This is a genomic window from Pseudoxanthomonas sp. 68-E7 (genome assembly GCF_057773145.1).
The window spans coordinates 427698-485368 of the sequence record NZ_JBYMTI010000002.1 but is presented as its reverse complement, the minus strand read 5'-3'; the positions used below and the strand labels follow the sequence as shown (position 1 = coordinate 485368).

The window sequence follows — 57671 nt, the reverse complement described above, 5'->3', positions numbered from 1 at the left end:
TTCCGGCGGGGTCCGGCCGATGATTTCGCGGATGGGCTCCTCGAAGCCCATGTCCAGCATGCGATCGGCCTCGTCCAGCACCAGCGTGCGGATGCCGCCCAGATGCAGGATCTTCTTGCGCATCAGCTCCTGCACCCGGCCGGGCGTGCCGACCACCACGTGCGGGTCGTGCGCCTCCAGCGAGGCGATCTGCGGTCCCAGCGGCATGCCGCCGCACAGCAGGGTGACTTTCAGGTTCGGAATGCCGATGGCCAGCTTGCGGATCTGCTGGGCGACCTGGTCGGCCAGTTCGCGGGTCGGGCACAGCACCAGCGCCTGCGCGCGGATCAGCGCCGGGTCCAGTCGCTGCAGCAGGCCCAGGCCGAAGGCCGCGGTCTTGCCGCTGCCGGTCGGGGCCTGCGCGATCACGTCGCGGCCGGCGAGGATGGCGGGCAGGCTTTCGGCCTGGATCGGGGTCAGGTGGGTGTAGCCGAGGGCCTCGACGCCGGGGCGCAGGCCGTCGAGCAGGGGCAGGGTGCTGAATTCGCTCATGCGCCATGATCGCACGGCGCACGGGAAATCATCGCCGGGACGGCCCGATCCGGGCTGATCGGGCCCAATCGGGACGCCGATCAGGGCGCCTGCGCGTCCAGTTCCTCGAAATCTTCCTCGTCCAGCGCCAGGAACGCCCAGAACGGCACCTCCTGGCCGGCCCAGAACCGGGCCGCCTCGTCGAGCACATCCAGCAGGGTGTCGAACACCGCCTCGTCGCGCCGCCGCAGCTCCGCGCCCTGGTCCAGCAGCAACACATAGCCCGGGGCCGGCAGCCAGGACAGGTCCCGCAGGTTGTCGGACAGGGCGTCCCAGTTGCGGCCGGTGCTGTCGGGGAAATCCAGTTGGGTTGCCAGCCGCAGCATCAGCGAGGCCTTGTTCTCGCAGCCGGACAGATCCACCCGCCGCACGCCCAGTGCGGCGTCGCGGCCGGCGGCGGCCAGTGAATCCAGATCCTCGCTGGTGACGAAGAACACGCCGGCCTGGCGCGCATCGCCCAGGCCCAGGTCAAAACCGGAGTCTGTCATCGGCTCACCTGCGTGGCGGGAACGTCGAAGCGGCGGAAGGTTTCATAGTGATCGTCCGTGTAGTAGTACTCCACCGGTGGCTGGCCGCCGGTGACGATGCGTCGCGCGCCGCGGTGATCCAGTCCAGGAGTGTCCACGGTGTACTCGTGATAGTAGCCGCGCTGGCGCGCCGGCAGGCGGCCTTCGCGGTTGCCGAACACGCTGCCGTCCTGGCGATTCGGGAACGGTCCGCCCCGTGCGATCAGCGCCAGGGTGCGATGCGCCTCGGGGGGCAGGAACGCGGGCAGGCCGTCCGGCGCCGCGGGCGCGGAAGCCGACGGAGCCGTGGGCGTCGCGGCCTGGGGCGGGGGCGGGGGCGCCGCCGCGACAGGCGTGGCCGCTTCCGCGCCCACGCGGGTGGATTCGATCGGCGGCAGCGGCAGTTCGGAACGACCCGCGGGCGCGCCGGCGTCGGTGGCGACCGCGGCCGGTGCTTCGCCCACGGCGTCGTGGCGGGCACGCTGCTGTTGCCAGAACCAGCCCGCGATCACGACGAGCAGGACGGCGACGATGATGAGGGGCTTGCGGAAGCCCGAACGCTGGCGGGAACGGCGCGCCATGAGGATCACTCCACCAGGAAGCGGCCGCAGCCGCGATAGGTCTTGTCACCGACGGTCAGTTCGGCGGTGGCAGGGAAGTCCTGCCCGCTCATGTCGTCCTGGCAGGCCTTGCGGGTTGCGACCAGGGCCACCGTGACGCCATCGCCGGTGCGACCACGGAAACCGTCCGCGGTGGCTTCGGCGCCGGCGACATCGAGCTTGCGCTCGCCGTAGTCCAGTTCCGCATGCAGCGACGGCGCTTTGCCCGCGCCCACTTCGACCAGCCAGCCGGGTTCGTTGCCGACCGCGCGGAAGGCGATGCCGCGCTCGCGTGCCGCGTCCCACGGCGATGCCTCATCGGTCTGGCTGCACTCCAGCTTTTCCTTGCCGGCCAGGGTCAGCATGCCCTCGCGGCCCTTGGTCCAGAACTCGTTGCCGGCGGTGTCGGCATAGCGCGCACCGGAAGCGGCGACCGCATGCGGCAGCACCAGCGGCTTGTCACCCAGATCCAGGGTGACGTTGTCGGCCGGTCCGTTGTCGAAGCTCGCGCCGATGCGTTGATCGCCACACTGCCACTGCGTCTTCACCACGGCGGCATCGGCGGAAGCGTCGGCCACGCGGATCATCGCCAGTTTCGCGGCCTGGCCATCGCCCGGCACCACGTTCGTGCGCGTATCGGTGACGAACCACAGCTTGCCGGTGCCGTCACGCAGGCTGGCGTGCAGGCCGTAGCTGCCATCGGGGCGGATTTTCGCGGCGTCGTAGGGCAGGTCGAACGCGAACGGCGGCCCCTTGGCGTCCTTGACCTCGGTGCTGGCGATGATCGCGGTCGGCGTATCGGCCAACCGGTTGTCGATCAACTGCACGGTCAGCACCGCGCCCGGCGGCGCTGCGATGCGCTCGCGGTAGGCGGCCTCGCCGTGGATCGTGGTGGCCGCGTCGGCCGCCGGCGCGGCCGGGGCATCGGCCGCCGGTTTCGGCTGGCAGGCGGCGAGGGCAAGCAGCAGGGCGGCGGGGAGCGCGAGACGAAGGGCCATGTCCTGTTTCTTCCTTTTGACGAAACAACCAGCATAGTCGCGCGAAGCTTCACCCACCGTGACGGCGTTCCGGCGTCGTGGCCGGCGCGTTAGAGTGGCCACTCGCCACCGCCAGGAGTCGTTCGATGGGCCAGCACGATCCCCGCATCGATGCCTACATCGCCAAATCGGCCGAGTTCGCGCGCCCTATCCTGGAAAAGCTACGCGCGATCGTCCATGAGGCCTGTCCGCAGGTGGAGGAAACCCTGAAGTGGGGCATGCCGACCTTCCTGTACGCCGGCGGCATCCTGTGCGGCATGGCGGCATTCAAGCAGCACGCCTCGTTCGGATTCTGGAAACACGCGCTGGTGGTGGGCGAAGGCGTGCCGCGCGACGGCATGGGCAGTTTCGGCAAGATGACCCGGCTGTCCGACATCCCGCCGAAGAAGCAACTGCTGCCGCTGATCCGCAAGGCGATGAAGTTGAACGAGGACGGCGTGAAATCCGCCGGTCCGCGCAAACGGGCCGCGCCGCGTCCGGCGCCCGAGTTGCCGGCGGATTTCATGGCCGCGTTGAAGAAACAGCGCAAGGCGCTGGCGACGTTCGAGGCATTCAGTCCCAGTCATCGGCGCGAATACGTCGAATGGGTAACCGGGGCCAAGCGCGAGGAGACCCGCCAGCGTCGCATCGCCCAGTCGGTGGAATGGCTGGCCGAGGGCAAGCCGCGCAACTGGAAGTACATGTAAGGTCGCCGGCCAGCCGATAGCGCGGGCCGAACGCGGCCATTGGCGCTTCCGAATGGCCGGCGGACGGGGGCGGCGCTAGTATCCGGCGTGCAACCGGTGCGCCCGCGCACCGATTCCGGAGCCCGTCGGTCATGAATCGCGTGCTGCAACCACTGGCGTTCCGCCAGGCCAACGCCTGGCCCTATCTGGCCGCCACCGGCCTGATCATCGCCGCCAGCCTGTGGATCCTGATGACCGCGCCGGTCCAGGCCGTTGGCGCGATGGCCGGCTGGCGCGGTGGTGCCCTGTGCGCGCTCGCCACCGCCCTCGGCGCCGTGCCGGTGCTGGTGGTGCGCGGTCTGCCGCAGCGGCTGGCCGATGGCCTGTTGGGGTTCGGCGCCGGGGTGATGCTGGCGGCGACCGCGTTCTCGCTGATCCTGCCGGGCCTGGAGGCGGCGCAGCAGATCGGCTACGGACGCTGGGGCGCCGCCGCGCTGATCAGCGGCAGCCTGCTGCTGGGGGCGCTGGCCCTGCTGGGCCTGGACCGCGTATTGGTGGACGAACCGATGGAAACGCATCCGGAGGCACCGCTGGTGCCGGCGTGCGTACTGGTGTTCGTATTCGCGATCCTGCTGCACAACATTCCCGAAGGCATGGCGGTCGGCGTCGCCGCGGGCGGCCACCTGCCCGGCGCCGCCGGACTGGCGATGGGCATCGCGCTGCAGGATGTGCCGGAAGGGCTGGTGGTGGCGCTGATCCTCGCCGGTGCCGGCATGGCGCGGGCCAAGGCGGTGTTCATCGGCGCGTTTTCCGGCGTGGTCGAGCCTTTGGCCGCGGTGCTCAGCGCCTGGGCGGTCGGGGTTTCGGCGGTGTTGCTGCCGTGGGGACTGGCGTTCGCCGCGGGTGCGATGCTGACCGCGGTGGCGCACAGCGTCATTCCCGAATCCAACCGGCACGGACACGGCGGCTTCGCGACCCTGGGCCTGGCACTCGGTTTCTGCCTGATGATGACGCTGGATACCGCGCTGGGTTGAGGCTTGACCGGGCCGTCCGCGGGCGGCAGGCTCGTGGCCATCGACTGCTTCCTGGAACCATGCATGCGCGAACCGGTGACGATCCTCGGCAACTACCTGTCGCCGTACGTGCGCAAGGTGCTGGTGTGCCTGCAACTGAAGGGCATCGCGTATCGCATCGATCCGTTCGCGCCCTTCATCGGCGACGACGCGTTCTCCCGACTCAGCCCGCTGCGCCGGATTCCGGTGCTGATCGACGGTGATTTCGTCCTCAACGATTCCACCGTGATCTGCGAATACCTGGAGGATCTCCAGCCGACGCCCGCGCTGTATCCGGCCACCCCGCGAGAACGCGCCCGCGCGCGCTGGCTGGAAGAGTTCGCCGACTCGCGCCTGGGGGAGGTGATCATCTGGCGGATGTTCTACCAGTTGGGGGTCAAGCGTTATCTGTTCGGCGAGACGCCCGATGAGGCGGTCGTGCGCAAGGCGCGCGAGGAGGAACTGCCGGAGGCGCTGGATTACCTGGAGACGCAGCTGCCGGCGCAAGGCTTCCTGTTCGGCGAGGTCGGCGTGGCCGACATTGCCATCGCCGCGTTCTTCCGCAATGCCGCGTTCGTGCGTTACGAAATCGATGCCGCGCGCTGGCCGCGCACCGCCGCCTTCGTCGAACGCACGCTGGCCTTGCCCGCGTTCCAGGCCCTGGCCGGATTCGAGGACCGGACCCTGCGCACGCCGGTCGCGCAGCAGCGCGAGGTCCTGATCGAAATGGGCGCGCCGGTTGCCACCACCACCCTGGGCAATGTCGCTCCGCGCCGCGGGATCATGAAAGTCGAGTAGCGCGACTCCCGGCTTCGTGCCAAGGGCGGCCGGGCAAGTTCGGCTCTACGGTAGAGCGGAGCTTGCTCCGCTGCCATGATGCTTCCGGGGAAATGGGTCCCGGCTTTCGCCGGGACGACGATGTTGGATTCCCGCAAGGCCATGAGAGGCCGAAAACCCTTCCGACGGTCACGGAACCCGATTGGTCCGGTAGACCGGATACAGGTTGAAGCGCTCGTCCCAGGCCGGGTGGCGGCGATAGAAGAACTCCAGCCGCGCGTTGGGATTCTTGGCGAACTCCGGATCCTCCTTCAGCTTCTGCTCGAACGCGGCCTTGACTGCCGGGTCCTGCAGCATCTTGCGGGCCACGTCCTCGGCGACGTAGTCCTCCATGTATTCCTTGCGTTCGAACGCGCTGTTGAATTCGCCCCAGGCGGCCAGCGAGTCCGGTGCCTGCGGCTCCAGCAGCGCCATCAGCAGCCGCGACCTGGCCTGCGCGATCGGCACGAACAGCGAACCGGCCGGCACGTCGCGCGTTTCCGGCGCCCAAGCGCCTTCCACGGTCAGGCGCTGGTGGGTTTCCACCGGCTGCGCGCCGAACCGGGTGCGGGTGGCGCGGAACGCCTCGATCTTTTCCTTCGCCAGCGCGGGCACGCGGCGGAACTCGATGCCATGCTGCTTGAGCTTCTCGCCGACCCAGCCCGCGTATGCGGCCGGCACCAGATAGCCGGCGCCGGGCGCGGGGATGCTGAGCGATGGATGCAGATCATCGCGCATCGGCACCTTCCAGACCTGCGGCTTGGTCTCGTCATAGCGTGTCATCAACGCGCCGGACACATCCGACGGCGTGCGGGTGTACTCGTAGCCGCGGAATTCGACGGTGTGTTGCTTGTCGCTGGCCGCCCATTCCAGCGGCACCGGCTGGCCGGCCAGTTGCGCCGCCGCGGCGTCGGCCTGCTGCGCGACCTTCAGCCAGTCGGCGCCGTGCGCGGCGACCTGGTCGAGCGTCGCGACGATGGTATTGCGGGTGATCTTCACCCGCACCGGATACTCCTTCCACGAATGGGTTTCCACCAGCATGCCGATGCGGTTGCGCAGCTGGAAATAGCCATGCGAGAAACGCGGCGGGGCGACGCTGTCCTCGAAACCGGAACTCGGATCGTCGCCGACCACGAAGGACGGGTAGTAAGGCAATGGCAGCGAACCCTGCCTGGCCAGATCCGCCAGCACGCCGTCGCGCAGATCGCGGCCGGCCACGCGCAGCGCCGCATCGCCGGCGTGAACCGGTTCGACCTGCACCGAGATATCGTGTTCGAACTGGGCGCCGTCGGTGGCGTGCAGATCCACATAGGCCAGTGGATCCCACTGCTGCACCAGTCGCAGCATCGCCTGCATCTCGGGCGCGTCGGCCTTCAGGTAGTCGCGGTTGAGATTGTAGTTCTGCGCGGTGACGCGCCAGCCCATTTCCTCCGGGCCGCGCTGGTTGGGCCGGTTCCAGGCGCCGAAGCGCTCATGGCCATCGACGTTGAACACCGGCACGAATACCCACACCAGCTTGTCGAGCGCACCGGCGGCGGCCTTGCCGTCCAGTACTTCGCGCAGGGCCAGGAAGCCCGCATCCTTGCCATCGATTTCACCGGCATGGATGCCGCCCTGGATCAGCACCACCGGCAGGTTCTGGCGACGGGCCTGATCCGGGGTGAACGCGCCGCGGGTGGAGGCGACCAGCGCCTTCATCGGCCGGCCTTCCGGCGTGGTGCCGAATTCGATGCAACGCACCGCTTTCGGATAAGCCTTGGCGAAGCGATCGCACAGCGCGATGACCTCCTCGTAGCGACCGGTGCGGACAAAGCCGGAACGCTCGGATTCGGTGGCCAGATCCGGGATGGCGGCGAAAGCCGGCACCACGGGCAGGGCGAGGGCGAGCAGGACGGCGACACGGAGCGGACGGAGCATGGACGGCACCCGGAAGGTCGAAAACACCGAATGATGCCGTCCTGAAGCGGGCGCGCCCAGCATGACCAAGGAGGTTCGACCCCCCGCGGCCGATGCGGTAACCTTCCCGCAATTTGCCATCGGAACACCGGATGACCATTCCCAACGAAGCGACCGCCGGCCGGATGCCTCGGCAGATTCCCTACATCATCGGCAACGAGGCCTGCGAGCGGTTCAGCTTCTACGGGATGCGCAACATCCTGGTGCAGTTCCTGGCCAGCAGCATCCTGCTGGCCTACCTGCCCGAGGCCGAGCGCCAGGGCGTGGCCAAGGACGTGTTCCACAGCTTCGTCATCGGCGTGTATTTCTTCCCGCTGCTGGGCGGCTGGCTGTCGGATCGCTACTTCGGCAAGTACAACACGGTGTTGTGGTTCTCGCTGATCTACTGCGCCGGCCACGCCTGCCTGGCCCTGTTCGAGAGCCATCGCACCGGTTTCTACACCGGCCTGTTCCTGATCGCGCTGGGCTCGGGCGGCATCAAGCCGCTGGTGGTGTCCTTCGTCGGCGACCAGTTCGACCAGAGCAACAAAAGCAAGGCCAAGATCGTCTTCGACGCGTTCTACTGGACGATCAACTTCGGTTCGTTCTTCGCCTCGCTGCTGATGCCGCTGTTCCTGCGCAGCTACGGGCCGGCGGTGGCATTCGGCATTCCCGGCATCCTGATGTTCATCGCCACCTTCATCTTCTGGCTGGGCCGCCGGCAGTACGTCAACGTACCGCCTTCGGGCGAGGATCCGGATTCTTTCCTGCGGGTGGTGCGCACCGCGCTGGCGGCGCGCCGCCCTGGCGAGGGACGCTGGGGCTACGTCGTGGCGATGACCGGCGTGGCCGTGGCGGTGGCGCTGCTGGTGCTGTGGGCGCTGTCGCTGGCCGGCGCGGCGCCGGGCTGGTGGCCGGATTCCTTCGGCTTCGTCATCTCCGCCTGCCTGGCGCTGGGCGTACTGATCGCGTTCGGCGGCTGGGGCGCGTCGTTGCAACTGGAACGCGCGCGCGGCCGGCATCCCGATGCCGCGGTGGACAGCGTGCGCGCGGTGCTGCGCATCCTGATCGTGTTCGCGCTGGTCACCCCGTTCTGGTCGCTGTTCGACCAGAAGGCGTCCACCTGGGTGCTGCAGGGCAAGGAAATGGTGATGCCCGAAGGCGTCTGGTGGTGGCCGAGCTGGCTGATCAAGGACGCCGGCCAGCTGCAGGCGCTGAATCCGGCGATGGTGATGCTGCTCATCCCGTTCAACAACCTGGTGCTGTATCCGGCGCTGCGCAAGCTGGGCTTCGAGCCCACGCCACTGCGCCGGATGGGCTGGGGCATCGCGTTCTCGGGCCTGGCCTGGATAGTCGCCGGCACGCTGCAATTGTGGATGGATGGCGGCGATCCGGTCTCGCTGGCCTGGCAGATCCTGCCGTACGCGCTGCTGACCTTCGGCGAGATCCTGGTCTCGGCGACGGCGCTGGAATTCGCCTACAGCCAGGCCACCCAGGCGATGAAGGGCGTGATCATGGCGTTCTGGTACCTGACCAGCACCTTCGGCAGCCTGTGGGTGCTGCTGACCAACGCCGGCGTGCGCAACGAAACGGTCACCTCGCACATCGCCAGCACCGGCCTGAGCGAGAACGCCTTCCTGATGTTCTTCTTCGCCGGCTTCGCTTTCGTGGCGGCGCTGGCCTTCGCCCTGTACGCGCGTCGCTACCCGATGCAGGACAACTACCGCGCGGCCTGAGGAAACCCCATGCAAGCCCCCATCACCCTGATCCTCATCCTGATCACCTCAGCGGTTTCGCTGCTGGCCTTCCGCACCCCCGCGCTGGCCGGTCGCCTGATCCTGTGGCCGCCGGCCATCGACCGCAACAAGCAGTACGACCGGCTGGTGACCTACGGTTTCATCCATGCCGACATCTGGCACCTGCTGTTCAACATGGTCACGCTGTTCTTCTTCGGCCGGATCATGGAACAGATCATCACCCGGTTGACCGGCAGCGTGCTGGTCTACATCGGCTTCTACCTGTCGGCGCTGGTGGTGTCGATCCTGCCGACTTACCTCAAGCACCAGAAAGACCCCAACTATCGCAGCCTGGGGGCCTCCGGCGCGGTGTCGGCGGTGCTGTTCGCGTTCATCCTGATCAACCCGTGGGCGATGATCGGGGTGTTCTTCATCCCGATGCCGGCGATCGTGTTCGCCGTGCTCTACGTGGCCTACAGCATCTGGATGGACAAGCGTGGCGGCGACAACGTCAACCATGGCGCGCACCTGGCCGGCGCCGCCTACGGCGTGCTTTTCATGATCGCGATGGAACCTGACGTGCTCAACCATTTCCTCGCGCAGCTGACCCGGCTCGGCGGCTGAACGCCGTCCGGGCAAATCACCTGATCTGAAGATTCGCTGTGCTATCCCACGGGTAAACCACACCCGTGGAGGCAGCATGGCGACACGCACACGCAGCAGCGCCCGCAAGGCCACCGCCGGCACGGCGGGCCGGGCGACGAAGAAAGCCGCAGGCAGGGCCACGAAGAAGGCGGCGAAGAAGACAGCGGGCAAGCCGGCGAAGAAAGCCGCCGCGAAAGCACCCCGCAAGGCCGCGAAGAAGGCGACCGCGAAGAAGGCGACCGGCAGCGTCGTGAAGAAAGCCGCCCGCAAGGCGGTGAAGAAGACCACCGCCCGCAAGCCCGGCGGCACGGCGGTGAAGAAGTCCGCCACCAAGACGACGAAAAAGGCCGCGAAGAAAACCGCGGGCAAGGCGACTGGAAAGACCACCGCGCGCAAGACCGCCACCGCCACGAAACGTCCTGCGAAGGCCACGGCACGAACGACACGCGCAGCGAAGGCCATCACCCCGGGCGCGCGCAAACGCACCGCCACACCGGCGACCGGCACCGCCGCCCGCAAGCGCGCCTCGGTAGCAACGACGGTACCAGCAGGGAAGCGCACCCGCCGCGCGACCCGGCCACGTCAGAGCAGGATCACCCCCGAACAGGCGCTGGCCCGCACCCAGGAACTGCTGGCCGAAAAGCAGCAGCGCGATCGTGAACAAGCCGCCTGGCAGCGATTGGATCAGCCACCGGCAGGCGCGCCCGCGCAAACCGAGGGTTACCAGTCGTCCACCGCGGCGGCCAAATCACTGGAACTGCATGCCGCCGAAAGCCGGATGAAGGCGATCCAGGGCAGCATGAGCGCACGCGATCGCCGCAGCCAGGGCAAGCGCGATCATCGCGGTGACGAATAGGGTCCGGAAAACGAAGGCCTGGCGCGAAGGCAGGCATTCCGGTGCCGGCTTCCCGGTTTCGCGCGGGCGCGACCGGGAAGTGCCGGCAGGAAAGCGGGGAGGCGAGGCCTCAACCCGCCATCAAGGCCTTGGACAGCTTGACGCTGCCGACTTCTTCCTGCGCGTAGTTGGAAAGCAGGCGCTCGTACACGGCATTGTTGAGCCGCTCGAATTCCCAGTCTTCGGTATGCCCGGTGACGGTCAGCTGGAACAGGCCTTCCAGCAGGGTGAAGTCGCTGGCGACGGCGGCGGTATCGGAGGGATGATCGTGGGCGCTCATGGGTTGTTCCTTACCGGATGGCTTGCCGGGGATTACGCACAGACCGTGCCAATCGGGCGTCCCGGGTGAAAACACTGTGAAATAGCGCGCTACGTCAGCTTTTTGACGTGACCAAGAGTGACGCGCCACGTCGGCTTCTGTCGCATTCCCGGCCGACGCGGCAGAATGAACCCCTCTGGATTCAACGAGATAGTGATGGGCATCACGATTCAGCACGACCCCGCCACGTCCCGCTTCTCCACCTCGGTGGACGGGCACGAAGCCGAACTGATCTACCGCCTGCGCGACAACCGCATGGTCATCGAGCATACCGGCGTGCCGGAGGCCATCGGGGGGCGCGGCATCGCCGCGCAGCTGGTCAAGACCGCGCTCGACCACGCGCGTGCCGCCGGCTGGAAAGTGGTGCCGGCCTGCTCGTACTCGGCGGTCTACGTGGAGCGCCACCCCGAGTACGCCGATCTGTTGGCGTGACACTGTATTCCCGCGCGCGGGGCTGGAGGCCTGCTGCGACGCGGCATAAACTGTCGACCCGTTGAGTGGATGGAGCCCCTGACGTGAACCCGGTTTACCGCACCCCGCTGCTGATCGCGTCGCTGGCCCTGGCCCTGGCCGCCTGCAAGCGCGAACCCGACGGCCCGCAGCCGCCCACCGCCGCCACGACGCCCGAAACCGGCGCGCCCATCGCAGACGCCACCGCGCCGGTGGCCCCGCCCGAACTCAAGGACGTCATCGAGACCAACGAGCGCTACGTCGTCGGCATCACCTATCCGCCGGGCATCGACCGCTATCCCGGCCTGGCCAAGGCGCTGTCCGACTACGCGCAGGCGGCCCGTGGCGAACTGATGGAAGCCGTGGACGGTTTCGGCAACGACAAACCCACCGCGCCGTACGAGCTCTCGCTCAGTTTCGAGAAACTGCTGGAAACCCCGCAGGTGGTGGCGGTGGCCGCCGATGGCAGCCGCTACACCGGCGGCGCCCACGGCCAGCCTCTGATCGCGCGCTTCGTCTGGCTGCCGCAGCAGAACCACCTGCTGTCGGCGGGTGATCTGGTCGCCACCCCGGCGGGCTGGCAGGCGGTCAGCGATTACGTGCGCGAGCAACTGCTCACCGGCGTCACCCTGCGCGCCGACGCCGACGAACTGGAACCGGCCGAGCGCAGCGAAGTGCTCAAGAACGCCTCGCGCATGATCGACGACGGCACCGAACCCAAGGCCGAGAACTTCGCCCACTTCGTGCCGGTGCTGGACGCCAGCGGCCATATCAGCGCGCTGCGCTTCGTGTTCCCGCCCTATCAGGTGGGGCCCTACGCCGACGGTACCCAGACCGTGGACGTGCCGGCGTCGGTGCTGCGGCCGCACCTGGCATCCACCTATAGCGGTCTGTTCGCCCAATAGGGTCCGCAAGACAGGGCATGCCATGAGCACGTCACGCTTCGCGCAACGGGTCGAACGACTGCTGGCCGAAGCGGACGTGCGGATCGGCGGCGACCGTCCCTGGGATATCCAGGTGCACGAGCCGCGCATCTACGCGCGCATGCTGGGGCAGGGCTCCCTGGGCCTGGGCGAGGGCTACATGGACGGCGACTGGGATGCCGCGTCGCTGGATGGTTTCCTCTTCCATGTCCTCAACGCGCGCCTGGACGAACGCGTGCACGGCGCCGGTGAAATCCGCGACGCGCTGTTCGCGCGCCTGTTCAATCCGCAATCCCGCCGCCGCAGCCGGGAGGTCGGCGAACGCCATTACGACCTCGGCAACGATCTCTACCGCGCCATGCTCGGCGCGCGGCTGGTCTACAGCTGTGGCTACTGGCGCCAGGCCGACCATCTCGATGATGCACAGATCGCCAAACTGGATCTGGTCTGCCGCAAACTGCAACTCAAACCCGGCATGCGCGTGCTCGACATCGGTTGCGGCTGGGGCGAGGCGCTGAAGTTCGCCGCCGAACGCTATGGGGTCTCCGGTGTAGGCGTAACCATTTCCAAAGAACAGGCCGAATACGCCCGCGAACTCTGCAAGGGTTTGCCCATCGACATTCGGCTGCAGGACTACCGCGATCTGCACGAACCTTTCGACGCCGCGTTCTCGCTGGGCATGTTCGAACACGTCGGTATCAAGAACTATCGCACCTATTTCGAAACCGTCCGCCGCGTCCTGCCGGACAACGGCCTGTTCCTGCTGCACACCATCGGCACCAACCGTTCGATCAACCACACCGATCCGTGGATCGCCAAATACATCTTCCCCAACTCCATGCTGCCGTCCGCCGCCCAGATCGCGCAGGCCAGCGAAGGCCTGTTCGTCCTGGAGGACTGGCACAACTTCGGCACCGACTACGACCGCACCCTGCAGGCCTGGCGCGCCAACATCGAACGCGCCTGGCCGGATCTCGACGCTCGTTACGATGAACGCTTCCGTCGCATGTGGCGTTTCTATCTCGCGGCTTCGATGGCGACATTCCGCAGCCGCCGATCGCAGTTGTGGCAGGTGGTGTTGTCGCCGAAGGGTGCGCCGGGTGGGTATGTGTCGGTGAGATGACGTCGGGCGGTTCGAACCCGATGTCGCTGGATTTCCTATCGGTCGATGAACGCTGGACAAGCTCCAGAGATGGAGTTGACGCGGGCGCGGGCGGGAGGGTATTGATACCCGGCATTTGATTTTCGCTTCAGGAACGCGGCCAGTCGCCGCATATTCAGGGAATTCGACCGGCCGCGGTTGAAAGGGAAGAAGAATGAAGCCCAAGCTTATCTGCACGTGCGCCTCCGTCGCACTGGTGATCGCCATCCCAGCTCGGGCGGTAACTCCACCGGAGCAGTACAAGGCCTATCTGACCCGTGCGCAGACCATTACGCCCGTAACGGATTTCGGTGACCAGATAAGCCTGCGCGATGGAAAGCTGAGCTTCAAGAATGTAGACATGGAACTGCTGGGGAATGGTCCGCCGATCCGCATCATCCGAACTACCACGCTGGATGATGGTTTGGGCAAAGAAGCCACGTCGGGCAATGCGATGGGAGCATGGGAACTTGAAATTCCCCGCATCAAGACCGTCACATCCAATGCACCTGCCACGATGCGGAACCAGCCGATTTCCGCCACCAGTCCGGTCGGATGGCAGGTCGCGGCAGCGGATAAAAATGCGCGTTGCACCAGCTTCGCTTCTCCCGCCACCGTCTCCTATCCCATGGCCGGCATCGAGTTCAGCCAAGCCAACTGGTGGTTCGGCTATCAACTTGTCGACGAGCAGGGCAATGAACAGCCGCTATTTCGGCGGACCACGGAGATGCCGGAGCAGCGCTTCAAGATCGGAACAGCCTCCAACTGGGTGGTCGAGTGCCTGCCCGCGACAGCCAATGGCGAGCCTGGTGAAGCATTCCTGGCCACATCGCCCGATGGAACCCGGTACTGGTTCAATTACCTGGCATATACGCCCTACGACGGCCTGAGCATGGCGTTCGAGAACATGCCGCCCAAGGGCTACACGCTGGTTTACACCTTGCCGCGTCGCGCCGCTTCGATGCTAGTGACGCGGATCGAGGACCGGTTCGGGAACTGGCTTACTTATCAGTACGACGCTGGAAAGCTGACCTCCATAACCGCAAGCGACGGGCGTTCAGTGACCATCGGATCGCCGGGAACCGCGATTTCATCGGTGACAACGGGGGCGGGGGCAACGGCCAGGACCTGGAACTATCAGTACGGTACCGATTTCGTTGTGACGCAACCTGATGGCGCAAGTTGGCGCTATACGGGTAACTTTGGACGTAAATTTTTCTCGTCGTACAGTTTCGAGAACTGTTCGCAGCTGTACGGCGCGGAGCCGAATGAAACCCGGCAGGTCAGCGTGACAACACCGTCGGGAGCTACGGCGACGTTCAACCTCCAGCGGCGCATCTTCGGACGGTCCTACGTTCCCAAGTATTGCGCGGGCGGGGGGGGATTGATGAATCCGGACGCCGGATATGCGCTTATTCCCAGGCTCTGGATTGGACATGCCATTACGTCAAAGTTGGTAACGGGTCCGGGCGTGACCTCCCACGGGTGGAGTTACAGCTACTCGCCCCACAATGGGAACTGGGCAGAGAACTGCACGGGAAACACCTGCGCCGCCGCGGTATGGACCGACGTCACGGATTCAACGGCAAGACGGGTGCGGAGCTATTTCAGCAACAAATGGGATCAGACCGAGAACAAGCTGTTGAAAGAGGAAATCTACAACGGGGCTGGAACATTGCTGAGTACGGATGAATACATCTACGCGACAACGCCTTCCAATGCGGCCAACCCGTTCCCTTGGCCGTTGAAGGTAGGTGTTTCCGCCGGGTACAACCTCAACGATGAGGTCGTCCTGCGTTGGACGCCCCTGAGAAAACGAACGCTGACCCAGGATGGCGTCCGCTTCGTCCATGAGGTGACCGCATTTGATGCATGGTCTCGTCCCGTCGATGTCACCAAGAGCAGTGCGCCGTCGCCGTGACGGCGTAAGTATTCAGGATTGAACGGCCGGCTCAAGCCGGTCCAGATGGGGAACACGCATGAAGCGGACAGGGAAGCAGGGGATGAAGCGGACGGTATTGGGGATGTTGCTGGCGCTGCCGCTGGCGGCGCAGGCACAGACCTACAGCAAGACCGAGACCATCGAGTACCACGACGACACCACGTTGTGGGTGCTGGGGCAGGTCAAACGCACCACGACCAATGGCGTGGAGACCAGCAGCACGACCTACGACGCGTTCGCCATGCCGGTGACGGTGAAGGCCCATGGCAAGGTGCAGCAGACGCTGACCTACAACAGCACCTCGACCGTGGCCAGCGGCCAGTTGGGGACGTTGCGGTGGCTCAAGGACGGCAACGGCAACACGACCACCTTCACCAACTGGAAGCGAGGCATCCCCCAGTCCATCACCCATGCCGACGGCAGTACTCAGTCGGCGGTGGTGAACAACCACGGCTGGATTGAGTCGGTCACCGACGAGAATGGCTACACCACCTGCTACACCTACGACACCATGGGCCGGTTGGCGAGCATCACCCCGCCGTCGGAGACCGCGGCCAACGCCTGCGACACGAGTGAGGCGAGCTGGAAGAAGACCCTGCTGAGCTTCCAGCCGGTAGCGGTGGCCGAATATGGCATCCCGGCCGGCCACTGGCGGCAGACGGTGAGCACCGGCGCGGGGCAGAAGATTACGTACTTCGACGCCTTGTGGCGCCCACTGGTGGTGCGCGAGTACGACGCAGCCAACGTGATGGGCACCCAGCGTTTCAACCGCTTCGCCTACGACGCCGACGGTCGGGTGACGTTCGCCTCCTACCCGGGCACGACCGACGCGCTGACCACCGGCACCTGGACCGAGTACGACGCCCTGGGCCGGGTGACCTCGGTCAGCCAGAACAGCGAACTGGGCCTGCTGACCACCCTCACCGAGTACCTGCCCGGGTTCAAGACGCGGGTGACCAACCCCAAGTTGCAGGTCACCACGACGAGCTATCAGGCCTACGACCAGCCCACGTATGACTATCCGACGGGCATCGACCATCCGGAAGGGGCCTCGACGGAGATTCACCGCAACGTGTTCGGCAACGTGACGGCCTTGCGTCGGCGCAACGCCACGGCCAGCGAGCAGGTATGGCGGTACTACACCTACGACATCTCCCAGCAGTTGTGCAAAACCCTGGAGCCGGAGACGGGCGCCACGGTGTACGACTATGACCCGGCCGGCAACCTGTCCTGGAGCGCGGCCGGGGTGGCGAACCTGGGCGATGCAGCTGCCTGCAACCGCCCCGAAGCCTGGGCCTCGGGCCGGGTGGTGAGCCGCACCTACGATGCGCGTAATCGGCTCAAGTCCCTCTTTTTCCCGGACGGCAAAGGCAACCAGACCTGGTATTACTGGCCGACCGGGGCGGTGCAGACCATCGTGACGGACAACGACGGACCGGGGCAGGGCACGGTCACCAACCACTACAGCTACAACAAGCGCGGTCTGTTGACCGGCGAAAGCGTCACTCAGTCAGGTTGGTATAGCTGGGGTATTCAATATCGCTACGATGGGTTGGGAAATCGTAGCGGTTATACGACGCCGGACCAGCTCAATGTCAACTACTCCCTCAACGCTCTGGGGCAGCCGTTGAGCGTGACCAGTGGCTGGGGCACGCACGCCAGTGGCATCAGCTACTACCCGAACGGCGCTATCAAGCAGTTCACATACGGAAATGGCATCGTCCACACGATGGACCAGAACGCACGCCAGTTGCCTATTCGCACGGTGGATGGGGCGGTGCAGAACCTGGTCTATAGCTACGACCATAACGGTAATGTTGAAGCCATTGGCGACTATATTCAGGGGGGCGGAGATGGTAGCCATAGCCGTTGGATGACCTATGACGGCCTGGACCGATTGACCAGTGTGGGTTCATGCATGTTCGGAGGCGATTGCTGGCATCGCTTCACTTATAACGCCCTGGACAATCTGACCTCCTGGAAGCTGGCGGGCGTCAAGGACTACGCCGCCTACGTGTATGACGCCACAAATCGCCTGATTGGCATCCAGAACAGCGCGGCGGCAACTGTTGTTGGTCTGAGCTATGACCCGCAGGGAAATCTGGATAACAAGAACGGTCAGGCTTATCGCTTCGACTATGGCAACCGTCTCCGGGAGGTCACCGGGAAGGAGAGCTACCGGTATGACGGATATGGTCGACGCCTTTCGGCGCGGAGTCCAACCGATGGCGACATTCTGTCGATGTATGGACAGGGCGGCCAGCTCATCTTCCGTCAGGACTGGCGTCGCAAGCTGAGCCTGCCGCACATTTATCTCGGAAGCAGCCTGCTGGCGACCATCGAGTGGAACTTTGTCACCAACACGGGTGAGCTTCGCTATCAGCACACCGACGCGCTGGGGAGTCCGACGGTGGTGACGAATGCCAGTGGGCAGGTGGTTGAACGAAACAACTATGAGCCCTATGGCTCGGTAATAGGCAAGCCAAACTACGGCGGCATCGGCTTCACCGGGCATGTGCAGGACGCGGCCACCGGGCTGACCTACATGCAGCAGCGGTATTACGACCCCACTTGCGGTTGCTTCCTCTCGGTCGATCCAGTAACCGCATACAGCAATGGCGACATGCGGTTCTTCAACCGTTATGCCTACGCCTTTAACAATCCTTATCGCTTTACCGACCCGGATGGGCGTCAGAGCGTCGGCGAAATGATCGACTCGGGCGCGGAAGGCTGTGGCGCGGTTTCATGCGCAGGGTGGGCGCTGCTAAGTGCGACATGGAAAGTCCTCGGCGCTGAGGGCGTTAGCCAGATCGCCGATAAAGGGTGGTCTAGCGTGGGCAATGGCGAGCGTGCAAGCGCTGGTCTTGAGGTGGCTTCAGTTATTCCGTTTGTGAAAGTTGGGGCTGAAGCTGGTTCGGCGTTCAAAGCGCTCCGAGTTGCGATACGCTCTGGGCGAGAGGCTTACAAGGGCAGCACCGTAATGGGGCATTCGCTTTCGAAGCATGCAGGCAGGAATCCTGAAGTCTGGGGAAAAATAACCGGGTCTATGCGAACGTGGAATGATCAGGCGATGAAGCACTTTAGGGAAATTGTGCGAGGCCCGGGGGAGTTCAAAGAAGTGGCCAATAAAGACGGCACTAAATTCCTTGAAAAGTCCCTCGAAGATGGGAGGGGTGTGCGCCTCAACATGGACGGGACATTCAAGGGGTTTATCGACCGATGAGTAATTTAATCGAGCTCTTGTTTGAAGGAGTTGCAAAGAACCAGTTGGATAGTTTGATCGGGAGACTGTCTAACGGCTCGACCTTGAAGTCGGTGATCGCTAGTGAGAGTCCAGAACTTGACCTATCTTCCTGGCAAGGTCGGGTGCTCGAAATCCTTGAGGGCGCGGCGCCCAACCCTAGCAGCGTTAGCCTCAACCTCGACGGAGTGGAACTTGGAGAAGTGGCAATAGCCAATCCATTGATCCAGGTGTTGATGGACGATGGGGGTATTGACGTTTCCCTATCATTTCTGGATTACGAACTTAGCTGCGACGCCTCGGACTGCGTCGATGCGTTGCACCATGCTTCTCTAGAGCTTTCGAGAGTCGCCGACGCCCATCACATCATTTGTGGTTATGAGCCCGCAAGTGACCATAAAACCCGCTTCTTTACTGATGCCACACAAGGGCCACTTCGTAGGTTCTGGTGAAAGAAGGCGTAGGGCGGGTCTCGACCCGCCCTGCATGTCCAATTGGCTTGGGTTTTGCGGCTACAGCGTGTCGTCGGGCATGCAGGCGCTATTACGGAGCTATGCCCTGGGCGAAATCACCGAATCCGAATACCGGGCGCGGGTCGGCAATGCCGTCGCAATACCGCGTCTTGACCTATGTCATTGAGTGGCCGAAAGTGCGCGTCAAGGCTTCGACGAACACGGCAGGAAGTGCATTAAGAGCAGTTGGCGACGGGGAAGCGCACCGCATCAAGGGTTGATCGCAGCAATTGGCGGAATCCGCGTCGGGTCAGAGTGTTCAGCGGTACTACGACCCGATCATCGGGCGGTTCCTGTCGGTGGACCCCGTGACGGCTTACTCAAGTGCGGAGGCGAACTTCAATCGCTACTGGTACGCGAACAATAATCCGTACAAGTTCACTGATCCGGATGGCCGGCAGTCCAAGGAAGATGTAAAAACGCCGTCCGTTGGAGTGCCACTCCTTGACCGGCTCTGGACTCCATCAGATGCGCGGGATAGCGCGGGTCAAATGATGGAGAAGCAGCTCGAATTTGAAATGAGTCTGCCGCAGAGCGCGAAAGAGATTGTATTGTATGTCGCAATTGCGATGTCGGCTGGGACGGGAGCTGCAGGCGGTGCTGCAAGCCGCGGAGCCGTCGGTCGTATGACGCGGAGCGGAACGAGGGGAACCAGCGGTACCCTAGCTACGGCGAATGGAAACAGATATCACGGTAACAGTACTGGTTCGTCTACTTCCGGCGGCGATACGCAAGCACCCATGCGTCCGCAGACTCGGCGAGCGCTCGACGGTGTGCAGAATCCATCGCGAACTCACGGGGAGTGCTGTGAGATTGACGTCTTCAATAAAGCGCTGAATGCCGGTGACGATGTTCGAGGAGCAAGGATGGGTCCAGTCAAACTGAATGAATCCGGCAGGATTATTCCGGCCTGTTCGACCTGTCGTGAGGTCAAGAAGACGCTGGAGGTTGAGTGAGACATGAATATTGACGCCGTTGAGAGTAGGTTTTATGACTTTTTGTCCAAGGCATGGACATTGGAGGATGTTTCACCTTTCTTGCGTTCCTATGTGCGTCTTCTTCTAGCCTTTAGGAGCGAGCTCTCGCGTACGGAGCTTGATGCACTGTTAGAACGTCAGAATCAGCTTGCTGACAACCGACCCGTGGACTCGTTTCCTGAATTTAGGGCCGTGTTACGTGAAAATATCGATAGCCAATTAAGTGGAAATGAAGGTGAAATTAGGGAGAGGGCACTAAGTCGACTGCTGTTTGGCGCTTTTCTCGACTCTGAGGAGCCAGATTATTTTTATCTTGTTGAGCCAATGTTCGAATTCGCCAGGAATATGAGTGTCGATCCTAATCTTCTAAAAGGTATATTGAAGACGGAGTTTCCTGGATTCACGATTTAAGGCGTGGGTAAGCTGTGATGCTTATCGCGATATCCAAAGTGCGCGTTAGTCGAGCGGGCCTGCTTAGCTTTAATAAAGCAGGCAAAATTGGATAAGAGTATGTTCTTCTAACGAATCGCTCAGATGGATGTCTAAAGTCATAGCTGTGGAGTGCGGATGTGCCCTGACACTGCGGGGCTCAGACTGCCTCCTTATGAGATGGGGCGAGCGCGAGCGTGCCAATGAGTCCCCGGTTGGATCTAGCGAACGTGACGCAACATGTGAGCTGTTTCCGCTCATGCCTGTGAGCTGCATGTATCGAATTTTCAACAGAACGCGGGCGCTAGCAGCCCGCGTTTTTGTTACGCGTCGTTGGCCGAGTCGGCGTCCGTTTTTCCGGAGTGCCAGTGGAGGCGGTCGAGGACGTGGTTGGCTTCGCTGGCGAGGCTGGCGAAGCAGTCGCTCAGGGGTTGCAGCGGGATGGGCAGGCTGTGGTGCTCGTCCTTGCGGAAGCGGGGACTGGCGAGCAGGGACAGCAGTTTGAGGTGATCACGCAGCTGGATGAGATTCAGCTGGGTTTCTTCTTCCAACACATAGACCATACGCAAGTTGGTCATGGGACCTCCATTTCTTCGTTGAAGAACCCCGGCGCGCGCGAGTGCGGCCGGGAGCCGGGAGGTCAGAACCGCAGATAGTCGGCGGGTTTATTCCCCGAATGGGTCTTGTATTCACCACCCTCCCGGCGAAGGAGTTTGCGCCGGCCACCATCCGGTGATGGTGCAAAAGAAAAAATATTCCACCGGAATGACGGGGGTGGTGCCGCTATCTGGAGGTTCTGAACTCCTGACGCCGGAGTCTGCCGATGAGGTGGTGCGGTGTCGACTAACTTTGAGCGTTTTGGCTTCAGTGTTTCCGGGCTCACTGTTTCGGTGTGGTGATGGGTGTGTGTGGCTTTGGGGTACGAAGCGTTGTTTGACGCGGTGTGTGGCAGGTGAAGTGGAGCGTTGTCGGAGGGCTGGTCAGGACGTGGTGCAGGGGAGCCTGGTTTGACGCGAAGAGCGAATCCCCCGTCGCCTGCTTTGCAGGCGCCCGCCCCCTTTTGCAAAGGGGGCTGACCTGTTCGGTTGTTACTGACCTTCATTTGAATTCAGGGAAGCCAGGCAAGGACGGGGCGACAACTTGGGGACGAATCGCCGGTTGCAAACGCAAAAGTGATGAAAACGTTTGCCGCGCAACCTGGGTCGCAGCTTGTGCCAATGTTAGTTGACCTGGGCGGAACCGCCGTGCGATCTCCATCGCTCCAGAGGGGAGAACCATGTCAATTACCAAGATCACATCCGGGAGTGAGGCTTCCGGCCGGCCGCTTTCCAGGGTCCATGCCATCAGTGCGATCACCGTCGGCAACGGCCTGGAGTTCTACGATTTCGTCGTCTACAGCTTCTTCGCCACGCTGATCGGGCGATTGTATTTTCCGGTGTCGGATCCGACCGGGCAGTTGCTGCTGTCGTTCGCGACGTTCGGTGTCGGCTTCCTGACCCGGCCGTTGGGCGGTCTGTTGATTGGCATGTACGCGGATCGGGTGGGACGCAAGCCTGCGGTGGCGTTGACGCTGTGGCTGATGGGCTTGAGCTCGCTGCTTTTCGTGGTGACGCCGACCTATGCGCAGATCGGCATGGCCGCGCCGCTGGTGATTCTGTTGGCGCGACTGATCCAGGGCTTTGCCATCGGCGGCGAGATGGGCGCATCCACGGCGCTGTTGATGGAGTACGCGGATGAGCGTTCGCGTGGCTTCTACACCAGCTGGCAGCCTTTCAGCCAAGGGCTGGCGGCGCTGTTCGGCGCATTGGTGGGTTTGCTGCTGAGCAATCTGCTGGAACCGGCGGCGCTGGATGCCTGGGGGTGGCGGGCGGCGTTCGTGCTCGGCATCCTGGTGATTCCGGTGGGCCTGCTGATCCGGCGGCGGCTGGAAGAGACCATGTCGTCCCAGCCGGCGGAGGCCGAAACGCCGCAGATGGCGTTGCTGTGGTCGCACCGGCGCGAGCTGACGGCGAGCATCCTGCTGATGATCGGGCTGGCGTCGTCGACCTACATCATCGTGTACTACCTCAGCAATTACGCGGTCAGCCAGCTGGGCATGCCGCTGTCGCTGGGCATCTGGGCCGGTTGCGTGGCCGCGGCGGTGCAGGTGCTGCTGTCGCCGTTCGCGGGTTGGCTGTGCGATCGCTTGGGACGCCGCCCGGTGGTGCTGTGGTCGCGGCTGGCGCTGCTGGTGATGGCGTATCCGGCGTTCGCGTGGATCAACGCCGCGCCGAGCCTCGCACGGCTGCTGGTGGCAGTGGGACTGCTGTCGATTCCGATGTCGATGACCGCGCCGGCGACGATGGTGCTGGTCAGCGAAGTGCTGCCGCAGCGGTTGCGTGCGACGGGTTTGTCGATTGCCTATTGCGTGGCGATTGCGATCTTCGGTGGCTTTGCGCAGTTCTTTTCGACGGAGCTGATCCGGTTGACGGGGAGTCCGAATGCGCCTGCGTTGTATGTGATCGCGTGTGGGTTGGTGTCGCTGGTGGGTTTGCGGCTTGTGCGGAGGGGGTAAGGGCAAATAGCCCTCGGTCCTCCTTTTTGAAAGGGAGAGACAGAGGCGCTCTTGCGTTGCTCTTGGTGCGGAAAAGCAAATCCCCCTCAATCCCCCTTTTTCAAAGGGGGAGGGAGAAGCGGGGGGAGTGAGGGGCACATACCATCACGCCACCCGGAGGTGGCGTGATGGTTACTGCGACGAGGACGGTTGCGCTTACTTGGCGGGGGCGGTGAGGCCGCGCTTTTCCAGCAGGGGTTCGATCTTGGGATCGTGGCCGGCGAAGTCGTGGAACAGCTTCATCGCGTCGACGCTGCCGCCGCGCGAGAGCAGGGTCTTGCGGAAGTGGTCGCCGTTTTCGCGGGTCAGGCCGCCGTGCTGCTTGAACCATTCCACGCTGTTGGCGTCCAGCACTTCGGACCAGATGTAGGCGTAGTAGCCGGCCGAGTAGCCGCCCATGATGTGGCTGAAGTAGGGCGTGCGGTAGCGTGGCGGGACCGGCTTGTAGTCGATCCCGTCGGCGGCCAGCGCGTCGGCTTCGAACTTCACGACGCCGTCGGCGGCGGGCACCTTGTCGGCGCCGATCTGGTGCCAGCGCTGGTCCAGCATGGCGGCGCCCAGGTATTCGGTGGTGGCGAAACCCTGGTTGAATTTGGACGCGGCGATGACCTTGTCCAGCAGCGCCTGCGGCATGGCTTCGCCGGTCTGGTAGTGCTTGGCGTAGTTCTTCAGCACCGACGGCCAGTCGGCCCACATTTCGTTGACCTGCGAGGGATACTCGACGAAGTCGCGCGGCACGCTGGTGCCGCTGAAGTAGGGATACTGCACGTTGGAGAACATGCCGTGCAGCGCATGGCCGAACTCGTGGAACGCGGTGGTGACCTCATCCCAGGTCAGCAGGGTCGGCTGGCCGGTCGGCGGCTTGGGAATGTTGAGGTGGTTGGCGACCACCGGCTTGAAGCCGGTCATGCCCGACTGCGACACGTAGGAGTTCATCCATGCGCCGCCGCGCTTGGAATCGCGCGCGTACATGTCGGCGATGAAGATCGCCAGCTGGGTGCCGTCGGCGTTGTACACGTCGTACACGGTGGTGTCCGGGTGGTACAGCGGCAGATCGGTGCGCTTCTTGAAGGTCAGGCCGTAGAGCTGGTTGGCGGCGTAGAACACGCCGTTTTCCAGCACGTTGGTCAGCTCGAAATACGGCTTGAGCTGCGACTCGTCGAAGTTGTACTTGGCGGTGCGGACCTTCTCGGTATAGAACGACCAGTCCCACGGCGCCAGTTGGAACGTCGGCTGGCCCTTGGCCTTCTGCTCCTGATCGATCATCGCCTGCAGATCGGCAGCCTCGCGCCGGGCGTTGGCGACCGCGGCCGGGGCCAGCTTGCCGAGCATGGCGTTGACCGCCTGCGGGGTCTTGGCGGTTTCGTCTTCCAGCACGTAGGTGGCGTGATCCGGATAGCCCAGCAGTTTGGCGCGATCCGCGCGCAGCTTCATGATGGTGGCGATCAGTTCGCGGTTGTCGTACTTGCCGCCGCGGCTGCCGCGCGAGACCGACGCCTCGTGCAGGCGCTGGCGCAGGGCGCGGTCGGTCAGCTGCGACTCGGCCGGCTGGCCGGTGGTGTTGAGCAGGGTGAGCACGTACTTGCCGGCCAGGCCGCGGGCCTTGGCAACGTCGGCGGCGGTGGCGATCTGCTGATCGGTCAGGCCGTCCAACTGCTTGACGTCATCGACCACCACGGCCGAATCGTTGACCTCGGCCAGCACGTTCTGGCTGAACTGGGTGCCCAGTTTGGCCAGCTGGCCGTTCATGCCCTTCAGGGTGGCCTTGTCGGCGCCGGACAGCTTGGCGCCGGCGCGGACGAAATCGGTGTGGTACTTCTCGACCAGGCGCACGCCCTCGGCGTCCAGGCCCAGGCCGGCGCGCTGGTCGTACAGCGTCTGGATGCGGGCGAACAGCTTGCCGTTGAGGTAGATGGCGTCGCGATGGGCGGCGAACTTGCCGGAATAGTCGGCCTGCAGCTTCTCGCGCGCGTCGTTGGTGTCGGCGCCGACCAGGTTGTAGAACACGGTCTGGGCGCGGTCGAGCACGCGGCCACTCTTTTCCATCGCCAGGATGGTGTTGTCGAAGCTCGGCGCGGCGCTGTTGTTGGCGATGGCGTCGATTTCCTTCAACTGCGCGGCCATGCCGGCGTCGAAGGCGGGCGCGAAGTCGCTGTCCTTGATCCTGTCGAACTGTGGGTAATGCAGCGGCAGCGGGCTGTCGGCGAAGAAGGGATTGGCGGCCTTGGCGGCTTCGGCGGTCGGGGCCGCGGTCTGGCTGTAGGCGGGCATGGCGAGTCCGAGGGTCGCGGCAAGCGCGAGGGCAAGGCGGGTGGTCATGGGGTGCTGCTTCCTGACAGAGATAGGGCTTTCGGCAGGCTAACCCAAGGCCCGGGGTGGGGGCGCGTGACGAAAGGCATGTGCCGGGCGGGACTGTTCTGTGCCAAGGCCCGGGGCTAGAGCGTCTCGAACTCGCGTGCGATCCAGGACACGTGGTAAAGCAGGCCGAGCACCGCGAAGCCTGCGTGGTAGCGCGGACTGCGGGTCCACATGGCGATCAGGCAGCCGGCGATGTAGGCGGCGTTGCGGAACACGTATTCGGGCCCGAAGCTGCGGAAGTACGCCTCGCCCTTGATCCAGGTGTCGATGAAGTCGACCGCGAACACCAGCGCCAGCAGGCCGAAGAACCATTTGCGGCGGTCGTAGAAATAGTCGCGGTAGCTGGCATAGCCGTCCAGGTTTTCCGGGAAGATCAGCGCGCACAGCAGGTATTGCATCAGCGCGTACAGGGCCACGAAGAAATAGAGGTTGAAGCTCCAGTGCACCAGATGCGAGAGACGGAACTCCCACCACCAGAACAGCAGCAGGTAGGAGAACACGAACGTGGCCCAGCACAGGTGCACCCAGTAGATCTGGCAATGGCGCGGGCGCTCGATGATGCGGGCGAAGTGGCGCAGCAGATGGGTCAGGCCCAGGCCGACCACCATGCCCAGCAGCACGCGCACGTGCAGGTAGACGGTGGCCATCGAGGCGGCGTCGGGTGCATGGGGCGAAAGCTGCATTCCGTGTTCCCCGGCGGAAGCGACGGCCAAGGCTAGCGCATCCTGGTCGCCGTCGCACGTGCGCGCCGGGCGGCGAAAACGCTTGCCGCCAGCGGTTCCCGGGTGTCTCATATCGACGTTTTCCCAGGAGTCCGCCATGACCACCGCCTACGATTTCTCCGCCATCGACATCGATGGACAGTCCCGGTCGCTGGCCGACTACCGCGGCAAGCCGTTGCTGATCGTCAACGTCGCGTCGAAGTGCGGCTTCACCCCGCAGTACACCGGCCTGGAAAAGCTCTGGCGCGACCATCGGGATCAGGGATTGATGGTATTGGGATTCCCCTGTGATCAGTTCGGCCACCAGGAGCCGGGCGACGAGGCCGAGATCCGCAACTTCTGCTCGCTCAACTATGACGTGAGCTTTCCGATGTTCGCCAAGATCGACGTCAATGGGGACGCCGCGCATCCGCTTTGGAAGTGGCTGAAGCAGGAGAAGAGCGGCCTGCTGGGCATCTCGGCGATCAAGTGGAATTTCAGCAAGTTCCTGGTCGGGCGCGATGGCAAGGTGATCAAGCGCTATGCGCCCACCGATACGCCGGAATCGCTGGCCGATGACATCGAGGCCGCGCTGGCCGGCTGATGGACGCGCAGGACGCTTCACCGCCGTTCCGCATCGAGTTCAGTCCCGCCGACTATGGCCTGAAGGCGCACGTGCGGGGCATCAACGGCACCCTGGAAACCACGCTGGCGTACTGGCGCCGGATTGCGATGGAAGTGCGGCGGCTGCGGCCGGCCGGTTTGCTGGTGGTCGACGACATGGAAGGCGAACCGCCACCGCCGGAGCAATTGCTGCAGTTCGTCCAGGCCATGCTCGGCGAGGGCCTGGAAGCGGTGCGGGTGGCTTATGTGGAAAAGCACCTGGACCAGATTCCGCAGGTGGAACTGGCCAGCATCCTGGCCAATGAAAACGGCTTCCAGGGCCACGTGTTCGACAACGAACGCAGCGCGGTCATCTGGCTGCGTTACGGCGAACGGTAGGGCGGGCCGTCGGCCCACCCGGCGTCACTTCTCGACGAAGGCGCGCTCGAACACGTACTGGCCGGGAGTGCCGATGCGCGGGGCGGCGGTGAAGCCACGCGCGTCCAGCAGGCCGCGGAAATCGGCCAGCATCTGCGGACTGCCGCAGATCATGGCGCGGTCCTTGTCCGGATCCAGCGCGTCCAGGCCCAGCGTTTCCATCATCCGGCCGCTGGCCATCAGATCGGTCAGGCGACCGTGGTTGGGGAAGTCCTCGCGGCTGACCGCCGGGTAATACAGCAGCTTCTCGCGGATGATCTCGCCGAGGAACTCGTGCTGCGGCAGTTCCTTCTCGAAATAGTCGCGGTAGGCCAGGTCCTGCACATGACGCACGCCGTGGGTCAGGATGACGCGGTCGAAGCGCTCGTAGGTTTCCGGATCCTTGATGATCGACAGCCACGGCGCCAGGCCGGTGCCGGTACCCAGCAGGTACAGGTTGCGGCCCGGATGCAGGTCGCTGATCAGCAGGGTGCCGGTCGGCTTGCGGCCGATCACCACGGTGTCGCCGGGCTGGATGTCCTTCAGCCGCGAGGTCAGCGGGCCGTTGGGCACCTTGATGCTGAAGAACTCGAGCTGTTCTTCCCAGTTGGCGCTGGCGATGGAATAGGCGCGCAGCAGAGGCTTGCCTTCGGTCTGCAGCCCGATCATCACGAACTGGCCGTTGTCGAAGCGGAAACCGTCGTCGCGGGTGGTGGTGAAGCTGAAGTAGTCGTCGGTCCAGTGACGGACGTCCAGCACCGTCTCGGTGCCAAAAGCGGAGGACATGGGGAATCGTGCGTTATTCGAACCCGCGTATTGTAGCCGACCGCCCCGGGCCGGCCTTGATCCAGCGCAATCGGCAGGACCGGGGCAGGGCATGGATTCAGGCCGCGGCGGAAGCCTGTCCGCGGCGATGGAAATAGATCTGCTCGGCCATCCGGCGCAGCGGCGGCGACGCCAGCAGCAGGTCGAAGGGCCAGTCCCATTGCAGGTGATCGAAGGCCCAGCGCAGGGCACGCTTGCGGCGCCAGGCGGGAATGGCGCGGATCGTCGAGACCTGCGGCGCAATCCCGGACTCCAGCGCCTGGACGAGGGCGCGCCCGATGTCGGCGCCATGGCGCAGCCCCGAATGGATGCCACCGGCGGTCACCGGCGACACCACGCCGGCCGCGTCGCCGGCCAGCAGTACGTCGTGGCGGAGGCGCGGATGGACCGGACCGCCGCAGGGAATCAGGCCGGCGCGGACGCTGTCCGGCGGGCGGGGCCGCGATAGTCCGACCACCGGGGCGACGTGATCCAGGAAGCCGGCCAGATCCGGCGGGCGCGTTCCGGGGCGCATGCGCAGGGCCAGCCCGGCCTGCACGCCGCGCGGCGTCTGCGCGATCCAGCCGATGTAGCCGGGCGCCCAGCGCCGGCTGATGAAGCAGTGCAGCGCATCCGGGCGATGCAGTCCGGCACCGTCGTATTCGTGCTCCACGCCGTACAGGAATTCGCGCACGCGGCCCAGGCCGAAGTACGCGGCGACCTTCGAACGCGCACCGTCGGCGCCGACCAGATAGCGGCATTGGCCGATGCCGGGCAACTGCCAGCCGTCCGCGATGGCGCGCGCTTCGCGGAAGGCGCAGGACAGGCGCAGTTCGACACCGGCTTCGAGCGCCTGCTCGCCAAGCCAGCGCATCAGCGCGGGCGTGTCGGTGGTGTGGAAGCGATAGCCGGGCGCGGCCAGTTCGATGTTCTCCAGGCCGGGGGCATACAGCTTGACCGCGGGCACGGCATGGCGGATTGCGGCCGGGAGATCGGCCAGCAGCGGATCGGCCAGCGCCTCCTGCACCAGGATGCCGGTGGTGTGCAGGCGCTCGCCGAGATCGCGCTTGCGATCGAGCACGCAGACCCGTTTGCCGGCGCGAGCGAGTTCGCGGGCGCAGGCCAGGCCGGCGAAGCCGGCGCCGACCACGATGACGTCATGGTTTCCGTTGTGCATCCACTGCTTCGCTCGAAGGAACCCGGCGAGCATCGAGGGCGAACGCGGGAGGACGATGAAGTCCGGGTGAAGCCAGCGGATGCGCGCGTCCGCGCATGGCGGTGGCGCGAAAAAGGAAAAGGCGCCTTGGGGCGCCTTTTCCGTTCGCATCAGCCGTGATGGCCGCCGCCGCCGCCGCCGCCGCGCGGGCGATGACCGCCGCCCCCGGGACGTCCGCCCGGGCCCCGGCTACCGGCCGGACGGGCGCCACCCGGGCGACCGCCGGGACGCGGGCCGGCATTCTGTGGACGGTTGCCGCCGCCGCCGGGGCGTCCGCCCTGCGGGCGCGGACCGCGCGGCTGGCCGTACGGGCTGAATCCGCCGGGCGTGGCGTGATCGGACGGAAAGCTGGGCGCATTGCCCGGATGGCCATACGGGCGCGCCGCACGCTGCGGCTTGCCGGCGCCGCCACCCGCACCGCCGCCGGGACCGCGCGGGCCGCGCGGACCACGGGCTTCGCCACCGTAGCCGCCATAGTCATTGCCGAAGCCGGCGCCGCTGCCCTGCTGGGGACGACCGGCACGCTTGCCGGCGCCGCCGCCGCCCGGACCCTTGCGGCCGGGACCGGCATTGCGATGGCCCGACGGGCCGGTGTCGACGCCTTCCGGCACGTACCAGCTGCGGAACGCGGCCGGATTGCCATCCGGCAACGGCTTCGGGCCCTTCATCTTGCGCTGCTTGAACGGCTTCTGCGCCTGCTTGGCCGCGGCTTCGCCGCTGACCGTCAGGCCGCCGTGCGGCTTCTTGCCGCGACCACGGCCGCGATCCTCGCGCACGTGATCGAAGCGGCGCAGTTCGCGGCCTTCGTCAGCGGTGTTGTGGCCGTTGACGTAACCCTGGCTGCGGCCTTCGCGCGACACGTGCACGGTGGACTTGGCGGCGCGACGCTGGCCGATCACCGGCTGCAGGGTGAGCGCGGCGGGGGCGCCGTCTTCCAGGCCCAGTTCCTTGCGCAGCGCTTCGACCTGGGCATCGGACAGTTCCTGCGACTGCCCGCGCAGCAGCGGCTGCGGCAGCGAGATGCGGCCGTAGCGGGTGCGCTTGAGCCGGCTGACCTGGCAGCCCTGGGATTCCCACAGGCGGCGCACTTCGCGGTTGCGGCCTTCCTTGACCACCACGCGGAACCAGTCGTGCGAGTCGGTGCCGCCGATGCGTTCGATTTCGTCGAACTTGGCCGGGCCGTCTTCCAGGGCGACGCCGCGACGCAGGCGATCGGCGATGTTGTCCGGCACGGTCTCCTGGCCTTCCGGGGCGCGCACGCGCACGACGTATTCGCGCTCGACCTCGTAGGAGGGATGCATCATCGCGTTGGCGAGTTCGCCGTCGGTGGTCAGCAGCAGCAGGCCGGTGGTGTTGATGTCCAGGCGGCCGATGGCGATCCAGCGCGCGCCCTTGAGGACCGGCAGCGCCTCGAACACGGTCGGGCGGCCTTCGGGATCCTCGCGGGTGGTCACTTCGCCTTCGGGCTTGTTGTACATCAGCACGCGGGCGGGCTCGGCCAGCGCGCTGGCGACGAACTGGCGGCCGTCGAGTTCGATCTTGTCGCCGCTCTTGACGCTCATGCCGACCTGCGCGGTCTCGCCGTTGACCTTGACCAGGCCGTCGGCGATGCGTTGCTCCAGCGCGCGGCGCGAGCCCAGGCCGGCCTGCGCCAGCACCTTGTGCAGGCGTTCTTCCAGCTTGCTGGCGGGGGCTTCGGCGGCGGCGTCGCGCTTGAGCGAGAGTTTGTTGCGGGGGGGATTGCTCATGGTTTCTGCTCCGACGAGGCCCGGCCTTCCTCAAGGCTTTCAGCGTCGTCATCCTGGGTGTCGATGGAATTGCCGGTGTCGCCTTCGTCTTCGTCGGCGATCGGTTCGTGGGTGTCCGCGTCGTCGTCCTGCGCGGCCTCGGTGTCGGGTTGCGCGCCGTCCGTGGCGTCTTCCTGCGGTGGCTCGCCGGACTCGTCGCCCGTGGTTCCCGCCGTTGTCTGCATGTCTTCTTCGTCCTCGCCATCGGCAAGGGAGTCCGCCGGGCCGGCATCGGCGTCGCCCGCGTCTTCCGCATCGAGCGCGACGCCGGCCGGGACCGGTGCGCCGTCCAGCGGCAGCTGCGGTTCCAGTTCGCCGATGTCCTTCAACTCGGACAGCGGCGGCAGTTCGTCCAGGCGCTTGAGGCCGAAGTAGTCCAGGAAGCCCTTGGTGGTGCCGAACAGCGCCGGCCGGCCGGGCACGTCGCGATGGCCGACCACGCGGATCCACTCGCGCTCTTCCAGCGCCTGGATGATGTTGCTGCTCACCGCCACGCCGCGGACCTGTTCGATCTCGCCGCGGGTGATCGGCTGGCGGTACGCGATCAGCGCCAGGGTTTCCAGGGTGGCGCGGGTGTACTTGGTCTTGCGCTCGGTCCACAGGCGGGCGACCCAGCCGTGCACGTCGGCCTTGACCTGGTAGCGGAAGCCGGAGGCCACCTCGACCAGTTCCACGCCACGATCGACGCAGCCCTCACGCAATTCCTCCAGCGCGCGTTCGACGCTGCCGGCGGGCGCCGGTTCCTCTTCCGGGAACAGGCCATGCAACTGGGCCAGCGACAGAGGCTGGTTGGCCGCCAGCAGGGCGGCTTCGACGATGCGATTGATGAGCGATTGATCCATTCGTGCGCTTGCGTTGGTCCAGGCGGATGGAATACGGGGGCCGGTCAGGCGTCGTTGGCAGCGGCGTCGCTGTCGTCGAACTCGCTGGAGAACTGCAGCGGTTCGTTGGTGTTGTTCAGCGCCAGCGACTTGACGTAGATCGGCGCCAGCGGGGCTTCCTGCACGATATCGAGCAACTGCTCCTTGGCCAGTTCCAGCATGGCCAGGAAGGTCACCAGCACGCCGAGCTTGCCTTCCTCGGCGGTGAACATCGATTCGAAGCGGTGGAAGCGGCCGTCGTCCAGGCGGGACAGCACGTCGCCCATGCGCTGGCGGACGCTCAGCGCCTCGCGCTTGATGTGGTGGCCGCTGAACAGCTCGGCGCGCTTGAGCACGTCGTGCAGCGCCAGCAGCATTTCCTTCAGCTCCACCGGCGGCGGCAGCTTGACCGAGGCCCGATCCGGCACGTGCGCCTGCACCGGGGTCGTGTCGCGGTCCTGGCGGGGCAGGGTGTCCAGATCCTCGGCGGCCTGCTTGAAGCGCTCGTACTCCTGCAGCCGGCGGACCAGTTCGGCGCGCGGGTCGGTTTCGTCGCCGTCCTCGTTGACCGGCCGCGGCAGCAGCATGCGCGACTTGATCTCGGCCAGGATGGCGGCCATCACCAGGTACTCGGCCGCCAGCTCGAAGCGCAGCTCCTGCATGACGTTGATGTAGTCCACGTACTGGCGGGTGATTTCCGCCACCGGGATGTCCAGGATGTCCAGGTTCTGCCGGCGGATCAGGTACAGCAACAGATCCAGCGGGCCTTCGAAGGCGTCCAGGATGACTTCCAGCGCGTCCGGCGGGATGTACAGATCTTGGGGGATCTGCAGCACCGGCTGCCCATGCACGACGGCCAGCGGCATTTCCTGCTGCTGCGGGTGCGTGGACTGGCTTGTCGGGGTCGCGTCTTGCGCGAGTTCGGAGCTCATCAAGAAAAAGCCGTAGTGCGGGTCACAATGCCTTCGATTGCACGCGTTGCCGCATGGACGCCATGGTCTTCATGCCGAACAGGGCCTTGCGGGCGAACGCTTCCGTACAGCAAACATGTCATCACGCCGTAGAGGAACTCGCCGCGAAAGAGGCGGCGGTCGACAGCGAGGAGGTCGTCGGCGCGGGCGGGTAGGGGCAGCGAATCGATCGTCGTTGGGCGGCTGGCCGGCGAATCCGGTGCAGTGCCTGGGAAATCCCCTGACGGGCCGCTGCTTCCGGCCGTGCAGTAGACGCAAGAGTAAGGGCTGCGCCCAGCCCTGTCCAGCACCGCCGGGCGGGCGGCCCGTACAATCCGTTCATCCCCGTCCCGAGTGAGTGAACCCATGTGGTATGCCATCGAAGGCCATGACACCGAAGGCGCGCTGCCCCGGCGCATGGCCGCCCGTCCCGCCCACCTGGCCCGCCTGACCGCGCTGCGCGACGAAGGCCGGCTGCTGCTGGCCGGCCCGTGCCCGGCCATCGATGCCGAGGACCCGGGCGAGGCCGGCTTCAGCGGCAGCATCGTCATCGCCGAGTTCGAGTCGCTGGCCGCGGCCCAGGCCTGGGCACAGGCTGATCCCTATGTGGAGGCGGGTGTGTATGCGCGGGTCGACGTGCGTCCGTTCCGCAAGGTGCTGCCGTGACCGCCGAACGGGTCGCGCGCATCCGCCAGGCACTGGAACAGGCGTTCCAGCCCAGCCGCCTGGAGGTGGTCGACGACAGCCATCGCCATGCCGGCCATGCCGGGGCCCGCGACGGGCGCGGCCACTTCGACGTCACCATCGTCAGCCCGGCGTTCGCCGGACTGGCGCCGCTGGCCCGCCATCGGGCGGTCTATGCCGCCCTGGGAGAGATGATGACCACCGACATCCACGCGCTGTCCATCCACGCTTCCGGACCCGGCGAGCCGGCCTGAGCGGCCGCCGGAAGGCCTTGGAACCAGGGCCTGACCGCGCTTTTGCAGGCAGCACTGAAAACGTTTACATTCCGCCCCTTGCCCATGGGAGGTGGAAACACATGAACAGTCGTACCCGCGCCGGCCTGTCCGCCGGCGCCCGTCCGCGCGCGCGCCGCCACTGGTGGCTGGCCGTGGCCATCGCCACGGCCCTGGTGGCCCCGGCCGTGGGGGCCCGCGACCAGCAGAAGGCGCCGGCCGGCGAAGCGGCCTTCATCGAGGGCCTGCTGGCGAAGATGACCCTGGAAGAAAAGCTCGGCCAGCTCAACCAGCCGCCCGGGCTGGGCAACGACACCGGCCCGCAGGCGATGGCCGGCGGCGAGGACCAGATTCGCAACGGCGAGATCGGCACCTTCCTGGGCACCCAGGGCGCCGAGCTGACCTGCCGCCTGCAGCGCATCGCGGTCGAGGAGTCGCGCCTGGGCATCCCGCTGATGTTCGGCTACGACGTCATCCATGGTTACCGCACCATCTTCCCGGTGCCGCTGGGCGAATCGGCCAGTTTCGACCCGGCCGAGGTCGAGAACGCCGCGCGCGTGGCCGCCTGGGAGGCCGCCGGCTACGGCATCCACTGGACCTATGCGCCGATGGTGGACGTGGCGCGGGATCCGCGCTGGGGTCGCATCGTCGAGGGCGCGGGCGAGGATCCCTATCTGGGTTCGGTGCTGGCGGCGGCGCGCGTGCGCGGCTTCCAGGGCAAGCAACTGGGCAATGGCGACACCCTGCTGGCGACGGCCAAGCACTTCGTCGCCTACGGCGCCGCCGAGGGCGGCCGCGACTACAACATCGCCGACATCTCCGAGCGCACGCTGCGCGAGGTCTACCTGCCGCCGTTCAAGGCCGCGGTGGACGCCGGTGCGCAGTCGGTGATGGCCTCGTTCAACGAGGTCGGCGGCGTGCCGATGCATGCCAACGGCGATCTGATCAATGACGTGCTGCGCAAGGAGTGGGGCTGGGACGGCCTGCTGGTCAGCGACTACACCGGCGTGGAAGAGCTGATCAAGCACGGCGTGGCCGGCAACCGCGCCGATGCCGGCGTGCTCGGCCTGCGCGCGGGCGTGGACATCGACATGGTCAGCCGCATCTACGTGAAAGACCTGCCCGCGGCGGTGAAGGCCGGCAAGCTGCCGGTCGCCACCGTGGACGAGTCGGTGCGCCGCGTGCTGCGGGCCAAGTACCGGATGGGCCTGTTCGAGGACCCGTACCGCTACTGCAACGTCGAGCGCGAGAAGGCGCGCACCCTGACCGCGGACAGCCGTGCGGCCGCCCGCGAGATGGCGCGCAAGTCGCTGGTGCTGCTGGACAACACCGGCAACGTGCTGCCGCTGGACAAGCAGAGGGTGAAAACCCTGGCGGTGATCGGACCGCTGGCGGACCTGCGCCGGGCGATGCTGGGCAACTGGGCCGGCGCCGGTCGCGACGAGGATGCGATCACCCCGCTGGCGGGCATCCGCGCGGCAGTCGGATCCGGCACCAAGGTGGTGTACGTCGAAGGCACCTCGCTCGAAGGCGGCGAGACCACGGGTATCGCCGACGCGGTGAACGCCGCCCAGCAGGCCGACGCGGTGCTGCTGTTCCTGGGCGAGCATCCGGACATGAGCGCCGAAGCGCGCAACCGCACCTCGCTGGATCTGCCGGGCGCGCAGCAGGCGCTGGCCGACGCGGTCGCCAAGGTCGGCAAGCCGACCGCGGCGGTGCTGCTCAACGGCCGTCCGCTGTCCATCGGGCCGCTGCGCGAACGCGTGCCGGCGATCCTGGAGGCGTGGTTCCCGGGGGTGGAAGGCGGCAATGCGATCGCCGACGTGGTGTTCGGCGACTTCAATCCGGCCGGCAAGCTGCCGGTGACCTTCCCGCGTACCGTCGGCCAGGTGCCGATCTACTACGCGCACAAGAACACCGGCCGTCCGCCAAGCGAAACCGAACGCTATACCTCCAAGTACATCGACGTGCCCTGGACCCCGCTGTACGCCTTCGGCCATGGCCTGAGCTACACGACCTTCCAGTACGGCGGCCTGGCGGTGAAGCATCCGCGCATCGCCGCCGACGGCACCCAGGAAGTCAGCGTGACCGTGACCAACACCGGCAAGCGCGCCGGCGCAGAGGTGGTGCAGCTGTACGTGCGCGACGACGTCGCCTCGGTGACCCGTCCGGTGAAGCAGTTGCGCGGTTTCGAACGCGTCCAACTGGAACCGGGCCAGTCGAAAACGCTGACCTTCAAGCTGGGTTTCGAGGACCTGGCGATGTACGACACGGCGATGAAGCGGGTGGTGGAACCCGGCAGCTTCACGGTGTTCGCCGGCGGCAATTCGGTCGACACGCTGGAAGCGAAGTTCGAGGTCACGGCGAAGTAAGGTCGCCCTGTCCGGACTCGGAATGCAGAGGCCCGCCGTTGGCGGGCCTCTCTTTTTTCGGGGAAAGACCGGTGGTCAGGCCGGGCACTTGCCCGGCGCCAGCGCTGGCGCGACATAGCCGGGCGGATCCACGTCGCCGGTCTGCGCGCGCAGGGCGGTGATGCGCTGCTTCAGGGCCGCGATCCGATCGGCCTGTTCGGGACGATCGATCAGATTGACCTGTTCGTCCGGATCCTCGCGCAGGTCGTAGAGCGCCCATTCCTCCGGCTGCTCCCAGAAGTGGATGAGCTTCCAGCGTTCGGTGCGCACGCCGCGATGCTTGCGCGCGCAGTGCACCGCCGGGTACTCGTACCACTCGTACAGGAAGTCCCGGCGCCATTCGGTATGGCGTTCTTCCAGCAGCGGCTTCCAACTGCGTCCGTGCATCCAGGCCGGCGGCGCGACGCCCGCCAGATCGAGCAGGGTAGGGGCCACATCGATGTTCAGCACCATGTGCCTGTCGTCGGTCCGGCCGGGACGGATGCGGCCGGGCCAGCGCATGAGCGTGGGTACCCGGATCGAAGGCTCCAGCATCAGCCGCTTGTCGTAGAAATCGTGCTCGCCCAGGAACATGCCGTTGTCGGAGGTGTAGACGACGAGGGTGTTTTCCGCCAGACCCTCGCGATCCAGGAAATCCAGCACCCGTCCGACGTTCTCGTCCACGCCCAGCAGCACGCGGTAGTAGTTGCGGATGAATGCCTGCAGCACCGCGCGTTCGCGCTCGCCGACGGGCAGGTCGCGATCCACCTGTGCCTTGCGGCGTTCGGCGGCGCGGAAGAAATCGCCCATGTCGCCGATTTCCTGCGTGGTCCGCGAGAACGCAATCGGCGATCCCGCGGGCTGCGGCTTGCCGAAACCGACCGGCAGTGGAATCTCGACATCCCGGTAGGCGTCAAAAAAGCGCGGATGCGGCTCCCACGGGCCATGCGGCGCCTTGAACTGGTAGCACAGGCAGAACGGCCGATCCTTCGGACGCTGTTGCAGATAGGCCAGCGCCTGATCGCCGATCACATCGTCGGTGTGGCCGCGGAAGCGGACCGGCGCGCCGTTGACGATGAATGAAGGATCGAAATAGCTGCCCTGTCCCTTCAGGATGGCCCAGTGATCGAACCCGGTCGGCATCGACTTGATGTGCCACTTGCCGACCACCGCGGTGTGATAGCCGGCCCGCTGGAGCAGCATCGGGTAGGTGATCTGGTCGTGGCGCAATCCCATCTGTTCGTACCAGCCCGGTTCCTCGCCGTTGCTGGTGACGCCGTGCGCATGCGCGTACAGGCCGGTGAGATAGCTGGCCCGGCTGGGCGCGCATACGGACGTGGTGACGAAGGACTGATCGAAGCGGATGCCCTCGTGGCCGATCCGATCCATGTGCGGTGTCTTGAGGATCGGATTGCCGTAAATGCTCAACGCCTTCTGCGACTGGTCATCGGTCATGATGAACAGGATGTTCGGCGCATCGCGGCGTGGTTCCGTCGCCTTCACGGCACCGGCGCCCGACAACTGGCGCAACAGCGCGGCACCGGCAAGCCCGCCGCCGAGCAGCTTGATGGCTTGCCTTCGATCCAGCGGACGGTTCATGCGGAGCACCTGTGCGGGGGCGGGCAGGTCAGACTAGTGGAAGCTGGAAACGATTACATGCGGCGTCGCGACACCTCCGGCGCGAGCGGCGGTTCTCGGGCGATGTCCGTGGCGACAGGGTTCAAGCCGTCCCATGTCCCGTTTTTGTCCTGTTTGTTGCGACGCAACACGGAAAGGTGAGAAAAATGCCCGAGTAAGTCGTTGAAATGACTGCGCTGTCATCAGTATCTAACGTGGGCTTTACATCCCGTTTTGAAAACGTTTACAGTCCTCAGCAATTGCAGTCATGACCGCGGAGGGGCGGCTCAATGGCGCGAACGGCCGTCACCATCAAAGATGTGGCACGCGAGGCGAAGGTATCCGTCGCCACGGTGTCGCGCGCACTGAACGGACACGACAACGTGGCCGAGACGGTACGTCGTCACGTCGTCGAGACCGCCGATCGCCTGCGCTACCAGCCGCACGCCGCCGCCCGCAGCCTCAGCAGCCGCCGTACCCAGACCATCGGCGTGGTCCTGCCGGATCTGTACGGCGAGTTCTTCTCCGAGTTGATCCGCGGCATCGATCAGATTGCGCGCGCGCGCCGCCAGCACCTGCTGGTGTCGAGCTACCACGGCCATCCGGAAGAGCAGGGCGAGGCGCTGCGCGCGATGCGCGGCCGCGTCGACGGCCTGCTGGTGCTGTCGCCGTACGCGGATCGCCCCGGTTTCCTGACCGACAACCTGCCGTCCTCGTTGCCGGTGGTGCTGATCAACACCCAGCTCGACGGCGCGCCGTACCCGGTGCTGAGCATCGACAACTACGGCGGCGCCCGCGCGATGACCGGGCATCTGCTGCAGGCCGGGCACCGCCGCATCGCCTTCGTCGGCGGGCCGGAAGACAACTTCGATGCGCGCGAGCGCCTGCGCGGTTATCGCGATGCGCTGGCCGGCAAGGGCGAGGCGTGGGAATTGCCCGGCGACTTCAGCGAAGCCTCCGGCTACGAGGCCGGCAAGCAGATCGTTTCATCGAAACAGCGCCCGGATGCGGTGTTTGCCGCCAACGACATGATGGCGCTGGGATGCCTGTATGCCTTGAACGAAGCAGGCGTGAACGTACCCGGCGACATCGCGCTGGCCGGGTTCGACGACATTCCGCTCGCACGCTTCGTTCACCCGCCCTTGACGACGATGCGGGTCAGCATTGCCGAACTGGGCGGTCATGCGATGACCCGCCTGCTGGATGGCATCGATGCGGAGGACAACATGTCGAATGAAGCGCAGACCCTGGTACCGGAACTCATCGTGCGCGAGTCGAGCGCGGGGAGCGGACCTGGCGGGACACGATAGGAGCGGAGGTCAGGCGGGATTTTTTTTGTTCGCAGATGTAATCGTTTCCACGACCACATTGCCTTGAATTGATCGTCCCGGGAGGGGGAAATCATGGGGTATAGAAACCGTTCGAATCATTCTCCGCGGCGCAGGGTATTGAGCTGTGCGCTGGCCAGTTGGCTTGCGCTGGGCGTGGCGCCGATCGCGCTGTCGCAATCCACCGGCGCGACGATCCGCGGCCAGGTTGCAGGTGATGCGGCCGTCCGGGTAACCGCGACCAACGTCGCCACGGGCCTGACCCGCAGCGTTCAATCCAGCGCCAGCGGAAATTACTCGCTGGGTGGCCTGCCGCCGGGAACCTATCGGCTCGACGTCGAGCGTGGTGGCGAACGGTACAGCGAATCGATCACGGTTTCGGTCGGCCAGACGGTGACGTTGAACCTCGGAGAGACGACCGAAGCGACCAGTGCGCAGCCGGCGACCACGCTGGACGGTGTGGTGGTGACCGCCGCGCCGGTCGCGATCGAAACCCGGACCTCGGAAGTCGGCGGCTACGTGACCCAGAAGCAGCTCGAGGCGCTGCCGCAGAACTCCCGCAACTTCCTGGCGTTCGCCGACACCATTCCAGGCATTGCCGTCACCCGTTCCGGTGTCGACGAAGTGACCTCGCTGCGCAGTGGTGCGCAGATCTCCAATGGCATCAACGTCTATATCGACGGCGTGGGCCAGAAGGACTATGTGCTCAAGGGTGGCATCACCGGGCAGGACTCCACCGCCGGCAACCCGTTCCCCCAGTTGGCGGTGGGCGAATACAAGGTCATCACGTCCAACTACAAGGCCGAATACGATCAGCTGAGCAGCGCGGCCATCACCGCAGTCACCAAGTCCGGCACCAACGAATTCGAAGGCAGCTTCTTCTGGGACTACTCGAACCAGGACTGGATGGCGCGCACGCCACGCCAGCGCCGTGGGGATGTGGTCCAGGACCGGAGTGCCGAACAGTACGGCGCGTCTTTCGGCGGTCCCATCGTCAAGGACCTCCTGCACTTCTTTGCCACCTATGAGGGCAAGGACATCCTCCGTCCTCGCGACGTGACGCCGGGCCCGTCGGGCCGGAACGTTCCGATCGAACAGTTGCCGCCCAGCGTCCAGGAACGCATTCGCAACAGCACCGGATCGCCCTTCAGCGAGGACCTCTGGTTCGGCAAGCTAAGCTGGACGCCGGGCGATGCGCATCTGGTCGAGTTCACCATCAAGGATCGCAAGGAAGACGATCTGGCGAACATCGGCAACCAGAACACGGCCGACTACGGAACCACGCGCGCGGGCAAGGACACGCGCTATGACCTGCGTTACCAGTACAGCGCGCAGAGTTGGCTCAACGATGCCCACATCACTTACGAAGATGCATCGTTCGGTCCGCGACCGATCTCCGTGGGGCCTGGCTTCAACTATCAGATTCCGGCACAGGGGCAGGGAGGTAACAACAATCCCGCCATGCAGGCAGTGCTCAATTTCGGTGGCGGCACCGATATGCAGGACAAGGGGCAGAAGGGCTTCGCCTTCCAGAACGATTTCACCTTCTTCGGTTGGGAAAGCCACACCATCAAGGCCGGCATCAAGTACAAGAAGATCGACATCAGCGCCTACCAGCGCCTGCCTCCCAATCCGCAGTATCGCTTTGATATCGCCCGCAGCTTCGAGATTCCCTACGAAGTCAACTTCACCTCGACCGGCATCGGCACGATGGGGCCGGTGGAGTCCGACAACACCCAGTTCGGCATCTATTTCCAGGACGACTGGGAGGTCAATGAGCATTTGACCTTGAACCTGGGCCTGCGCTGGGATTACGAGAAGACCCCCAGCTTCGAGGACCACGTCACGCCGGCCTCACTGGTCAACGCGCTGCGCAGCTATGGGCCGATCAACAACGCGAACGTCGACTACAACTACAACGACTTCATCTCGACAGGGAGCAATCGCAAGGCGTTCAAGGATGCGTGGCAGCCACGTGTCGGCTTTTCCTACGATCTGTTCGGTGACCAGCGCCATGTGATCTTCGGTGGGGCCGGTCGCGCCTACAGTCGCAACCAGTTCGACTTCATGGCGCGTGAGCAATACAGCCTGGCGTTCCAGAGTTACACCTACCGGTTCAACACGCCCGGGCACGACTGTTCCAATCAGCCGGCGACCTGTCTGACCTGGAATCCGAGCTACTACGACCAGGCGACCCTGGACGCGCTGGTGGCGGCGAATCCGAACAACGGCACCACCGTCTACATGATCGACAACGACATCAAGACGCCGTACTCGGATCAGTTCAGCCTTGGCATGCGCAATGCGCTCAGCCTGTTCGGGCACGACTGGAATTCGTCGGTGACGCTGCTGCACATCCTGAGCCATGACGGCATCCTGTTCTCGGTGGGCAATCGTCTCGCGGATGGTTCCTTCTTCCCGGCGGGCAGGTCGTTCGGCAGCGCACCGCCGGCGAATCTGCCGGGCTTCGGCCGCCTGCTCATCGGCCGCAATGCCGTGGAAACCCGCCTGACCTCCCTGCTGCTGTCGCTGGACAAGCCGTACACCCGTGAGTCGGGTTGGGGCACGACGCTGGCTTACACCTACAGCGATGCCAAGGAGAACCGCAACAACCACGACACGTTCTCGTTCGACTATCCGGACCTGGACAACGTGGCCTTCACCGAGTCGCTGGGTGTCTCCAAGCATCGCCTGGTGGCGACCGGCATCATGGATGTGGGCTGGGGCATGACCCTGTCCGGCAAGCTGACGCTGGCCACGCCGGAAGCGCGCGAGTCGTTGGACTGCATCAGCATCGATACCTGGAACTGCTACTTCAACCCCTACTATGCCGACACCACGATCGGCTACAAACAGTTCGATCTCGCGGTCCAGAAGGAGTGGGATACCGGAACTGATCTCAAGTTCCGCATCCGCGCCGATCTGATCAACGCATTCGATTGGAACAACTGGACGGGCTGGGATGGAAACCGCGGATCGGGACGCAATCCCGCGAATTCGACCAGTGTGGCCGTACCCAATCCCAATTTTGGCAATCGCCAGCTCAACAATACCTCACGCTACGACATCGCCTATCCCACGAGGACATTCAAGATCACTTTCGGACTCAACTGGTGAACCGGCGGGAACCGTCGCCTGACCTGGCATGCGGCTCCCGACAGTTTGCCTCGGACAACAGCACCAGAAACTGCCCTTACCTTCACGTCCTGGACTTATGACCATGAAGCAACGCAATCACAAAGCGCGAAATCCAAATCGCACCCTCCTGGCCTGTGCACTCGTCAGCTGCCTGGCGATGAGTGCACCGGCCTTTGCCCAGTCCACCGGCGCCACCTTGCGCGGCCAGGTGGCCGGCGCATCGGCGAGCACCGAAGTTGTTGCCACCAACGTCGCCACGGGCGCGGTTCGCCGCACCCAGACCAACGCCAACGGCAGCTATACCCTGGTCGGGCTGCCGCCGGGCACCTACACCGTGCAGGCGGGCGGTGCGTCGCAGACGGTGACCCTGGCCGTGGCGGCCAGTTCCACTTTGAACCTCGATTCCGGCGCGCCGGTGGCCGCGCCGACGGGCGATGCGACCAACCTGGACACCGTCACCGTGTCGGCGCCGCTGTTGCGCGACGTGCGCACCTCCGAAGTCGGCAACACCATTTCCCAGCGCCAGATCGAGACCCTGCCGCAGGCGACCCGCAACTTCCTGGAGTTCGCCGACACCATCCCGGGCATGCAATTCAAGATCAATGCCCAGGGTGTCGCCGAACTGCGCAGCGGCGTGACCAACACCAGCTCGACCAACCTGTTCATCGACGGCGTCAGCCAGAAGAGCTATGTCGAGCGCGGCGGCATCGCCGGCCAGCAGCAGAGCGCGGGCAACCCGTTCCCGCAGTTGGCCATTGGTGAATACAAGGTCATCACCTCCAACTACAAGGCCGAGTACGGCCAGATCAGCGGCGCGGCGATCACCGCGGCGACCCGCTCGGGCACCAATGAGTTCGAAGGCGAGGTGTTCTACCACTACACCGACGAGAACATGCGCGAGAAGCTGCCCAGCGAATGGAACAAGGACAAGGGCAAGTCGCAGATCAAGGAGTGGGGCCTGGCGGTCGGCGGTCCGATCCTGAAGGACCGGATGCACTTCTTCTTCGCCTACGAGAACAAGGAAAACATCTACGCCCGCAGCATCCAGCCCTCCGCCGAAGCCGGCAACGTGGGTGACCTGCTGCCGGCCGATCTGCGTTCCTACTACGGCGCGGCCTATCTGCCGCTGGAGGAGGACCTGTACTTCGGCAAGCTGAGCTGGGATCTCAACGAGCGTGATCGGCTGGAGCTGAGTGCCCAGTACCGCGACGAGACCCAGGCCGGCAACATCGGCGGGCAGGACACCCCCGAGCATGGCCAGCAGCGCATCAACAAGGACAAGCGTTCCAACCTGCGCTGGCAGCACAGCGGTGACCGCTTCTTCAACGAGTTGATCGTCACCACCGAGCGTACCGAGAACAATCCGAATCCGTTCGGATTCGGCAACGGCCGCAAGATTGCCTGGCTGGAGGATACCGGCCAGCCCGAACCCGCCGAGCGCGCATTGCTGAACCTGGGCCCGGCCGACGGCTTCAGCGTCAAGAGCGCGGTGCAGAAGGGCTGGTCGATCCAGGATGACCTGACCTTCAACAGCTTCCAGTGGCATGGCGATCACACCATCAAGATGGGCGTGAGCTACAAGTCGATCGATCTGACCTCCAGCGACGGCCAACCCTACAACCCGCAGTTCACCTATGCTTTCGATCCGGTGACCGGCGTGGTTTCCGATACGCCGTATCGCGTGGAATTCCTGGCGCCGTTCGACGAGCCGGGCCAGTCCGCGCTGATCAAGACCAGCGCCAAGCAGTATGGCTTCTACATCCAGGACGACTGGCAGGTGAATGAGCACCTGATGTTGAACCTGGGCATCCGCTGGGATTACGAGGACGTGCCGGCCTACACCGACCACGTGACCTCGCCGGCCTACCTGGCGGCGCTCTACGGTCCCGATCCGGACAACCCCGGGGAGCCGTGGATCAATCGCTGGCTGAAGGGCGGCAAGGACGCGCTGAATCCGGCCGACTACATCAGCAACGGCCACAACCGGAAGAGCTTCAAGGATGCCTGGGCACCGCGCTTTGGCTTCTCCTATGACATCTTCGGCGACGAGCGCCACGTGATCCATGGTGGTGCGGGCCGTTCGTACGATCGCAATCTGTTCAAGGACCTGGCCCTGGAAAAGACCAAGTCGGCGGTATCGCTGGTCCGCTTCGAATTCCAGGATCCGGGAACCGGCCAGTGCGTGCGCGAACCGGCCAGCACCGGTCGCTGCATTCCGTGGGACCCGGCTTACCTGGGCGGCATCGATGTCCTGTCGGCGGCGATTGCCGGCCGTGGCGGTGCGGAAGTGTTCATGCTCAACAACAAGCTTAAGACGCCGTATGCCGACCAGTTCAGCCTGGGCATCACCAACCAGATCGGCGAATGGCTCTCGGACGTGACCATCCAGCGCATCATGTCGCGTGACGGTTTCGGCTTCACCCTGGCCAACCGCCATCCGGACGGTGCGTTCTTCAACAACGGCGGCGCGCCGTGGGGCGGTACCGTCCCGGGCTATGGCGGCACGATCGTCGGCGACAACGGCGTGGAGAGCAACAACACCCAGATCCTGCTGTCGCTGGAGAAGCCGTATACCAAGGCCTCCGGCTGGGGCGTGAACTTCGGCTACACCCACACCCAGGGCCGGCAGAACAGCACCAACTCGGAAGATCCGTTTGCCTACTTCGACAAGTCGCGGCTGGGCTACGTGCCGTTCGTGAAGTCGGGCAACGCGCCCAAGCACCGTTTCACCGCAGCGGGTTCGATCGACGGTCCGTGGGGCATCACCTTCGGCGCGAAGATCGTCCTGGAAACGCCGACCCCGCGCAACACGATCGCCTGCTACGGCTATGACGCCTGGGACGGTTCGCGTTGCCAGTTGGTGGGCTTCACTCCGCCGGCCAACGGCAAGTTCCTGATCGGTGGAAAGATCTTCAGCTACCGCACGGTGGATTTCCAGGCGACCAAGGAGTTCACGCTGCCGGGCGACACCAAGTTGTCGATTCGCGCCAACCTGTTGAACGCGTTCAACTTCAAGAACTACTCCGAGTACAGCTACCTCGGTTTCGGCAGCGGTGGACGCCTGGACCCGGACATCGAAATCAAGGATCGCGGTGATATCTACTACTTCCCGCGTACGCTCAACCTGGAAGTCAGCTACAAGTTCTGATGCGGCCGCGCCGCGGCACCCTCTCTCCGGGTGCCGCGCAAACGCCACCATTGTTCGCCCCGCTTGAGGTCCCGCCGTGGCCGTATTCCGGCCACGGCGGGAAGCGGCTGGCCCATCGGCTCCACGACCTCGCAACATGAATCCACAGTCCCTGCGCAACATCGTGATCGTCGGTGGCGGTACCGCCGGCTGGATGGCCGCCGCCGCCTTCGCGCGCGTGCTGGGACCGGACTACGCCATCACCCTGGTGGAATCCGAACTGATCGGCATCGTCGGCGTCGGCGAAGCCACCGTGCCCCACATCAAGGCGTTCAACCAGTTGCTGCGCATCGACGAGGCCGACTTCGTCCGCAGTACCCAGGGCACGTTCAAGCTGGGCATCGAGTTCCATGACTGGTACCGCACCGGTCATACCTACATCCATGGCTTCGGCCAGGAAATCGGCCATCCCTACGGCCTGCTGCCGTTCCAGCAATACTGGTTCAAGGCCCGCAAGGCGGGCATGGCGCAGCCCCTGGATGCCTATACGCTCAACAGCCTGGCGGGACGGCGCGGCCGTTTCATGACCGGCGCGAGCGACGTGCCGGCGGATTCGCCGCTGGCCAACATCGCCTATGCCTATCACTTCGACGCCGGCCTGTATGCCCGGTACCTGCGCGCGTACTCCGAACGCCTCGGGGTGAAGCGGGTGGAAGGCATCATCGACCAGGTCGATCTTGATCCCGGCAACGGCCATGTCCGCTCGTTGCGCCTGCGCTCGGGCGAGGAAGTGGCCGGCGATCTGTTCATCGACTGCTCCGGTTTCCGCGGACTGCTGATCGAGGAAGCGCTGCACACCGGCTACATCGACTACACGCACTGGCTGCCCTGCGATCGGGCGCTGGCCGTGCCCTGCGAGAAGGTGGGGCCGCCGACGCCGTTCACGCGCTCGACCGCGCGCAGCGCCGGTTGGCAGTGGCGCATCCCGCTGCAGCACCGCACCGGCAACGGCTACGTCTATTCCAGTGCCCACATCAGCGACGACGAAGCCGCCGCCACGCTGCTCGCCAACCTGGATGGCCGCGCGCTGGCCGATCCGCGTCCGCTGCGTTTCACCACCGGCCGCCGGAAGAAATGCTGGAACCGCAACGTGGTCGCGCTGGGCCTGTCGAGCGGTTTCATGGAGCCGCTGGAGTCGACCAGCATCCACCTGGTCCAGTCCGGCATCTCCAAGCTGCTGGAACTGTTTCCGCGCGAGGGCTTCAACGAAGTGCTCGCGCAACGCTACAACGACCAGCTGGCGTTCGAGTTCGAGCGCATCCTCGATTTCCTGGTGCTGCATTACAAGGCCACCGAGCGTGATGATTCTGCGTTCTGGCGGCAGTGCCGCGACATGGCGATACCGGACAGCCTGGCCGCCAACCTGGCGCTGTTCCGCGACAGCGGGCGGTTCTTCCGCAACGCCAGCGAGATGTTCGCCGAGATCAGCTGGGTGCAGGTGATGATCGGGCAGGGCATCGAGCCGCGCGGATGGCATCCGCTGGTCGATCGCGTGACCGACGCCGACCTCAAGCGCCTGATGGACAGCGTCGCCGGGACGATCAGCGCCTGCGTCGACGCGATGCCCGAGCACCAGCGGTTCATCGACCGCCATTGCAAAGCCGAACCGGTGTCGTTCTGATGCGCCGGTCTCCTTTCTCCACGCGTTAGCCGCGGACCCGCGGTGACCCATGAAGGAAAGAAACAACTCGAGATGAAAACGTTTACAGGCAAGAAGGGCCAGGCCGGGGCCAGGGGAAACCGGAATTGGACGTGGCTGGCGGGCCTGATGGTGGTCATGCTGGCGGCCTGCAACCGCGCGCCCGCGCCTGCCGAGGCGCCCAAGCCGGCCGCCGCGCCGGCGCCGGAAGTACGCAAGAAACCCGAGAAGCCGGAACTGCCGCCGCTGTTCCGCGATGTCGAGCGGCGCACCTTCCAGTTCTTCTGGGACACCACCAATGAACTCAATGGACTGACGCCGGACCGTTTTCCGTCGCGGCCGTTCGCCAGCATCGCCTCGGTTGGCTTCGCCCTGACCGCGTATCCGATCGGCATCGAGAACGGTTGGGTCAGCCGGACCCAGGCAGTGGATCGCACCCTGACCACCCTGAAGTTCTTCCGCGATCTGCCGCAGGGACCGCAGGCCGAAGGCAAGGGTGGCTACAAGGGTTTCTACTACCACTTCCTCGACATGCAGACCGGCCACCGCTATGCGAGCTGGGTGGAACTGTCGAGCGTGGACACCACGCTGCTGATGATGGGCGTGTTGTTCGCGCAGTCGTACTACGACCGCGACGAGCCGCGCGAGAAGGAAATCCGCGAGCTGGCCGACGTGCTCTACAAGCGGGTCGACTGGACCTGGCTGCAGAAGAACAAGCCGCTGGTATCGATGGGGTGGTTCCCGGAAAGCGGGGTGATTCCACATGACTGGAAGGGCTACAACGAGGCGATGATGCTGTACGTGCTGGCCCTCGGGTCGCCCAGCCATCCGGTCGGCCCGGAAGCCTGGGAAGTGTGGACGCGCACCTACGGCGAATCGTGGGGCGTGTACCAGGACCAGGAATACCTGACCTTCGGCCCGCATTTCGGACACCAGTACAGCCACGTCTGGATCGACTTCCGCGGCATCCAGGACGCCTACATGCGCGAGAAGGGCATCGACTACTTCGAGAACAGCCGCCGCGCCACCTATGCCCAGCGCAACTACGCCATGGAAAACCCGATGAAGTGGCGCGGTTACGGCGAGAACGTCTGGGGACTGACCGCCAGCGACGGGCCGCAGCAGACCCTGCAGGAATATCGCGGCGAGCAGCGCCAATTCCGCCACTACTCCGCGCGCGGGGTGGGTTTCCGCGAGAACTTCGACGACGGCACCATCGCCCCGACCGCGGCGATCGCCTCGCTGCCGTTCGCGCCGGAGATCGTGATCCCGGCCACCGAGGAAATGCACAAGCGCTACGGCGAACACCTGTATTCCAGCTATGGCTTCCTGGACGCGTTCAACCCCAGTTTCGACTACGACATTCCGCTGAAGGCCGGGCGCATCGTGCCGGGGCAGGGCTGGGTGGGCAGTGACTACATCGGCATCGACCAGGGACCGATCCTGACGATGATCGCCAACTACCGGAACGGCTTCGTCTGGGAAGTGATGAAGAAGAACCCGTACATCCGCAAGGGCTTGGCGCGGGCGGGTTTCGAGGGCGGCTGGATGACCCCGGAGGGCGCGCCGATCCAGGTGCCGGCCAACGCGGATCCGAAGGCCGCCGCCGCGCGTGCGCTGGGCACGGCCGAATCGCGTGCGGCGCAGGCCGCCGAACAGCAGCCCGAGGCGCCGGCGCGCAACCAGACGCCGCAGTAAGTAAGCTGTCCGCATGGCAAGGTTCTCTCCGGCACGCATCAGACGTCCCTCGGGTGGTGGGGGATGTCTGGTGCGCTGCTGTCTGCTCCTGCTGGCATTGGCGGGCGTGCTGCTGTCCAGCGGCTGCGGGCGCGATGAAGGACGCGAGAAGGTGACGTTCTGGGCCATGGGCCGCGAGGCCGAAGTCGTCGCCGAACTGGTGACCGAGTTCGAACGCGAGAACCCGGACATCGACGTCGACGTGCAGAACATCCCGTGGACCGCCGCGCACGAGAAGCTGCTGACCGCGTTCGCCGCCGATGGCCTGCCGGACCTGTGCCAGCTCGGCAACACCTGGCTGCCGGAGTTCGCCGCGCTGGGCACGCTGGAGCCGTTGCAGACGTACGTGGACGCGTCGAAGGTGGTCGAGCCGGCCGACTATTTCCCCGGCATCTGGGATACCGCCGTGGTCGACCGGCAATTGCTGGGCGTGCCGTGGTACGTGGATACGCGCCTGCTGTATTACCGCAAGGATCTGCTGCGCGAGGCCGGCTTCGACAAGCCGCCGGTCACCTGGGCCGAGTGGGAGCGCGCCCTGGCCGCGATCAAGCGCAACGCCGGCCCGGGTCGTTATGCCATCCTGATGCCGGTCAACGAATTCGAGCAGCAGGTCTCGTTGGCGCTGCAGATGCCGGATCCCCTGCTGCGCGATCACGACAACCGCGGCAACTTCCGCAGCCCGGGCTTCCGCCGCGCCCTGGGCTTCTACGCCAACATGTTCGAGCAGGGCTGGGCGCCGAAGATGTCGGAGACCCAGATTTCCAATGTCTGGGACGAGTTCTTCAACGGCTTCTACGCTTTCTATCTGTCAGGCCCCTGGAACATCCGCGAGTTCAAGAAACGGATGCCTGATCACCTGCGCGACCAATGGGGCACGATGCCATTGCCGGGTCCGAATGGCCCGGGCGCGGGCATCGCCGGCGGCACCAGCCTGGCGATCTTCCGCAGCTCCGAACGCAAGGCGGCGGCGTGGAAACTGGTCGAGTTCCTGTCGCGCCCGGAAATCCAGCAGCGCTTCCACGCGCTGATTGGCGACCTGCCGCCGCGACGCAGTACCTGGGAGCACCCGGCCCTGGCCAATGACGAGTACGCGCGGGCATTCCGGGATCAGCTGGAGCGGGTCAAGCCCACGCCCAAGGTGCTGGAGTGGGAGCGCATCGCCCAGGAGATGCGGCTGGTGACCGAGCAGGTGGTGCGCGGCGGGCAGAGCCAGGAGCGCGCGGTGCAGGATCTGGACGCGCGCGTGGATGCCATCCTGGAGAAGCGCCGCTGGATGTACGAACGTGACCATGCCGGGCAGGCGGGGGCACGGCCATGAGCCGGCGCGGTTCGCTCGCCGGTTGGGTGTTCGCCGGCCCGGCGCTGATCGTGCTGGGCGTGTTCTTCGGCCTGCCGGTGTTCTCGGCGTTGCTGCTCAGCCTGACCGACTTCGACCTGTATGCGCTGGCCGACGCCGACAACCTGCGCTTCGTCGGCCTGGGCAATTACCTGGAACTGCTGCGGTCGCCGATGTTCTGGAAGTCGTTGTGGAATACGACGTACTTCGTGATTGTCGGCGTGCCGCTGTCGATCGCGGTGTCGCTGGGCGCGGCGATGCTGCTCAACGCGCCGGCCGCGCGCCTCAAGGCCCTGTTCCGCACCGCGCTGTTCGCGCCGGTGGTGACCACGCTGGTAGCCGTGGCGGTGATCTGGCGCTATCTATTCCACACCAGCTACGGGCTGGTGAACTGGGCGCTGGGCCACCTGGGCGTCGCGCCGATCGACTGGCTGGGCGACCCGCGCTGGGCGATGCCGACCATCATGCTGTTCGCGGTGTGGAAGAACTTCGGCTACAACATGGTCATCTTCCTGGCCGGCCTGCAGGCCATTCCGCAGGATCTTTACGAGGCCGCGCGCATCGATGGCGCATCGAAGTGGCGCCAGTTCCTGCACATCACCCTGCCGATGTTGGGGCCGGTGCTGCTGGTGGTCGGGGTGATCACGGTATCGGGCTACTTCCAGCTGTTCGCCGAACCCTACGTGATGACCCGCGGTGACCCGTTGCAGAGCACGGTCAGCGTCCTGTACTTCATGTTCGAGGAAGGCTTCAAGTGGTGGCGGCTCGGCCGCGCCTCGGCGGTGGCGTTCCTGTTGTTCCTGATCATCCTGGCGGTGACCACCGTGATGCTGCGCCTGGGCCGCAGGAAGGATCTGGTATGAGCCGCCACGCCGTCGCGCGCGAGGTGGGCGCATCCCGCTGGCAGGCCTGGCTGGTCAACGGCGCGCTGCTGTTGCTGGCGCTGATCAGCCTGGCGCCGCTGCTGTGGATGGTGTCGGTGTCGTTCATGCCGGCCGGCGAGGCCAGCCGCTTCCCGCCGCCGCTGCTGCCCTCGGGCGCGACCCTGGCCAACTACCGCGAACTGTTCGCGCGGACCGGCATGGCGCACAACTTCGCCAACAGCCTGCTGGTGTCCGGCGCGATCACGCTGGGCTCGCTGCTGATCAACACCCTGGCCGGCTATGCCTTCGCCAAGCTGCGCTTCAGCGGCCGGGATCGGATCTTCCAGCTGTTGCTGGCGGCGCTGGTGATCCCGGCGCAGGTGGCGATGCTGCCGCTGTTCCTGCTGATGAAGCAGCTCGGCCTGGTCAACAGTTTCGGCGGCGTGATCGTGCCGGCGCTGGCAACGGTGTTCGGCATCTTCCTGGTCCGCCAGTACGCGCGCAGCATCCCGGACGAACTGCTGGAAGCAGCGCGCATCGACGGTGCGAGCGAGCTGCGGATCTTCTTCCAGGTCGTGTTGCCGATGCTCAAGCCGGTACTGGTGACGCTGGCGATCTTCACCTTCATGGCGGCCTGGAACGACTTCATGTGGCCCTTGATCGTGCTGACCGACCAGGCCCACTACACCTTGCCGGTGGCGCTGGCCTCGCTGTCGCGCGAGCACATCATGGACGTGGAAATGATGATGGCCGGCGCGGTCATCACCGTGCTGCCGGTGCTGCTGTTGTTCCTGCTGCTGCAACGCTACTACCTCCAGGGCCTGCTGCTGGGGAGCGTGAAGGGCTGACGGAGTGTCGCCCGCGAACTGTTGTGTGTAGGAGCGACGTGAGTCGCGACCAGGATGTCCGTTGTGTCAGATCGCAGATTGGGAAAGCATCGCGGTCTGATGTCGCTCACCACGGTGAGCGGCCGGGTGACCTCCGACGATGGGACCGATGCCACCGCGGCAGGTATCCCACCGGGTTCGTCGTTGCGATGCCTGAGGAAACGGACGGTCGACTGACGTCGCTCCTACAGGGATAGGGGGAGCGGGTAGAGTGCGGTTTCCGCCGCCGCATCATTTGCCATGCCGATGAGGGAGCCCCGTACCACCCCGCTCTGGCCGTTGCCGCTGGCGGCCGCCTTGCTGCTGCTGGTCGCCACGCATCTGGCCTTGTGGCTGTCGATCCAGGCCGGCCATGTGCCGGCCTGCGTGCCGTACTGGGAAGGCTGCACCTCCATCAGCCGGGCCGCGCGGCACGGGCTGGGCAACCATCTGTTCCGCCTGCTGGTGATTCCCTGCGCGCTCCTGCACGGCGCGACCTGGTGGCTGGCCCGCCACTGGCTGCGGGAGCGCGGAAACGCGGCGACGCTATGGATGCTGGCGCTGGGCCTGTTGTCGGCTTCGGCGCTGGCGATCTACGCAACCTTTCTCGGAACCGAGGGCGAGGTATATGGCTTCCTGCGCCGCTACGGGGGGACCGTGTACTTCGGTTTCGGATTCCTCGCCCAGTTGCTGCTGATGCGGCGGGCGAGGGCGCTGCGGCGCCTGTCGCCGGCCTTGCTGGCGGGCATGGCCGCGCTGTGCGTGGCCATGCTCGGACTGGGTGTGGGCAATGTCATCGCCGGCGCGCTGGTCGCCGACGATGTGATGCGTGATCGCATCGAGAACGCGCTGGAATGGCAGCTTGGCCTGCTGCTGGTCGGCTGGCATCTGCTGCTGGCGAGTGGCTGGTGGCGTGACCGGTTCGGGTTGCGCCTGTATCGGGAAGGAGGGCCGCGGTAGGAGCGACGTGAGTCGCGACTTTCGTGCTTGAGCGATGGGGACGTAAGGACCCGCCAATCACCTGGTCGCGACTCACGTCGCTCCTACAGGGGAAGCCAATGGGGTGCGGGTCAGCCGCGCACGCGGCTGACGATGGCGGCGGCCTTGGCCGAACTCTCGCGCACCTTGTCCCACTCGCCGGCATCCAGCCAGGCCTTGGGCACCATCCACGAGCCGCCGATGCAGGCCACGTTCGGCTGCGACAGGTAGTCGGCGGCGGTGTCCTCGCCGATGCCGCCGGTCGGGCAGAGCTTCAGTTCGGACAACGGGCCGGCCAGTCCCTTGATCATCGCCAGGCCGCCGACGGCGGAGGCGGGGAACAGCTTGCAGACCCGGAAACCGCGCGCCATCAGCGACAGCAGTTCGGTCGGCGTGGCCGCGCCCGGCACCACCGGCACCGGCGCCGCGGCCAGCGCATCGGCCATTTCGGCGGTGGTGCCCGGCGTTACCAGGAAATCCGCGCCGGCGTCGATGGAGCGCTGCATCTGCTCGACGCTCAGCACGGTGCCGGCGCCGATCACGATATCCGGCAGTTCGCGCTTGAGCATCGCCAGCGCCTCCATCGCCACCGGCGTGCGCAGGGTCAGTTCGATGGCCGGCAGGCCGCCGGCCAGCAGCGCCTCGGAGACCCGTCGCGCCTCGTCCAGCGTGTGCACGGTGACGACCGGCAGGATGCCGGCGGCGCGGAGGAGTTGTTCGGCTTTCTGCTGGCGGGCTTCGATGCTCATGGGGGATCAGTAGGCGTGTGGAGGGGGAGGGCGCTCAGGCGTCCTTCGCTTCGTGCGGGGCTTCGGCGGCTTGCCCGGCGTCGCCGAGCTCGTATTCCGAATCGTATTCCCAGGTACCGTTGTGATACGGCGGACCGCAGGAAATCGACAGCGCGCCCTGGTCGGCCGGCGTGACCACGTCGCGGCTGACCGCGAACAGGTTGCGGCCCATGTCGAGCGCGGCGGGCGAGGTGTTCGGCGCGAGCTCGCGCGCGTTCCATTCCTCTGCCGGCACCAGCGCCTCAAGCACGCCGGCCTCGGCGTCCAGGCGGATCAGATCGCCCTCGCGCAGCCGGGCCAGCGGACCGCCGCGCGCGGCTTCCGGGGTCATGTGGATGGCGGCGGGAATCTTGCCGGAGGCGCCGGACAGGCGGCCGTCGGTGACCAGCGCGACGCGCCTGCCCTGGTTCTGCAGCAGGCCCAGCAGCGGCGCGAGCGAATGCAGCTCCGGCATGCCATTGGCGCGCGGGCCCTGGTAGCGCACCACCGCGACGAAATCCTGCGGCAGCACGCCGGCCGCGTGCAGCTTGTTGAGCGCGCGCGGGTCGTCGACCACCACCGCAGGCGCTTCGATGAAGCGGTATTCCGGCTTCACCGCCGAGGTCTTGATCAACGAGCGGCCGAGGTTGCCGCGCAGCAGGCGCAGGCCGCCCTGGTCCTCGAAGGCCTCGGCGACCGGCCGCACCACCGCGGGGTCCGCGCTCTCGGCCAGCCCCGGCGTGTAGGCCAGCTGCCCACCCTGCAGGCGCGGCTCGTCGCAGAACGCGCGCATGCCGCCCGGCATGATGGTGGTCAGGTCATGCATCAGCCCGGCGTCCAGCAGCTCGCGGAACACATAGGCGGTGCCGCCGGCGGCGGCGAAGCGGTTCACGTCGGCGTCGCCATTCGGATACACCCGCGCCAGCAGCGGCACGGTGCGCGAAATCAGGTCGATGTCGTCCCAGGTGAGCACGATGCCGGCCGCGCGCGCCACCGCCACCCAGTGGATGGTGTGGTTGGTGGAACCGCCGGTCGCCATCAGCGCGGCGATCGCATTGACGATCGCGCGCTCGTCGATCAGGTGGCCGAGCGGACGGTAGTCATCGCCCAGCGCGGTGATGCGCAGGGCGCGTTCGGCCGAAGCGCGGGTCAGCACGTCGCGCAATGGCTGGTCGGGATTGACGAACGAGGTGCCCGGCAGCTGCACGCCCATCGCTTCCAGCAGCACCTGGTTGGAGTTGGCCGTGCCGTAGAAGGTGCAGGTGCCCGGCGCGTGGTAGCTGGCCGACTCGGCCTCCAGCAGTTCCTCGCGGCTGGCCTCGCCGGCGGCGTAGCGCTCGCGCACCTCGGCCTTCTTCTTGTTGGGAATGCCCGGCGTCATCGGCCCGGCGGGTACGAACACCGCCGGCAGATGGCCGAACGCGAGCGCGCCGATCAGCAGGCCCGGGACGATCTTGTCGCACACGCCCAGGTACAGCGCGGCGTCGAACATGTCGTGGCTGAGCGAGACCGCGGTCGCCTGCGCGATCACATCGCGCGAGAACAGCGACAGCTCCATGCCAGGGCGGCCCTGGGTGACGCCATCGCACATCGCTGGTACGCCGCCGGCGACCTGCGCGGTCGCGCCGAGCGAGCGGGCGAGGTCGCGGATCAGATCCGGATAGGTCTCAAACGGCTGGTGCGCCGACAGCATGTCGTTGTAGGCGGTGACGATGCCGAGGTTGGGTGTGGCGTCGGCACGCAGGCGATCCTTGTCGGTCGGTCCGCAGGCGGCGAACGCATGGGCCAGGTTGCCGCAGCTCAGGCGGGTGCGATGCGGGCCGGCGGCGTTGGCCGCGTCGATGCCGGCGAGATAGGCGCGACGCAGTGGCAGGCTGCGCTGGCGGATGCGTTCGGTGACTTCTTGGATGCGCGGATGCAGGCTCATTGGCGTCGGCTGGACTGCGGAAGGACGAGTGTGCGCCGCTGGCCGTGGGCAGGGCGTCGTCGGTGTCTACGCAGCGGCGCATGCCGGACTGCGCCATGCCGTGGCAGGGCAGGCATGTGTCCGGCCTGCGCGCGGGTTCCAGGCCGACGTCGCCGCCGATGCGGGGCGGACAACGAAGAACCCCTCAACTTTCTACCTTTTGCGCCTGCAATGAAAGTGACCAAAGCCAGACCAGCCCGGCGCGCGGCCGGTTGGCGCGATCAGCGCGAAGGCCCGTAGGCTTCCACCGCGATGGCCGCGGCGCCGAGCAGGCCCGGACGTGGATGCACGATCGCCAGGGTGGGCACGCGCGCCATGTTGGCGGAGAAGCGTCCCTTGTGCTCGAAGCGCTGGCGGAAGCCGGAATGCTGCAGCGAGGTCAGCAGTTTCGGCACCAGCCCGCCGGTCAGGAATACGCCGTCCCAGGCACCGAGGGTCAGCACCAGATCACCGGCCACCGCGCCGAACACCGCGCAGAACACGTCGATGGCGTTGTTGCTGCGCGCATCACCGGTGGCCGCGCGCGCGGTCACGTCGGCGGGCTGCAGGTTGCCCGGATCCTCGCCGGCGATCTCGCTGAGCGCGCGATGCAGGTTGACCAGGCCGGGGCCGCAGATCAGGCGTTCGATCGAGACCCGGCCGAACTGTGCCGACAGCCGCTGCAGGATCTCGATTTCCTGCGGCGTACCGGGGGCGAAGCTGACGTGGCCGCCTTCGGTTTCCAGCGGAAAAGTGCGCCCGTCGCGGACGATCAGGCCACCCACGCCCAGCCCGGTGCCCGGACCGATCACGCCGTAGGTACGGTGCGTGGCCTGGGGATCCGGCGCCCAGTCGGGAATACCAATCGCGACCACGTCCTGCCGGCCCAGCAACGGCAGCGCCATCGCCTGCGCGGCGAAATCGTTGACCAGGCGCAGGTTGTCGAAGCCCAGCGCGTCGCGGGTGCGCGAGAGCGAGATGACCCATGGATGGTTGGTGATGCGGGCCTCGTCGCCATCGACGCGTCCGGCCACCGCGAACACGCCGTTGCGGATGTCCAGGCTGGATTGTTCGGCGCCGACCTCGTCCAGATAGTGCTGGGCGGCGTCGGCCAGCGAGGGGAAATCCGCCACCGCGAAGCCGCGCACGCTGTCTTCCAGCAGTGGCGCGGCAGCGCTGGCGTCGGCCAGCGCGAAGCGTGCATTGGTGCCGCCGATGTCGGCGAGCAGGACCCGGTTATCGGTGCTCATGCGGGGTGATTACTCTTGAAGGGGTCGTGGCCGCAAAAAGTAGTCCGCCGCATTCGCCTCAGTCGTCCTCGTTGGTCAGTGCCTCGCCGTGGCTGGCCACGACCTTCGCATAATAGCGTGCGCTGTCCTTCGGTGTGCGGGTCTGGCTGTCGAAGTCGACGTGGATGATGCCGAAGCGCTTGGAGTAGCCCAGCGACCATTCCAGGTTGTCCAGCAGCGACCAGACGTAGTAGCCGCCGATGTCGCAACCGGCCTCGATGGCCGCGTGCACCGCGCGCAGGTGCTGGCGCAGGTAGCTCAGGCGCAGCGGATCGCGCACGCGGCCACGCTCGGCCTTGGGCGGATCGAAGAAGGCGGCGCCGTTCTCGGTGATGAACACCTTGGGGTTCCCGTAGCGGTCCTTGACCCAGGTGAGTGTATCGGTCAGACCCTGCGGGAAGACCTCCCAGCCGGTCTCCGTATACGTATGCTGCGTCTGCCGGACCGGCGAGACCTTCAACGGCCAGTTCGATTCGTCGTGGCGGGAGACGTTGCGGGTGTAGTAGTTCACGCCGATGAAATCCAGCGGCTGGCGGATCAGGTCCATGTCCGCCTGCGGCCATTCCGGCCAGGCTTCGCCGAAGATCTCGCGCAGTTCTTCCGGGTAGGTGCCGAAGAACACCGGATCCAGGTACTGCCGGTTCATGTAGGCCTCGGCGCGCCGGGTGGCGGCCAGATCCTCGGGGCTGTCGCTGGCCGGGTACTTCGGCTCGATGTTCACCACCAGGCCGATCTCGTGCTTGCCGATCGCGCGGTAGGCCTGCACCGACTTGCCATGCGAGCGCAGCAGGTGATGGGAAGCGATGGGCGCCTCGAAGCGGTTGCGGTGGCCCGGCGCCAGCGCGCCGTGCAGGTAGCCGCCGTCGGTGACCACCCAGGGTTCGTTGAGAGTGGCCCAGCGCTTGATGCGGCCATCCAGGCGCTTGAACATCACTTCGCTGTACTCGGCGAACCAG

The 57671-nt window shown here is 65.6% G+C and carries 48 protein-coding genes and 1 pseudogene (2 of these 49 cut by a window edge); 30 read left to right on the top strand and 19 right to left on the bottom strand.

The genetic code is table 11. The annotated features are described in order from the left end of the window. From dbpA to AC3DE2_RS06685, 4 genes are all read right to left on the bottom strand, one after another. Positions 1-531, bottom strand: partial view of an ATP-dependent RNA helicase DbpA gene (gene dbpA, locus AC3DE2_RS06700; RefSeq protein WP_488425561.1) — the start only. It extends 849 nt beyond the left edge of the window; the window shows 531 of its 1380 coding nt (coding positions 1-531); the start codon lies at positions 529-531; its stop codon lies beyond the left edge, outside the window. Positions 532-611: 80 nt separating this feature from the next. Further along, positions 612-1058, bottom strand: coding sequence for a barstar family protein (locus AC3DE2_RS06695; RefSeq protein WP_488425560.1), 447 nt, complete (start codon positions 1056-1058; stop codon positions 612-614). Further along, on the bottom strand, positions 1055-1450 hold the full coding sequence (locus AC3DE2_RS06690) for a guanyl-specific ribonuclease (protein ID WP_488425768.1): 396 nt from the start codon (positions 1448-1450) through the stop codon (positions 1055-1057). The genes AC3DE2_RS06695 and AC3DE2_RS06690 overlap by 4 nt, the downstream gene beginning before the upstream one ends. Before the next feature lie 212 nt (positions 1451-1662). Next, complete coding sequence (locus tag AC3DE2_RS06685; RefSeq protein ID WP_488425558.1) at positions 1663-2673, bottom strand: YbaY family lipoprotein; 1011 nt, start codon at positions 2671-2673, stop codon at positions 1663-1665. Positions 2674-2798: 125 nt separating this feature from the next. On the opposite strand from AC3DE2_RS06685, the gene AC3DE2_RS06680 reads away from it, so the two are divergent. The 3 genes from AC3DE2_RS06680 (at position 2799) to AC3DE2_RS06670 (ending at position 5227) form a co-directional block, all read left to right on the top strand. Next, positions 2799-3398 carry a YdeI/OmpD-associated family protein gene (locus AC3DE2_RS06680; RefSeq protein WP_488425557.1) on the top strand — a complete coding sequence of 200 codons (600 nt, stop codon included), beginning with the start codon at positions 2799-2801 and terminating at the stop codon, positions 3396-3398. A 131-nt stretch (positions 3399-3529) separates the two neighbouring features. Then, on the top strand, positions 3530-4411 hold the full coding sequence (locus AC3DE2_RS06675; protein ID WP_488425556.1) for a ZIP family metal transporter: 882 nt from the start codon (positions 3530-3532) through the stop codon (positions 4409-4411). 63 nt (positions 4412-4474) lie between these two features. Beyond that, entirely contained in the window at positions 4475-5227 is a 753-nt protein-coding gene (locus AC3DE2_RS06670; protein WP_295383314.1) for a glutathione S-transferase family protein, read from the top strand. 168 nt (positions 5228-5395) lie between these two features. Here AC3DE2_RS06670 and AC3DE2_RS06665 read toward each other — a convergent pair whose 3' ends face one another. After that, entirely contained in the window at positions 5396-7162 is a 1767-nt protein-coding gene (locus AC3DE2_RS06665) for a M14 family metallopeptidase (protein WP_488425555.1), read from the bottom strand. Between the two features lie 131 nt (positions 7163-7293). On the opposite strand from AC3DE2_RS06665, the gene AC3DE2_RS06660 reads away from it, so the two are divergent. The 3 genes from AC3DE2_RS06660 (at position 7294) to AC3DE2_RS06650 (ending at position 10417) form a co-directional block, all read left to right on the top strand. Continuing rightward, the gene (locus AC3DE2_RS06660; RefSeq protein ID WP_488425554.1) at positions 7294-8916 is read left to right on the top strand and encodes a POT-type proton-dependent oligopeptide transporter; all 1623 of its coding nucleotides are present in this window, start codon (positions 7294-7296) and stop codon (positions 8914-8916) included. Positions 8917-8925: 9 nt separating this feature from the next. Then, a complete protein-coding gene (locus AC3DE2_RS06655; protein ID WP_295382586.1) occupies positions 8926-9540 on the top strand; it encodes a rhomboid family intramembrane serine protease in 615 nt (204 codons plus the stop codon). A 76-nt stretch (positions 9541-9616) separates the two neighbouring features. After that, positions 9617-10417, top strand: coding sequence for a hypothetical protein (locus AC3DE2_RS06650; protein WP_488425552.1), 801 nt, complete (start codon positions 9617-9619; stop codon positions 10415-10417). Positions 10418-10526: 109 nt separating this feature from the next. Here the strand turns inward: AC3DE2_RS06650 and AC3DE2_RS06645 are convergent, their stop codons facing one another. Beyond that, positions 10527-10736, bottom strand: a complete 210-nt coding sequence (locus AC3DE2_RS06645) for a hypothetical protein (RefSeq protein ID WP_295382584.1) — start codon at positions 10734-10736, stop codon at positions 10527-10529. Positions 10737-10931: 195 nt separating this feature from the next. Between AC3DE2_RS06645 and AC3DE2_RS06640 the strand changes: the two genes are divergently transcribed. From AC3DE2_RS06640 to AC3DE2_RS06605, 8 genes are all read left to right on the top strand, one after another. Continuing rightward, positions 10932-11207 carry a GNAT family N-acetyltransferase gene (locus AC3DE2_RS06640; RefSeq protein WP_488425551.1) on the top strand — a complete coding sequence of 92 codons (276 nt, stop codon included), beginning with the start codon at positions 10932-10934 and terminating at the stop codon, positions 11205-11207. 83 nt (positions 11208-11290) lie between these two features. Further along, positions 11291-12130 (top strand): DUF3298 and DUF4163 domain-containing protein, encoded by an 840-nt coding sequence (locus AC3DE2_RS06635; RefSeq protein WP_488425549.1) that lies wholly within the window; start codon positions 11291-11293, stop codon positions 12128-12130. A 22-nt stretch (positions 12131-12152) separates the two neighbouring features. After that, positions 12153-13271, top strand: a complete 1119-nt coding sequence (cfa, locus tag AC3DE2_RS06630) for a cyclopropane fatty acyl phospholipid synthase (protein ID WP_488425548.1) — start codon at positions 12153-12155, stop codon at positions 13269-13271. Positions 13272-13464: 193 nt separating this feature from the next. Then, complete coding sequence (locus AC3DE2_RS06625; RefSeq protein ID WP_488425547.1) at positions 13465-15210, top strand: hypothetical protein; 1746 nt, start codon at positions 13465-13467, stop codon at positions 15208-15210. 82 nt (positions 15211-15292) lie between these two features. Further along, complete coding sequence (locus AC3DE2_RS06620) at positions 15293-18454, top strand: RHS repeat domain-containing protein (protein WP_488425546.1); 3162 nt, start codon at positions 15293-15295, stop codon at positions 18452-18454. Further along, positions 18451-18924: a hypothetical protein gene (locus AC3DE2_RS06615; RefSeq protein ID WP_488425545.1), complete on the top strand. Its 474-nt coding sequence runs from the start codon at positions 18451-18453 to the stop codon at positions 18922-18924. Before AC3DE2_RS06620 ends, AC3DE2_RS06615 begins: the two co-directional genes overlap by 4 nt. 290 nt (positions 18925-19214) lie before the next feature. Then, positions 19215-19940, top strand: a complete 726-nt coding sequence (locus tag AC3DE2_RS06610) for an RHS repeat-associated core domain-containing protein (RefSeq protein WP_295382577.1) — start codon at positions 19215-19217, stop codon at positions 19938-19940. A 3-nt stretch (positions 19941-19943) separates the two neighbouring features. Further along, on the top strand, positions 19944-20372 hold the full coding sequence (locus tag AC3DE2_RS06605; RefSeq protein ID WP_488425544.1) for a hypothetical protein: 429 nt from the start codon (positions 19944-19946) through the stop codon (positions 20370-20372). A gap of 341 nt (positions 20373-20713) precedes the next feature. Here AC3DE2_RS06605 and AC3DE2_RS06600 read toward each other — a convergent pair whose 3' ends face one another. Next, positions 20714-20968: an XAC0095 family protein gene (locus AC3DE2_RS06600; RefSeq protein ID WP_488425542.1), complete on the bottom strand. Its 255-nt coding sequence runs from the start codon at positions 20966-20968 to the stop codon at positions 20714-20716. A gap of 698 nt (positions 20969-21666) precedes the next feature. Here AC3DE2_RS06600 and AC3DE2_RS06595 point away from each other — a divergent pair. Continuing rightward, positions 21667-22944, top strand: coding sequence for an MFS transporter (locus tag AC3DE2_RS06595; RefSeq protein ID WP_295375636.1), 1278 nt, complete (start codon positions 21667-21669; stop codon positions 22942-22944). 195 nt (positions 22945-23139) lie between these two features. Here AC3DE2_RS06595 and AC3DE2_RS06590 read toward each other — a convergent pair whose 3' ends face one another. Further along, the gene (locus AC3DE2_RS06590) at positions 23140-25302 is read right to left on the bottom strand and encodes a M3 family metallopeptidase (RefSeq protein WP_488425541.1); all 2163 of its coding nucleotides are present in this window, start codon (positions 25300-25302) and stop codon (positions 23140-23142) included. A gap of 116 nt (positions 25303-25418) precedes the next feature. Next, a complete protein-coding gene (locus tag AC3DE2_RS06585; protein ID WP_295383392.1) occupies positions 25419-26024 on the bottom strand; it encodes a hypothetical protein in 606 nt (201 codons plus the stop codon). A gap of 136 nt (positions 26025-26160) precedes the next feature. Between AC3DE2_RS06585 and AC3DE2_RS06580 the strand changes: the two genes are divergently transcribed. Next, positions 26161-26646, top strand: a complete 486-nt coding sequence (locus AC3DE2_RS06580) for a glutathione peroxidase (protein ID WP_295376004.1) — start codon at positions 26161-26163, stop codon at positions 26644-26646. After that, positions 26646-27044: a hypothetical protein gene (locus tag AC3DE2_RS06575; protein ID WP_295376006.1), complete on the top strand. Its 399-nt coding sequence runs from the start codon at positions 26646-26648 to the stop codon at positions 27042-27044. Before AC3DE2_RS06580 ends, AC3DE2_RS06575 begins: the two co-directional genes overlap by 1 nt. 24 nt (positions 27045-27068) lie before the next feature. Here the strand turns inward: AC3DE2_RS06575 and AC3DE2_RS06570 are convergent, their stop codons facing one another. The 5 genes and pseudogenes from AC3DE2_RS06570 to AC3DE2_RS06550 form a co-directional block, all read right to left on the bottom strand. Beyond that, a complete protein-coding gene (locus AC3DE2_RS06570; protein ID WP_295376008.1) occupies positions 27069-27848 on the bottom strand; it encodes a ferredoxin--NADP reductase in 780 nt (259 codons plus the stop codon). Positions 27849-27945: 97 nt separating this feature from the next. Next, complete coding sequence (locus tag AC3DE2_RS06565) at positions 27946-29043, bottom strand: NAD(P)/FAD-dependent oxidoreductase (protein ID WP_295376010.1); 1098 nt, start codon at positions 29041-29043, stop codon at positions 27946-27948. 149 nt (positions 29044-29192) lie between these two features. After that, on the bottom strand, positions 29193-30830 hold the full coding sequence (locus AC3DE2_RS06560; RefSeq protein WP_488425540.1) for a pseudouridine synthase: 1638 nt from the start codon (positions 30828-30830) through the stop codon (positions 29193-29195). 14 nt (positions 30831-30844) lie between these two features. Beyond that, positions 30845-31711 (bottom strand): annotated as a pseudogene (scpB, locus tag AC3DE2_RS06555) (SMC-Scp complex subunit ScpB); the annotation flags it as partial. Between the two features lie 44 nt (positions 31712-31755). Then, positions 31756-32661, bottom strand: a complete 906-nt coding sequence (locus tag AC3DE2_RS06550) for a segregation and condensation protein A (protein ID WP_488425539.1) — start codon at positions 32659-32661, stop codon at positions 31756-31758. Between the two features lie 53 nt (positions 32662-32714). Between AC3DE2_RS06550 and AC3DE2_RS06545 the strand changes: the two genes are divergently transcribed. From AC3DE2_RS06545 to AC3DE2_RS06530, 4 genes are all read left to right on the top strand, one after another. After that, on the top strand, positions 32715-32855 hold the full coding sequence (locus AC3DE2_RS06545; protein WP_488425538.1) for a hypothetical protein: 141 nt from the start codon (positions 32715-32717) through the stop codon (positions 32853-32855). Between the two features lie 190 nt (positions 32856-33045). Next, positions 33046-33345: a YciI family protein gene (locus AC3DE2_RS06540; RefSeq protein ID WP_295376016.1), complete on the top strand. Its 300-nt coding sequence runs from the start codon at positions 33046-33048 to the stop codon at positions 33343-33345. Then, positions 33342-33617 (top strand): BolA family protein, encoded by a 276-nt coding sequence (locus AC3DE2_RS06535; protein WP_295376018.1) that lies wholly within the window; start codon positions 33342-33344, stop codon positions 33615-33617. Before AC3DE2_RS06540 ends, AC3DE2_RS06535 begins: the two co-directional genes overlap by 4 nt. Before the next feature lie 101 nt (positions 33618-33718). Continuing rightward, positions 33719-36007: a glycoside hydrolase family 3 N-terminal domain-containing protein gene (locus AC3DE2_RS06530; protein WP_488425537.1), complete on the top strand. Its 2289-nt coding sequence runs from the start codon at positions 33719-33721 to the stop codon at positions 36005-36007. 75 nt (positions 36008-36082) lie between these two features. Here the strand turns inward: AC3DE2_RS06530 and AC3DE2_RS06525 are convergent, their stop codons facing one another. After that, positions 36083-37624, bottom strand: a complete 1542-nt coding sequence (locus tag AC3DE2_RS06525) for a sulfatase family protein (protein ID WP_295376021.1) — start codon at positions 37622-37624, stop codon at positions 36083-36085. Between the two features lie 308 nt (positions 37625-37932). Here AC3DE2_RS06525 and AC3DE2_RS06520 point away from each other — a divergent pair, with 308 nt between their 5' ends. The 9 genes from AC3DE2_RS06520 (at position 37933) to AC3DE2_RS06480 (ending at position 52696) form a co-directional block, all read left to right on the top strand. Then, positions 37933-38952 carry a LacI family DNA-binding transcriptional regulator gene (locus AC3DE2_RS06520; RefSeq protein WP_295376023.1) on the top strand — a complete coding sequence of 340 codons (1020 nt, stop codon included), beginning with the start codon at positions 37933-37935 and terminating at the stop codon, positions 38950-38952. A gap of 138 nt (positions 38953-39090) precedes the next feature. Beyond that, on the top strand, positions 39091-42087 hold the full coding sequence (locus AC3DE2_RS06515; protein WP_488425535.1) for a TonB-dependent receptor: 2997 nt from the start codon (positions 39091-39093) through the stop codon (positions 42085-42087). A gap of 103 nt (positions 42088-42190) precedes the next feature. Next, positions 42191-45256, top strand: coding sequence for a TonB-dependent receptor domain-containing protein (locus AC3DE2_RS06510; RefSeq protein WP_295378662.1), 3066 nt, complete (start codon positions 42191-42193; stop codon positions 45254-45256). 136 nt (positions 45257-45392) lie between these two features. Further along, complete coding sequence (locus AC3DE2_RS06505) at positions 45393-46916, top strand: tryptophan halogenase family protein (RefSeq protein WP_488425533.1); 1524 nt, start codon at positions 45393-45395, stop codon at positions 46914-46916. Between the two features lie 72 nt (positions 46917-46988). Further along, the gene (locus tag AC3DE2_RS06500) at positions 46989-48632 is read left to right on the top strand and encodes a glucoamylase family protein (protein ID WP_295378666.1); all 1644 of its coding nucleotides are present in this window, start codon (positions 46989-46991) and stop codon (positions 48630-48632) included. 82 nt (positions 48633-48714) lie between these two features. Beyond that, entirely contained in the window at positions 48715-49989 is a 1275-nt protein-coding gene (locus AC3DE2_RS06495; protein WP_488425767.1) for a sugar ABC transporter substrate-binding protein, read from the top strand. Next, a complete protein-coding gene (locus AC3DE2_RS06490; RefSeq protein WP_488425532.1) occupies positions 49986-50870 on the top strand; it encodes a carbohydrate ABC transporter permease in 885 nt (294 codons plus the stop codon). Before AC3DE2_RS06495 ends, AC3DE2_RS06490 begins: the two co-directional genes overlap by 4 nt. Beyond that, positions 50867-51718 (top strand): carbohydrate ABC transporter permease, encoded by an 852-nt coding sequence (locus tag AC3DE2_RS06485; RefSeq protein ID WP_488425531.1) that lies wholly within the window; start codon positions 50867-50869, stop codon positions 51716-51718. The genes AC3DE2_RS06490 and AC3DE2_RS06485 overlap by 4 nt, the downstream gene beginning before the upstream one ends. 285 nt (positions 51719-52003) lie before the next feature. Then, the gene (locus AC3DE2_RS06480; RefSeq protein WP_488425530.1) at positions 52004-52696 is read left to right on the top strand and encodes a hypothetical protein; all 693 of its coding nucleotides are present in this window, start codon (positions 52004-52006) and stop codon (positions 52694-52696) included. A 110-nt stretch (positions 52697-52806) separates the two neighbouring features. On the opposite strand, the gene AC3DE2_RS06475 is transcribed toward AC3DE2_RS06480, so the two are convergent. The 4 genes from AC3DE2_RS06475 to AC3DE2_RS06460 form a co-directional block, all read right to left on the bottom strand. Then, on the bottom strand, positions 52807-53463 hold the full coding sequence (locus AC3DE2_RS06475) for a bifunctional 4-hydroxy-2-oxoglutarate aldolase/2-dehydro-3-deoxy-phosphogluconate aldolase (RefSeq protein ID WP_488425529.1): 657 nt from the start codon (positions 53461-53463) through the stop codon (positions 52807-52809). A 34-nt stretch (positions 53464-53497) separates the two neighbouring features. After that, positions 53498-55408, bottom strand: coding sequence for a phosphogluconate dehydratase (edd, locus tag AC3DE2_RS06470; protein WP_488425528.1), 1911 nt, complete (start codon positions 55406-55408; stop codon positions 53498-53500). 260 nt (positions 55409-55668) lie between these two features. Beyond that, positions 55669-56676 (bottom strand): glucokinase, encoded by a 1008-nt coding sequence (glk, locus tag AC3DE2_RS06465; protein WP_295377643.1) that lies wholly within the window; start codon positions 56674-56676, stop codon positions 55669-55671. Positions 56677-56734: 58 nt separating this feature from the next. Then, a protein-coding gene (locus AC3DE2_RS06460) for a GH1 family beta-glucosidase (protein ID WP_295377642.1) crosses the window boundary here: on the bottom strand, positions 56735-57671 show its 3' portion. The gene runs 425 nt beyond the window's last position; 937 of the gene's 1362 nt are visible here — the last part of the coding sequence; its start codon lies off the right edge, out of view; its stop codon occupies positions 56735-56737.

What these genes read in the sequence shown, in the direction of transcription:
- AC3DE2_RS06695 (WP_488425560.1), bottom strand. Translation starts at nt 1,058, where the DNA reads ATGACAGACTCCGGTTTTGACCTGGGCCTGGGCGATGCGCGCCAGGCC.
- AC3DE2_RS06685 (WP_488425558.1), bottom strand. Translation starts at nt 2,673, where the DNA reads ATGGCCCTTCGTCTCGCGCTCCCCGCCGCCCTGCTGCTTGCCCTCGCC.
- AC3DE2_RS06680 (WP_488425557.1), top strand. Translation starts at nt 2,799, where the DNA reads ATGGGCCAGCACGATCCCCGCATCGATGCCTACATCGCCAAATCGGCC.
- AC3DE2_RS06675 (WP_488425556.1), top strand. Translation starts at nt 3,530, where the DNA reads ATGAATCGCGTGCTGCAACCACTGGCGTTCCGCCAGGCCAACGCCTGG.
- AC3DE2_RS06670 (WP_295383314.1), top strand. Translation starts at nt 4,475, where the DNA reads ATGCGCGAACCGGTGACGATCCTCGGCAACTACCTGTCGCCGTACGTG.
- AC3DE2_RS06665 (WP_488425555.1), bottom strand. Translation starts at nt 7,162, where the DNA reads ATGCTCCGTCCGCTCCGTGTCGCCGTCCTGCTCGCCCTCGCCCTGCCC.
- AC3DE2_RS06660 (WP_488425554.1), top strand. Translation starts at nt 7,294, where the DNA reads ATGACCATTCCCAACGAAGCGACCGCCGGCCGGATGCCTCGGCAGATT.
- AC3DE2_RS06655 (WP_295382586.1), top strand. Translation starts at nt 8,926, where the DNA reads ATGCAAGCCCCCATCACCCTGATCCTCATCCTGATCACCTCAGCGGTT.
- AC3DE2_RS06650 (WP_488425552.1), top strand. Translation starts at nt 9,617, where the DNA reads ATGGCGACACGCACACGCAGCAGCGCCCGCAAGGCCACCGCCGGCACG.
- AC3DE2_RS06645 (WP_295382584.1), bottom strand. Translation starts at nt 10,736, where the DNA reads ATGAGCGCCCACGATCATCCCTCCGATACCGCCGCCGTCGCCAGCGAC.
- AC3DE2_RS06640 (WP_488425551.1), top strand. Translation starts at nt 10,932, where the DNA reads ATGGGCATCACGATTCAGCACGACCCCGCCACGTCCCGCTTCTCCACC.
- cfa (WP_488425548.1), top strand. Translation starts at nt 12,153, where the DNA reads ATGAGCACGTCACGCTTCGCGCAACGGGTCGAACGACTGCTGGCCGAA.
- AC3DE2_RS06625 (WP_488425547.1), top strand. Translation starts at nt 13,465, where the DNA reads ATGAAGCCCAAGCTTATCTGCACGTGCGCCTCCGTCGCACTGGTGATC.
- AC3DE2_RS06620 (WP_488425546.1), top strand. Translation starts at nt 15,293, where the DNA reads ATGAAGCGGACGGTATTGGGGATGTTGCTGGCGCTGCCGCTGGCGGCG.
- AC3DE2_RS06615 (WP_488425545.1), top strand. Translation starts at nt 18,451, where the DNA reads ATGAGTAATTTAATCGAGCTCTTGTTTGAAGGAGTTGCAAAGAACCAG.
- AC3DE2_RS06605 (WP_488425544.1), top strand. Translation starts at nt 19,944, where the DNA reads ATGAATATTGACGCCGTTGAGAGTAGGTTTTATGACTTTTTGTCCAAG.
- AC3DE2_RS06600 (WP_488425542.1), bottom strand. Translation starts at nt 20,968, where the DNA reads ATGACCAACTTGCGTATGGTCTATGTGTTGGAAGAAGAAACCCAGCTG.
- AC3DE2_RS06595 (WP_295375636.1), top strand. Translation starts at nt 21,667, where the DNA reads ATGTCAATTACCAAGATCACATCCGGGAGTGAGGCTTCCGGCCGGCCG.
- AC3DE2_RS06590 (WP_488425541.1), bottom strand. Translation starts at nt 25,302, where the DNA reads ATGACCACCCGCCTTGCCCTCGCGCTTGCCGCGACCCTCGGACTCGCC.
- AC3DE2_RS06585 (WP_295383392.1), bottom strand. Translation starts at nt 26,024, where the DNA reads ATGCAGCTTTCGCCCCATGCACCCGACGCCGCCTCGATGGCCACCGTC.
- AC3DE2_RS06580 (WP_295376004.1), top strand. Translation starts at nt 26,161, where the DNA reads ATGACCACCGCCTACGATTTCTCCGCCATCGACATCGATGGACAGTCC.
- AC3DE2_RS06575 (WP_295376006.1), top strand. Translation starts at nt 26,646, where the DNA reads ATGGACGCGCAGGACGCTTCACCGCCGTTCCGCATCGAGTTCAGTCCC.
- AC3DE2_RS06570 (WP_295376008.1), bottom strand. Translation starts at nt 27,848, where the DNA reads ATGTCCTCCGCTTTTGGCACCGAGACGGTGCTGGACGTCCGTCACTGG.
- AC3DE2_RS06565 (WP_295376010.1), bottom strand. Translation starts at nt 29,043, where the DNA reads ATGCACAACGGAAACCATGACGTCATCGTGGTCGGCGCCGGCTTCGCC.
- AC3DE2_RS06560 (WP_488425540.1), bottom strand. Translation starts at nt 30,830, where the DNA reads ATGAGCAATCCCCCCCGCAACAAACTCTCGCTCAAGCGCGACGCCGCC.
- AC3DE2_RS06550 (WP_488425539.1), bottom strand. Translation starts at nt 32,661, where the DNA reads ATGAGCTCCGAACTCGCGCAAGACGCGACCCCGACAAGCCAGTCCACG.
- AC3DE2_RS06545 (WP_488425538.1), top strand. Translation starts at nt 32,715, where the DNA reads ATGGACGCCATGGTCTTCATGCCGAACAGGGCCTTGCGGGCGAACGCT.
- AC3DE2_RS06540 (WP_295376016.1), top strand. Translation starts at nt 33,046, where the DNA reads ATGTGGTATGCCATCGAAGGCCATGACACCGAAGGCGCGCTGCCCCGG.
- AC3DE2_RS06530 (WP_488425537.1), top strand. Translation starts at nt 33,719, where the DNA reads ATGAACAGTCGTACCCGCGCCGGCCTGTCCGCCGGCGCCCGTCCGCGC.
- AC3DE2_RS06525 (WP_295376021.1), bottom strand. Translation starts at nt 37,624, where the DNA reads ATGAACCGTCCGCTGGATCGAAGGCAAGCCATCAAGCTGCTCGGCGGC.
- AC3DE2_RS06520 (WP_295376023.1), top strand. Translation starts at nt 37,933, where the DNA reads ATGGCGCGAACGGCCGTCACCATCAAAGATGTGGCACGCGAGGCGAAG.
- AC3DE2_RS06510 (WP_295378662.1), top strand. Translation starts at nt 42,191, where the DNA reads ATGAAGCAACGCAATCACAAAGCGCGAAATCCAAATCGCACCCTCCTG.
- AC3DE2_RS06505 (WP_488425533.1), top strand. Translation starts at nt 45,393, where the DNA reads ATGAATCCACAGTCCCTGCGCAACATCGTGATCGTCGGTGGCGGTACC.
- AC3DE2_RS06500 (WP_295378666.1), top strand. Translation starts at nt 46,989, where the DNA reads ATGAAAACGTTTACAGGCAAGAAGGGCCAGGCCGGGGCCAGGGGAAAC.
- AC3DE2_RS06490 (WP_488425532.1), top strand. Translation starts at nt 49,986, where the DNA reads ATGAGCCGGCGCGGTTCGCTCGCCGGTTGGGTGTTCGCCGGCCCGGCG.
- AC3DE2_RS06485 (WP_488425531.1), top strand. Translation starts at nt 50,867, where the DNA reads ATGAGCCGCCACGCCGTCGCGCGCGAGGTGGGCGCATCCCGCTGGCAG.
- AC3DE2_RS06480 (WP_488425530.1), top strand. Translation starts at nt 52,004, where the DNA reads ATGAGGGAGCCCCGTACCACCCCGCTCTGGCCGTTGCCGCTGGCGGCC.
- AC3DE2_RS06475 (WP_488425529.1), bottom strand. Translation starts at nt 53,463, where the DNA reads ATGAGCATCGAAGCCCGCCAGCAGAAAGCCGAACAACTCCTCCGCGCC.
- edd (WP_488425528.1), bottom strand. Translation starts at nt 55,408, where the DNA reads ATGAGCCTGCATCCGCGCATCCAAGAAGTCACCGAACGCATCCGCCAG.
- glk (WP_295377643.1), bottom strand. Translation starts at nt 56,676, where the DNA reads ATGAGCACCGATAACCGGGTCCTGCTCGCCGACATCGGCGGCACCAAT.